Consider the following 45,160-nt stretch of genomic DNA (forward strand, 5'->3'; position numbering starts at 1 on the left):
GAGAACTCCTTTCTTATGGTTGGTTTAGACACCTTTACCATATCAGAATGGGGTTCTTTTTTCATCACTTAACAGGTGAAAATGAAAAAGTAAATTTAAGCTGCCGTTAGGCAGTTGGCACATGTTTTCAACGAAAAGTATGAATTGTTCAGGTTTAGTATTGTTAGATTATATTCATAAAAAATACACAAAACAAGTCAGTTATGACGGAGGATGTTATAAAATATAACGCGAAATAAGGCTGTTTTGATAATGTTAACCAAAATTAGGATAACATCGTTATATAATATAACAAAAAACAAAGGTGTATTTAATTGAGAAAATTAATTTATAAATCGCATAAAACTAATCATTAATTGCCTCAACTAATTACAAGTATAAGGATTGAAAATAATAAAATTAAGGAGAAAAAAAGTTTTTTTGTTAAAAAGATATAAAATTGTCAGAAGATGGGGGTAAGGTATGGATTAGCTTATGCAGACTAGATTGGTAAGTCGATATTTATAAGGTGGTTGAAGAAGATTTTGGGATATTGGATGATGCGCAATGAAGATATTTAGTTTTTTGTTAATATGTAATTAACGTGTACCTTGGTTATCAGATTAAAGGAGTGCTTATTATGAGTAGGAGTGCACGTAAATATCCTAGAAATAAATCCAATTGTAGAAAATGAAGACAGTTTTAAATCTTCGCTTACACCGGAGATTTACTGGAGTTGAATTTGGTGCACTCGTTTTATCTAAAGTTGAGTATAAGAGAGTGAATGCTTCTTATAAAATTAGTGATACTTCTCTAACTTTTTTCATTGGCGTATTGTATTCAACCAACTATTCTTGTAATAAAAGGTCTTGTCCACTTATACAATGGAGCTAGATGAAAAAGGTGAGGTCATCTTTCGAGAAGTAGGAACCTGTATTTTAAGGTACATCACAAGGTAAGTATTAAATGTTTTGATCGCCCGCCGTCGAAAACTTCGAAGATTCGATATTCTAAAGGAACACAAGAATATGAGCGGTCTATTGCTTGTCCTAAAGATTCTTTGTGGAATTAAGTCGAAGTGGGAAGAGAGCAGATTTATAGTGCCTAAAAGGTGATTAAATTATATGAAGAGTTTATGATATGCTCCCTCTAAAGTAGACACTTAAAAAAGTAAACTACTTTAGGGGGATTTTTTATGTACTCAAATATGAAGCATACAGTGGCTGAACTGGAATTTTATATTCTTCAATATTTAGAGGGTATGACTTTTCCTATGTTGAAGAATTTAGGACTACAGTATGAGAATACATACTTTTTATTTGAAGTGAGGCTCTATCAACAACATGGCATTGATAGCCTCCAACCACCGACTAAGCATCAACACTATTCATCGGAATTTAGAGAACAAGTGGCACAAGAACATCTGGTCGATAAGATATCCATCAATGAACTGGCAATTAAATATAATATTCCATCTGGGAAAACGATTCGTAGCTGGATTTTTAGGTATACTAATGGTGGGGAGTCTCAATCCTACAATTCAAAGCCAGAGGTGTATCTGATGAAAGAAAAAAACGACTTACGAAGAAAAAGCCTAAAAAGTAATCTGGCTGTGCCAAGCATTAAAAGTGAGCCAATCGAGCTATTATAAATAGTTAAAACGTCAACCATCACATATAGAATTGCGCTTAAAAAAATAATAGTATTCATTCAAGAAGCACATAAAACATGTAATGGAATTTATGGCTATCGTCGTAGGACTATTTATTTAAATCACTTCCAACAAGCCGCCGTTAATCATAAGTGTGTCTAGCACTTAATGAAATGGATGGGCATCCAAACCTATATAAAGAAAAGACGAATCTAAAGATTCGCCTTAACTATTTTTATTATTTACTTGTCTACTTGACAGGGGGCAGTTCATATTGAGTTTGGTTGGGGGCTTTGATAATCTAAGTTGCTGTCCAGGTCATTAGCCATTCTTTCTCGTGAGTTTCTTCATCTAAGCACTCCTCAATAAATTGAAAACCATGCCTTTTATAAAATTGTATCGCCTGCGAATTGCGTGAATAAACAGAAAGTGTCAAAGATTTGTGTTGGCTTTTTAAATAAGTCAACAACAGGCTTCCTATGCCTTTGTGGCGACTCTCCTTCTCAATAAAAATACCCGCAATATAGTCTCCCGTCATACCAATAAAGCCTAACAGTCGGTTGTCTTCTTGATAAAGCACCATATTCGCCTCATGAAAAGCTGAAAGCACATCATCATAATGACTGGTCCAATAGGCTGGGTCAACAAAATCATGCACTTCCAAATTCACAATTAACCACAAATCAGCGACAGCCTTTATTACATCAGGATCCTTGTCTACTAAATTTATAAGCATCGGGTGACCTCCTTTAAATGACTAATAAGAAAAAGTCTAACAGAATACGCAAAGAGTCGCAATTGATAATCAAAGAAGGATGAGAAACAGATAGAGCCTATGCTACAATAGCCATAAGTAAAAAGAAGGGTGCGAGATGATGCGAATTAAACGACCAGTAATACAAGCGGATTTAGAAGAAAAAGAGTTAAAAGACTTATACCAACCCCATGATTATATCTTAGAACTAGATGGCTATGATTTGAATGAACCTGACTTTACAACCGTTCAGGTGGAACAAGTGCGATTATATAATTGCGTCATTCGTGACGGTATATTCAACGATATGGATTTAAGTGATGCAGATCTGACTGATGTGCGCTTTATCGGCTGTGACTTCTCGAATGTAAATCTAAGCCAAGCATCCATTCACCGAGTAGAGTTTGAAAATTGTAAGTTACTCGGAACTCAGTTCTCTGAAACCATGTTAGGTGACACACTATTCCAAGAGGCAATCTTAAACTTATCTACATTCGCGGATTCAAAGTTAGTGCGAGTCTACTTTCAAGAGTCGTCACTTCAAGAAGCAGCCTTCTTTGAATGTAAACTAAAGCAAGTCAACTTTGAAGAGTGTGAACTCAATGACATTACCTTTGATCATACACCTTTAAAAGGCATCAACCTTAGCACATCAAACTTTGACTCAATCCGAGTCGCCATCGAAGACTTGAAAGGCTGCCAAGTGTCCAGAGAACAAGCCTTAGGCTTGGTTGGGTTGATGGGGGTAGAAGTGGTGTAGGGGAAATCATAGAAATATTTCAGCAATAAGAATAATCATATAGTAAAATGGTATAAAAATAGTTAAGGTTAAGGTGAAAAAATGAACAAAAATATTGATGTTGTGGGAGCTATTCTAATAAAAGAAGGAAAGATATTATGCGCTCAACGGGGAGGAGAGAAATCCTTACCTTATTTATGGGAGTTTCCTGGCGGAAAGATTGAGCAAGGTGAGACGCCTCAAGAAGCACTTCATAGAGAATTGATTGAAGAATTAAAAATTGAAGTAGTAGTGAGTAACGAGATCTTTGATGTAACAAGATATAACTATGATTTTGGGACTGTTAACTTAACAACATTTATCTGTCATTTGGAACTTGGTGAACCAGTATTGACTGAACATGTTGCTATTAAATGGCTCGCCCCTAACGAGATTAAAGCATTAGATTGGGCACCAGCAGATATACCAGCTGTTGAAAAACTAAGCCAACTTGATCTAAGTTGAGGTATTTAAGATGGACCTATTAGAACAATCACTTAGAAAAGCCTTTATCAATCGAAAAGAAATTGGCTCGCAATATGATCCAAAGTTAATTATTAATCAACCTGAGAAAAAAGAATTTTTGTTGAATAATTTACAAGATGAGACTGAGAAATGTGTATCATTCATTTTCTCAATTGCTTTTGTCACTCAAGATGGGCTGAACGCAATTAAGACTTATTTAAATGATTTAAACCAAAGAGGAGTAAAAGGGCGCCTAATCACGTCGACTTACTTACAATTTAATCATCCCGATGTCTTTGAATCATTAATGAAGATACCCAACTTGGAAGTAAGATTATCTGAAAAACGTGGTTTTCATGCGAAAGGTTATTTATTTGAGCATCAAGATTATCATTCTTTCATTATAGGTAGTTCAAACTTAACAATGAGCGCACTGAAGCTCAACTACGAATGGAATGTGAGATTAACTTCTTATAACCATGGAGAAATAATTCACCAGATGAAGATGCATTTGGAGGAGCAGTGGGAACAAGCGATACCTCTAACACAGGAATGGGTAACAGAGTATAGAGAGAATTATATAGTTGAAGAGATTACCGATTTGTCGGTAATCAACGATCCGCCACTGAAAGAAAACTATATTGTACCTAATCGAATGCAAGAAGCAGCACTGTCTAGTTTGAAGGCTTTGCGAGAGTCTGGAGAACAAAGAGGACTTGTCATTTCAGCAACAGGTACGGGTAAAACGTACTTAGCTGCCTTTGATGTATTGAATGCAAGACCAAACAAGATGTTATTCATTGTTCATCGGGAACAAATCTTAAAAGATGCGATGCGTTCTTTTCAAAGAGTAATCGGCGGAAGTAGCGGAGATTATGGAATACTATCCGGTAATCGAAAAGACATTAATGCAAAATACCTTTTTGCGACGATACAAACGATCTCAAAACTAGAGTACCACCAACTATTCGAACCGGATGAATTTGATTATATACTCATTGATGAAGTCCATAAGGCCGGGGCCAATTCTTACATTAAGACAATCAATTACTTTGAACCGCAATTTCTACTAGGTGTTACAGCGACCCCTGAGCGAACAGATAAAATCAATATTTATGAATTATTTGATTATAATATCGCGTATGAGATTCGTCTGCAAGAAGCATTAGAGGAGGACTTATTGAGTCCCTTTCATTATTTTGGGGTGACTGATTATGAAAAAGATGGCGAAGTCATTTCTGAAGTAACAGACTTGAAGCATCTTGTACTAGAAGATCGAGTGAAATTCCTCATTGAGAAGCTAGATTATTATGGAGTATCACATAATAAAGTGCGTGGTTTAGTATTTTGTAGTCGCAAGAATGAAGCAGAGTTATTGGCCGAGCAATTTAATCGTTTGGGTATTCCATCCTCTCACTTAACGGGCGACCATTCGATTGAGGATCGAGAATATGAGATACAACGTTTGGAAGCGGGAGAGATTGAGTATATCTTTACTGTCGACATATTCAACGAAGGGATTGATATTCCTATGGTGAATCAAGTTGTCATGTTACGTAATACCCAATCTAGTATTATCTTTATTCAACAAATGGGACGAGGCCTACGTAAACACAAGTCTAAGGAGTTTGTGACAATAGTTGATTTTATCGGCAATTATAAGAATAATTACATGATTCCAATGGCCTTGTCCGGGGATATCTCTGGGAATAAAGATAATTTACGCCGGGATACGTTTGAGACAAGTTATATTACTGGCCTTTCATCCATTAACTTTGAGCAAGTAGCTAAAGATCGGATATTTGCTTCAATTGATCTAGCAAAATTAGATACAATCGCTGAACTAAGAAAGGCCTATACGAAGTTAAAAGAACGTTTAAATCGTATGCCGAATTTGTCGGATTTCAAAGAATCAAATACATTAGATCCGTTAATTATTATGAATCGTTCGGATAATTACCATGACTTCTTAAAAAAAATGAAAGATAGTGATCAAGTTCTTTCTGTTATAGATAATAAGATGTTAAAGTTTTTATCGAAAGAAATTCTCCCTGGCAAGCGTCAACATGAAATTGTTTTAATGAAAGCCTTAATGGAAAGTAATTCATACATGATGACACGAGTAGAAATTGTTCAATTATTTAAACAATTTAACTTGGATTATTCACAAAGAACGGTAGATTCAGTAATCAAAACGTTGTCATTAGACTTTTATACCGGAACTTTGAAGATGGCGTATAAAGGGGCGGAACTCATTAAAATTGAGGGTGAAACGATTAAATTCACGCAAGCATTCATTGAAGCGTTGAAAGTTGATTACTTTGCTGATCATGCAAAAGACGTGTTAAAAACAGCTTGGCTATTAAGTAAGGAATTCGACCAGTCGTCACCGTTAACAAGGTATCAAAAATACTACCGCCGAGATACGATTAGACTGTTAGGTTGGAAAGAACAAATTGTAGACCAGAACATAGGTGGTTATGTTCGTGATGATGAAGGAAAAATATTCGTTATCTTTGTAACATTGGATAAAGGTGAGGATTTCCAAGGCGCGGAGATTGCTTATGAGGATGCCTTGTTGGATGAGTCAACTATGCATTGGGTTAGTAAAGCCGGCCGTAAGCTTAGTTCACCTGAGATTCAAATTATGCAAAATCCAAAAGATTGGGCAATTCATGTCTTCGTGAAGAAATCCGACGATGAAGGATTAGACTTCTACTACTTGGGTGAAGTTCAACCAAAAGTAAACACCATTCATCAACTTGAGAAACCTACTGGGGACGGCAAGAGTAAGAGCGTCGTTGAGATGGAGTTGAAGTTTAAAGAGCCGATTGAAAGTCGATTGTTTAAGTATTTGAGGTAAAGATAATCCTTCTAATTATTTAATATGACAATTGCTGCAACAACCTTAAGGTAGTGCTGCAAAGTATTTAACACCCTTCTAATTAGTTATATAGCCGCTTAAACTATGATTAGCTGTAGCATATGTATTTAATTGGAAAGGGTGTTTGTTGTGAAGAGGTATCGTGTGTGGGTTACGTCAGAGTATGAGTATGTGATTGAAGTTGATGATGATGCGAGTTGGGACGATGTTCAAGAAAAGGCATGGGAGGAAGATTGGACGCCGTTGATTCATAGGGCAGATATCGTTGAAATAGATGAGATTCAGGAGTAATTAAATAGAGTTAAATTATAACCAGCCCGGACAGTATAAAGGTTCGGGCTAATTATTTAAGTATTATTATTTATATTCATATGGTTAGGTGGGGTACCGCTAGTTTGTAGGGTAATTTCTTATCCCCACTTCCGTAACTTGTGTTACTTGTGAATTGAAAAGTTCATCTATTAAATTCAATACTATTGTTGGACCGTTCTTAAATTGACATAGTTTTTTAAAGTCACTCAGTAACGGATGTACTATGTTAGCAGTTGAATAAAGGCAATATTTTACTTCTAATCTCTTTTTAATATCTTCAAAACCTTTTTTGAGATTTTCAGAGGTTATAGCAATTGATTCAAAATCGGGTGGATAAAAGAGATATTTTTCTTTTTCACCTAGAAAATTATATATAATAACCGGATAAAAAGTGTACAAATTCAGCCTCCTAAGTTTAATTATGAATAAATATCACTATGGAGATATATTGACGAATCGATTAGAAGCAGATGCGCTCATATCAAAAGAAGAATTTCGACAAATTATCTCTGATAGAAAGTATAATGAATTTCAATTAGGTGATCTATTCGAATTTGATGTTACAGATTTTTCAAAAGTAGATTTTAATGAACTGTTTAATTATTTGGAAAAATTATGATTAATAAGCAACAAAGCTAGATAGCTCTTATCTTGCTTTGTTGCTTATTTTAATTTATTGATGGGTTCAGATTGGAAACGTTAAAACCATTTGTTGGATTCGTATTAATGATCTCTCCATTAAGAGATATGTGTTTTTTGAAAATGAACCAAATAGAGTTCAAATCAATAGCTGATTATATTTATAGAATCTCGAAATAGTTATGTAATAATCTAACTTTTTGGGTTTCGTTCTATACTCATTTTGATAATCACCCAAAACTCATGGTTAGCTTCACACCACTTCGCTCAGCTATGTGTTTAAGTATCTGAATTTTAAGAATAGCATTCCCTTTCTCAACCCTTGCAGTGGTTGAACTTATCAACTAAGTTCGCAAAGTCTAACTGAGCTAACCTTATTGAATGTTTTAATTGCTTTACAAAACTTTGCTAATCAAGGATACGACATGTTAATGCCTATGATGTTTATGGCTAACATGGCTATTACTGGAGCAACAGCTGCAGTTTATACTAAGGTAAGATCAAAAGAAGAGAAATCACTCGTATTATCTTCAGCAGTCTCAGGACTCTTAGGAATCACTGAACCAGCATTGTTCGGGATACTTTCAAAATACAAAAAAGCATTTATTGCAGCTACAATAGGTAGTTCTTTAGCATCTGCTTTTATTAGTTTTTTCGGTGTGAGAATTTATGGCTATATTCTATCAAGTATTTTTAGTTTACCTGCTTATATAGGTGAATACTTTATATTCGCAGTGTTAGGAATTCTTATCGCACTTATCTCATCATATGTAATTACGTATGTTTTAATCCCTAGTGTCGAAAGCAGTGATTCAGATACAAACACTGATAATGAAAACACAGTGAATAAAATTGAGTTATATTCTGTTTCAAATGGAGTATATATGCCATTAGAAGATGTTTCGGATGAAATATTTTCATCAAAAATGATGGGGGATGGGTTTGCTTTCCAATCATTGGAAGGTGAAGTATTCTCTCCAGTAGATGGTACAATTTCAACAATATTTCCAACAAAACATGCCATTGGAATCAAAACAGACACTGGCATAGAAGTTCTAGTTCATATGGGAATCAATACCGTAGACTTAAATGGACAAGGATTTAGTGTTTTTGTTGAAGAAGGGGATAAAGTTGGACCTGACACATTAATTGCAAAAATGGACTTAGATTATATTGAAGGACAAGGAAAAGAAACACCGATTATTGTTGTAGTTACAAATATGGATCGAGTTCAATCGGTTATCGGAGTAGATGAATTGGAAGGAAATCATCAGAAAGGCGAATTGATTAATACAGTAAATTTAAATAATTAAAGTAAAATTAACTCAAGTAGAATTCATCAATTAGTTTAGATTTTTTTACAAAAATAACTAATAATCAAAATAATTAAGTTCAGGCAGTTATAAAATACTGTCTGAACTTTTTTTATATGTTAATAGGAGATATTTAACCTAAAATATCCCTTATTAATAGCATTTATCAGTGGTTTTCTTTTTGTGTCATCACCTATTAATGCTACAATAACGATGAAAAACCTAGGGAGGTTACAGTCATGAAAGTGTATTTTGCAGCATCTATTCGTGGAGGTAGGGCGGATATTTCTATTTACAAGCAATTGATTGCTTATTTGTCTGATAACCACGAGGTGTTAACCGAACATATTGGTGACGATAGTATAATTGCCTCTGGGGAAGTTGAACGGACCAATAAAGCCATTCGTGACCGCGATATTCAGTGGATTGAAGAGTGGGATGTTATGGTGGCTGAGACGACTAACCCTAGTTTAGGAGTCGGATATGAGTTGGCTTACGCTGAACATATTGGCAAACCAGTTATAATTATACATCGAACAAATCAGAGTCAATTGTCTGCGATGATCGCTGGGACAGATTATTTTGATAGTATTTATTATTACGAAGAGATTGAAGATGCTATTGGAATTCTTGAAGCACAATTAGGGAAGGAAGAATAACAATGATAGACAAAATTGCACGTGACTTTTCATTAGGAGAATTTGAGTCAGCTTATCCCTATCTTTCTGAAGACATAAAGTGGCATGTCGTTGGAGAAAGTACAACGCAAGGTAGAGAGAGAAGCTATCATGGAACGTTGTCAACAGAGTCGGGATTTTTTCGATTCAATTAAGACGGATTTTACCGTGTTTAAGCTCATTGAGAGTGGGAATCAAGTGATTATAACAGGTTCAGTTATCTTTGATAATAATGGTGCTGTGTCGCGAATTGATGCATGTGATCTGTATACTTTTGATGAAGAGAATCAGTTGATTGAGATAGAATCATATTGTGTGTCGATTTAAGAATAGGGTTGATAACAAAGCTACATTGTTATCAATCCTTTTTTATTGGAATTTAAAAACAAACTACTAATAACACTCTAATTATATTCAGAATATCATATGTACTAAATTTGAATATATGATAAAATTAATTTATAAACATTCTTGTTTTATAATTTGAAAAGAGGTGCACGGATGAAAAAATTGTTTCTCGTCTTAAGTAGCATGTTGGTATTATCAAATGTTGTTGGTGTGTATGCACAAGAGGATATTGAAAGTGAAATTGCTCAGAAAGAAGCAGAATTAGAAGAATTACGTAATCAACTTGAAGAAACACAGAGTGATGGCGAAGGTGATCCGGTAGAAGGAACGAATGTAGCGCAATTGGCGAAAAGAGTTGCTGTAGGCAATTCAAATTCAGATGAGCAGATTAGTCAGCTATTAGCACTCTTTGGAATGGAGAGTAATGATCAATCTAACTTAATAAAAATTGATGGTGTTGCTTTAAATGAACTTATCAGTGACGGTTCAAATGAATCAACAGATGTTTACTCAAGTGTAATGGTCGATATGCCAGAAAGTGGTTCGGGAGTTAATGTTGAAATATTAACACCAGAGAACATTACCGTAGTATCTGAATCAGCTTATCAAAATGCAGCAATTACGGCAGGAGCAACGAATGCAGATATAAAAATTGCATCTGTTATCGCAGTAACAGGTGAAGGTGCTTTAGGTGGTGTATATGAAATATTTGATCAAGCTGGTTATAGTTTAGATGCAGAAGATATTCAAACCGCTGAGAACCTTATCCAAATAGAAGAAGTATTATTAAGTGAAACAAATATGTCGGAAAGAGAAGTGTCCCAGTTAGTTACTCGCTACAATTTGGCTATTGTTCATGCAGTAGAAGGTAAGGAAGCATTAACTTTACAAGAAGTTAATGAAATACTTAGCGAAATTCTAGCTGATTACAATTATCAATATAGCGAAAATGTACAATCTTTACTACTAGATCACGGTGTTGCTTTTTCTAAATCATCAGTATCTAAAAACCCTGACACAAGGGCAGCCCTAGAAGAAGCAATGAGACAATACGAATCAATTAACCAAGTTTATAACCATGGTGAAATTCAAGTCGAAATTACCGATATGTATTTAACGGACGAAAGAGTAGATTATGTCACTGAAAATTATGATAATGTATTTACAGTTCATTATTCAGTGACAAATACTGGAGAGACTGAAACTTCCGCGGGATATGATTTTGCGTTATATGTTAACGGTCAAAAAGCAGATGATTACTTTTTAAACGATGATTTTCAGACGATGGTTTCATCCAATCGCCAAGCAGATGTTAAACAGAGCTTTGGATTTAATGGCGCAGCAAATTTAGAGGACATGGAACTAGAACTAATGGATATGAGGGCCTATGGGAAACCGCCGGTTGTAATACCTTTAGATGGAAGCGAGCCATCAACCCCAGAAGATCAAGCAGCTGATGTAGAAAACGGTGTATCTAGTGAATTTGCAGAAAGCGTGGAGAATGAAGAACTTGTAGAAATTCTTCAAGCATTTTATGATTCGGGACTTAATGTTATGGAACCTAAAATTATGACGCGTAATGATTATGGAATTGCGCCATTACTAGCTGAAGAAGCTGTTAGTTTTGGAGCACAATTTGCTGAGTTTGTTTTTGAAAATGAAGATGGAAGTATTGACCAATTCAATTATGGAAGGTTATTTTTAGTGAGAGATGAGAATGATCTTCAAACAATGAAAGCTGTGTATGATGATTTAGGGAAGGAAGCAGCTATGCTATATTCTCATACTTATTCAAAAGGAGATATATTACTTCAAATGGGTGGCGATGTTTCAGATGAAGACTTCGCTTTATATACTGCAGTGATTGATGAGGTAGTGGAATAAAGCAATTAAAGCTTCTAACTTTAATTATGATATATAAAACTATCCCGCTAAATTCATGTTACGTGAATTTAGCGGGATGGTTTTAATTTTATATGTTATTAATCCTTCAAATCACTGATACACCCAATGATTAGGTTCTGTCTCAATTAATTGATTCTCAGGATTATAGAACGCTTCATCTGGTTTATAAATAATTCGTTGACGTTCTTTTTCATAATCTGGATCTGGTAATGGGATGGCTGATAGCAAACTTTGTGTATAAGGATGCTTCGGATGATCATACAAAGTATCAGCGTCCGCGACTTCAACAATTTTTCCTTGGTACATCATACCGATTCGGTCACTAAAGTACTTTACCATTGATAAATCATGGGCAATGAATAAGTAAGTTAAGTTATGTTTGACTTGTAACTCCTCTAGCAAGTTAATAATTTGTGCTTGGATTGAAACGTCTAAAGCAGAAATCGGTTCATCACAGACGATGAAGGTTGGTTCAACGGCTAAGGCCCGAGCAATACCAATTCTTTGACGCTGTCCGCCAGAGAACTCATAAGGATATCGCGTAGCATGGTCTTTGTTTAAACCTACGGCCTCAAGTAATTCATAGACACGTTCAGACCGTTCCTTCTTGTTTCCTACTAGATTGTGTACATCCAAGCCTTCCGCAATAATATCGTTAACCTTCATACGCGGGTTAAGTGATGCGTAGGGGTCTTGGAAGATCATCTGAACTTCTTTATTGAAGGCTAATTTACTTTGAGTGGTTTGTCTTTCGGTCCATGACTTACCATCAAAGATAATATCCCCATCAGTTGGTTGATAAAAATTAACAATGGCACGCCCAATTGTTGATTTACCACTGCCTGATTCACCAACTAAACCAAATGTTTCACCGCGGTAGATATCAAAGCTGACACCGTCGACCGCTTTGACTTCATTACGAGTACCTTCATTATAGTATTGTTTTAACTGTTTAATCTGAACAAGAGGTTGTTTCTTTATTGGCTTGTCTGTCATTGAATCTCCCCTCTCTTTAGTTTCAATTCAAAGTGTTCATGGCGTTTTTGAATGGGTTCCGGCACTGTAATTGCTGGCGCCTTTGGATGCAAGAGCCAAGTTGCAGCGTAATGTCCCTGTCTTACTTCGAATAAGGGTGGTTGTTTAACAAAATCAATGGCCAATGAGTATTCATTCCGAAAGGCAAAAGCATCTCCTTCAGGTGGATTTAATAAGTCCGGAGGTGTTCCAGGTATGGCATACAAGCTTCCTTTTGAATCTGGGGTTGGCATTGAGTTTAATAAGCCCCAAGTATAAGGGTGCTGCGGATGATAGTAAATATCATCGACCGATCCAATTTCAACAATCTTACCTGCATACATTACGGCAACTCGGTCAGCCACATTGGCGACGACACCTAAGTCATGTGTAATAAAGATAATAGTCATTTGTTTCTCTTTTTGAATTTTTTTAAGTAGTTCAATAATTTGAGCTTGAATGGTTACATCGAGTGCTGTGGTGGGTTCATCTGCGATTAATATCTCAGGGTCTCCCGCAAGGGCAATCGCAATAACGATTCTTTGTCTCTGTCCTCCAGAAAACTCATGTGGATATTGCTTCATTCGTTCTTTAGGATTGACTAAACCACATAAATCTAAGAGATTGATCGCTTCATCCACCGCATCTTTACGGCTCATCTTTCTTTTCTTCTCAAGCACTTCCGTAATTTGTCTTCCGATTGAAAGTGTTGGATTCAAAGCGGTCATAGGATCTTGGAAAATCATCGCAATTTGAGTCCCACGAATTGCTTCCATTTGCTTGTTTGTATACTTTAATAAGTCATTATTTTTGAAGATAACCTGGCCACTTTCAATCATCGAATTTTTGCTTAATAGTCCTATAATTGAGCGAGCCGTTACAGTCTTACCTGATCCCGATTCACCAACAATGGCTAAGGTTTCTCCTTGATAAAGATTAAAAGACAAGCCTCTGATTGCTTGTAATTTCCCAGAAAAAGTTTGGAAACTAATGGCTAAGTCTTTTACTGTTAATACTTCTTCTTTCAAAATATCACCTATTCTTTCATTTTCGGATCGAATGCATCTCTTAAACCATCAGCTAAAAGGTTAAATGAAAGCATAATAATCGAAATCACTGCTGCTGGATACCACATGAGATGAGGTAAGAATCGGAAAGTCTTGTAACCGTCATTAATAAGAGTTCCAAGGGATGCGTTAGGCGCTGGAATTCCGATACCAATGAAGCTTAAAAAGGCTTCAAAGAATATTGCTGACGGTAAGGCAAACATGACTTGTACGATAATCAAGCCCATCATATTTGGTAAGATATGTTTGAACATAATCTTAATAGTGGGTTGACCTAACACTTGTGCAGCTAAAACATATTCCTGTTGCTTGAGTCGAATTGTTTGAGCTCGCACAACCCGAGACATCGTAATCCAACTGGTTAAAGCAATGGTAATAATAATCGAAACCAAACCGGGATTCATAACTAAAAGCATGAGTACGACAATAACTAAGTTAGGAACACCTGATAGAATTTCAAGCACTCGTTGCATGAGGTTATCCACGCGTCCGCCCATCCATCCAGAAATCATACCGTATGCAATTCCGAATATTAAGTTTATTAGCGCTGCTGCGAAGGCAACGATTAAGGAAATCCGCGTCCCGAAGATGATGCGAGACAATAGGTCTCGACCTAAACTGTCAGTTCCAAGATAATAATAAACTCCTTCAGGTACACCAGATTGGTCATAACTATCAATTAATGCACCCCCACGGTTTACAGACGTTCCATTGAACCAACTAAACCCTTCTAAACCAGGAATTTTTGGTGGTAGATTTGACCATGCAGGGTTTTGCGCATTTGGATCATGTGGCGCAAAGAAGGGTGCAAACACAGCGATAATGATAATCAAAGAAATAACAAAGAATGATATCATCGCGCCTTTATTCTTTTTGAGACGACGCCAAGAATCTTGGAGGAAGTTTAGTGTAGGAGCGACAATTTCCTCATTTCGATCAGATTCTAATTGAACTTTTGTTGTAAATAGTGAGTCGTCTATATCTTTTGTGTGTTCTACAATTTTTTGATTATAGTTTGTATTAGGAATCTCTGTATGTGACATTTACTTACCTCCTTGTGTAACACGCATCTTAGGATCGATCAATCCGTAAAGAATATCTACAATGAGGATAATGACAACAAGAATAACTGAATACATGATTGTCACACCCATAATAGTTGGATAATCGTTCACTAGAATCGATTTTGTGAACTGTTCTCCAATTCCAGGAATGGAGAAGATGTTCTCAATAACGAGTGATCCAGTCATTAAACTAGCAGTTACCGGTCCTAAGATAGTTAATAAAGGAATAATTGCATTTCTTAACGCGTGTTTACTGATAATATATATTTTTGAAAAACCTTTGGCTTTGGCGAGTTCAATATAATCACTATTAAGCACTTCAATCATCTCCGTACGAATGAACCGGGCAGCTTCAGCCGTCGGTGAGATTGCTAAAGCAATCGTCGGCAGGATGCTCGATAAGAAGCCATCTCGCCAAAAAGCAATCGGTAGCCATTCTAAGACAACAGCAAAGATGAATTGAAGTAATACAGCAAAGACAAAGTTTGGTACAGATCGTCCACCAATAGCGACCGTTGAAGTTAATGTATCAATCCAAGTGTTTTGTTTAACTGCTGCGATAATACCCAGAATGGTTCCCACAGTTGTTCCAAGCACCATCGCTTGGAGTCCTAACTGAATCGAAGGTCCGGCTCTATCTGCAAGAATTTGTGTCACAGGGATATTATTGAACTGGAAGGAAACACCGAAGTCTCCTTTGAGTACATTCCTTATATAATTAAAGTATTGAATATGAATGGGTTCGTTTAATCCATACTTTTCATATAATAAGGCAAGTTGAGTCTCAGTTAATAATTCTTCGTTGGCAAAAGGTGACCCTGGTAAAAATTGCACCAATAAAAAAGTTACAGAAATAATAATAAATAATGTAACTGCCATTAATGCAACTCTTCGTAATATATAACGAAAATATCGTGTCATTCTAAACCTCTTTCTATTATATAACTGTGTCATGAATCGGTATACGATCATGATACAATTTGACAATTGACTACACTAGCAACATCTTAAGAACTAGCGACGTAAGTCCGTTGAACTACTGAGCAGAAATATATACTTGACGTAAATCATAACTTCGACCCAAAGGTAACACTCTCAAGCCTTTTACTTCTGGAGTAAGCCAGAAAGGATTGGCTCTTTGGTAAATCGGAGCTACAGCTGCTTCTTCTTTAATACTTAGTGTTTCAGCTTCAATTAAAGTTTCCCAACGGCCATCTAAGTTATTTACGATGTCATATTTAGCTGAACGAATAAGTTCTTCTCGACAGGTCATCATCAGAGACAAGTAGTTCTAAGTCTATTGTATCAAATTCTAGTTCTTCTTTGGCAGTATTCCAATCCGATTAATTATAAAGTTCTTTATCGAAGACTTGAGAAATCGCACGTCTTAAAGCAATGTTGCCCGTGTTTTCACGAGCTGTATTGAAACCTAAGTAACCAAACTTTGCTTTTGGAAGGGTATGAAGAATATCAATTCCTGTTCACTAGCTTCGAATCAATCAATCCCAGTTCCGATTTCTTTTATCACAGATATGTGAGCTACATCAAGGTATACATTTTCAGCGTCCCAATAATTATCATTTTTGACAAAAGCCCATTCCAAGTTTACACCGATCCAGCCTCTACACAGGCAAGAAGCGAGTCGCTAAAAGTAACTTTAAAAAGTAATCAGCCTGGTACTCAAGAATAATTTCAAGTGTCTTTTCATCCAAAGCCATCACCTCTTTCGATGAAAAAAGTCCCTTCTGTCAGAAATAATCTAACAGAAGGGACGAATTTATCGTGTTACCACCCAGGTTCCGAATTACTTTCACAAGTAATCGCTCAATAAGTATCAATGAATACTTTGCGCGTTATCGGGCGCACCCGTCGATTTAATTTGAATCATTCGAATGCTCCAAGTTCATCTTCATTCACTTTTAACTATCTGTTTTCACCAGCCAGACTCTCTAATAAAGTTAATTAAGTAAATTACTCTTCTCTTCGTCGCATTTCCTCATGGAATATTAATGATATAGTACTAATTATAAAAGCGTTAGTCAATAGTTCTGCTTTTGTTTTTAATTTTATTCAGTTATTTTTAATAAAAGTTGCAATATATATTTGTTCTTTTATAATACATCTTAATTATATTACGAAAAGAAAGAAGGACTATGATGTACTCAACAATACTTGAACGATTTATCCGATACGCTCGGTTTAATACACGAAGTAACCCAGCCAATAAACATATGATCCCTTCATCACCAGAACAAGTCGAATTTGCTTTGAAGCTTGAGAACGAATTGAATTTATTAGGGCTAGAGGAGGTATTCTATGATGAACGTGATGGTTTCGTCACAGCTAAAGTATCTAGCAACCAACCAGACAAAGATATTCCAGCAATTGGTTTTATGGCTCACATAGATACAGCTGACTTCCCATCTGAGAATGTAAACCCACAAGTTCATTACAATTATGATGGGAAAGATGTTGTCTTAAACAAAGAGTTAGATATTGTAATGACCGTCAAAGAATTTCCCAATTTAAAAGATTATGTTGGGGAAACATTAGTGACAACGGATGGAACAACTTTATTAGGAGCGGATTGTAAAGCAGGGATGGCATCAATTGTTGAGGTGATGAAACATCTTATCGAGAATCCTGAGATTCCTCATGGAGATATTTGGGTAGCATTTGGACCGGATGAGGAGATTGGGATTGGTGCAAGTCGCTTCATTGCAGAAAAATGGCCCGTTGAATTTGCTTATACCATTGATGGAGGACGAACTGGGCAACTCGATTATGAAACATTTAATGCGGCGCAAGCGGTTTTAACTTTTACTGGTACGAGTGTTCACCCAGGAGCAGCTAAAGATGTCATGGTAAATCCATTAGCGGAAGCAGCGAAGTTTTACCAAAAAATCCCAGCGAATGAAACTCCTGAAACTACTAGTGGTTATGAAGGATACTATATGTTAGGAGGTCAAACTGGGGACTTAAACTCAGTGACTGCGATTTATAATATTCGCGATCATGACTTTGATAAGTTCGAAGAGCGAAAAGCACAAATCAAGAAATGGGTCGATGAACAAAACGCTACTTATGCTTATCCAAGAATTTCATGTGTGATTACAAATCAATATGCAAATATGGGAAATATAATAAAAAATGATTCAAGATCATTTGATTTAGCGAAGCAAGCTTACGCAGCAATTGGTGTGACACCGAGAATTAACCCTATGCGTGGTGGAACAGACGGGAGTCATCTCGCTTTTAAAGGCATTGCGACACCTAATTTATTTAAAGGGTCTGAGAATTCTCATGGGCAATACGAATTTGTTACCGTGGAAAGAATGAAATTAGCGAGTGATGTCATACTATCTATAATTGAACTCGTCCAAGATCAACCAGTGGTTTATCACATCTAAACAAGAAAAAAGGTCGAACAAAGAGCGCTAAGCTCCTTGTTCGACCTTTTATTGTGGCATGTTATTCAGTGACATAAGTTGTACGTAAGTTAATTGTACGACCAAATGGATAGACTTCAAAGTTTTGAACACGTGGATCTAGTAAGTAAGACGATGAAGCTTGGTAAATTGGTGCAGTAACTGCATCTTCTGCAACACCGATGCGTTCAGCTTCTAGCAATGCTTCACGACGTTGTTGAGGATCAGTTGCGTATTCAACCTGTGCTGCTTCTACGAGAGCATCGTACTCTTCATTTGAATATTCAGCAAAGTTGATTCCGCCATCCGTGCGATATTGTTCAATAAAGTTAATTGCATCTTGGTAATCAGGTGCCCACGTTCCATAGAAGATATCAAATTCTAGATTTCTTTGGAATTCAATACGGTTTTGTAATGGGACACTACGAATTGTTAATGTTAAACCAGGTAAGTTTTCTTGTAATTGAGCTTGTAAATATTCAGCCGTACGACCTGATAGGTCAACATCTGATGTTAATAATTCAAGTTCTAATGAATCCACACCTAACTCATCAAGTCCCGCTTGCCAATCTGCTTGAGCTTGTTCGACATCATAAACTAAGATATCTCCTTGCTCATCACGGAAATCAACCCCGTCTTCACTCACATCAAATCCGACAGGTACTAAACCATTTAATGGTGTTGAACCATCTTGAATAACCGATTCTGCATATAATTCTTTATCGAATGCTTGTGACAAAGCACGACGGATATTCGCGTTACCAGTAGCTTCTCTAGTTGTATTATAACTTAGATATCCAACAGTAGATTTAGGTACGGAGTAGAAAAAGTCACTTCCAGCATATTGTTGTACAAAGTCATCTGTTAAGACAGCATAGTCGAGTTGTTGCGCATCAAATAAATCAGCTCCCGTACCTGTTTCTTTCACTACTTGAACAAGGACATCTTCTAAGTAAACATTATCAGCATCCCAGTAGTTAGGATTTTTCACTAGATTCCATTCGAGGTTTGAACCGTTCCAGTTTTCTAATGTGAAGGGTCCATTACTTACAAGGTTTTCTGACGAAGTAGCATAGCTACTACCCACTTCTTCTACGAAAGCTTTGCTAACTGGTAAGAATCGACTTCCTGTTAGCAGCTTTGGTAAGTAAGGCGCTGGATATTCAAGTGTAATTTCTAGTGTTAAATCATCTAAGGCTACGACGCCCAATTCATCCAGTTCCATGTCACCGTTTCGGATACTTGCAGCATTTTTAAAGATTTCAACCGTCGTTGAAGCAACTGAACCTGAATTAGGATCAACCAAACGTTGGTAACTATACACAAAGTCATGCGCCGTGAGAGGATCTCCATTACTCCAAGTTAATCCATCTCTTAGTGTGAATGTATAAACGAGACCATCATCACTAACATTAACATCCTCAGCTTGACCTAATTCAACTTCACTCCCCGTTGTTACGCGGTACAGCCCTTCATTGATTTGACCGATCATATCTGATGTAGGGACATCATTGTATAATGCACTATCTAAAGTCGATAATTCTCCATTAGTTGCGATACTTAATGTTTGTTCAACAGAAGGATCCACCTCTGGTGCATCTTGAGCAGAAACAGGAACACTAGAAAACACGCTACCTAAGGCCAAAGCACTAACAAAAAGAGATACAACTTTCCTTTTTAATTTCATTCTCAACACTCATCCTTTTCTAAATAATATTTCTTTCAATTTAGCACTTTCTAATAATATGTCAATGATAAAGATTACAATTAATAAATAATTAGAAGAATGATAAAAAAATAAGTTTGAGGAATTTTTAACATTTTCCCAAAATAGGGGTGACACTTTTTCTAAAAAATGCGTTTATAGGGGTGTAAGTAGTTTTACTTACAAACAAAAACGAGGAGGGGTACGATGAACAAAGAATTCCTATCAGCAAGCTTAAAGCTTACTGCGATTAATCCGGTGACGGAGAAGAAGACAACGGTGACGTTGAATGATTTAACTCAGGATGCGCCAGTAGAGGATGTTGAGGCTGTTCGCAATGCACTGCAAAGTGTGATTGAGGAGCCAATCTCAACGGTAGAAGCGGTTCACACATTCGCGTTTGCGTAAATAGTGTCAGATAAAGATGCTTAAGTGAAAAGAAGGGTGGTATACACAATGGAAGAAACAAATAATTTAGAATTGTTATTCAAAGACGAAGCAGGATCAAACAAAAAGGTCACACTTCGTAACCCTAAGTTGGGCCTAACAGCACAAGAGGCTCAAGCAGCATTGGACGCAATTGCTGGCGCTGAAATCTTTGTTAATGAGAATGGTGATGCTTACGCGCAAGCAGTAGGAGCTCGCTACGTTCGTCGTACGGTTGAAGACATTTACGCTGCTTAATCGCAGCGCACCCCCAACGCCTCGCTATAGTTATTAGCGGGGCTTATTTTTTTGCGAAAAAGGAGGAAAAGGCATGTCTGTGATTGAATTAGGTAGTTTGGCTGGGGCAATGATTACGGTAATAACGCTCATCTCCAAGATGATTCGTTTAATTACTTCGATTCAAAATCTAATTAACCGCCTAGATACGATGCAAACAGAGCTGGAAGCGAATAAACATGGTTTAAGTGATTTAACCCAACGGGTCAATAACCATGATATGAAGCTTCATACCTTAGAGATGGAACAGATATCGTTGTCGAATCAAGTAAAGGAGCTGACCTCTTATGCGTTTAACTAATCGAACGTATGATTTACTGAAGTGGTTTGTCTTAGTGGTTTTACCAGCTGTGGCGGTACTTTTCCAAGGTTTGGGAGAGTTGTATAGCTATGCGGATGTGGAAATACTCGTTTCGACCATTAACTTATTCGCCGTTTTTCTCGGGACGATCTTACAAATTTCAAGTAAATATTACAATGGAGGTGACGGGAATGGCCACAGTGCAGTCGTTGCTTAAAGTCGCACAAAGTTATATTGGTGTGAGTGAGGGGACGAACACCTTCAATAATTTAATTGCAGCCTATAATTCAATACGCCCCATCCCGATGGGGTATCAGGTCAAGTTGACTGATGATTGGTGTGACGTGTTTGTAACGGTTGTTTCCGATCAGGCTGGGATGAGTGATTTGATTGGGCGAGAGTGTGGTGTCCAACGTCATATCAACATCTTCAAAGCGAAAGGGATTTGGTTAGGAAGACAGTTTCCTAAAGCGGGTGACATTATTACTTTTGATTGGGATGGGAATGGTTGGGCTGATCACATTGGGTTTGTGGAGTCGGTTGAGCATAACCAAGTGAAGACCATTGAAGGCAATAGCCAAGCCAAAGTGAAGCGGAATACTTTTCAATGGAATGATAAGCGCATTATGGGCTACGCTAGACCGAAGTATCAAGTGGTCGGTGAAGTGAAGAAGACCATTGATGAGTTGGTTCAAGAAGTTATCGCAGGAAAATGGGGTGTCGGCCAAGCAAGAATGGCTCAACTCGCTGCTGCGGGTTATGACTTTAACCATGTGCAGAGTAAGGTCAATCAAATCTTTGTAGATAAAATTCAGACGCCGACTGTAGTTGTGTCAGAAGCTGCTCTAATATATCAAGATGCTCAGTTATCGAAGGCACATCTAGATAAGTTACTCGCCTTATCAAAGCAGTATCAAATTTTACCCAGTCTACTTATTGTTATGTTGCATTTTGAAGGGGTTTGGGGTCAGTCCAATGTCGCAAAATTAGATCAAAATTGGGGCGGGATGACCTGGTCAGTCAACTATATTGGCAATCCTGATATTAAGAAAACGAAGGGCAGTCCACGTCCTAAGAGCGAAGGTGGTTACTATCTTCGCTATGCATCGGAGGAGGATTTCTTTGAAGACTGGATATATTTACTGCGACCCGGTGGGATATATAAAGTGAGTGGCCAGAGGAATTTCAAGGATGCAGTCAAAGGCTTATTTCAGGTTGGTGGATCTAAGTACGACTATGCTGCTTTAGGATACACGAAGTACTTAGAACGCATGGAAGCAAGAAGAGTTGGGATAGATAAAGCCAATCCGGGCGTCTTGAAGAAGCTAGATGCAGACTGGTTTGCTGGAAGTGAAGGAAATGAGAAAGTGATTGTATCGACCGATGCGACCACTTGGCAGACCGGTGAGCGGATAGCGACTTGGGTCAAAGGCAAGGCTTTTGATGTATTAGAAACGAAAGAAGTAATGCAAAAAGCTTTTCTATTAGCGGATAATGGGACCGTGTTAGGTTGGCTATTAGAGTCAGATGTGTTGAGTGCTTAATTGAAATAGGAAGAACTTCTCGCGATTGCGGGAAGTTTTTTTATTTAAGATAATTTCGCATTTAAATGAAATTTAATTGATGGGACAAGGATCGTTTTTTGCTTGTGAGTGTCTTATTTCTATGAATCATGAGAATGTTGGGACAATAAAATTGTAAGCGGTTTGATAAAGCATATAATGAGTTTAGAGAATCATTTCAATGATTTCAAGAAGTCACAAGTTTTAAGGAATTTGACGACTAAAGAGGGGGCGGAGTAGATGGGTATATCACATAAGCTACTAAGAAAAGCATTGATGCCGATGGATTTAGTAATGATGGATCATCGGAGGAAACAGCCGGTCAAAAGTTCTAGTAGATTAAGCTCGTTATTGAAAGGTTTCATAAGAACACGGTAAGCTAAGTTAAATTAGTTTCTGTGTTCTTTTTGCATTTAATTTATTAAAGCGCTTCCTAACATGCTATAATAAAACTATATAATATATTTATACTAAAACACATAATAGACAGTAGCAATGATTAAGAGATTGATGAAATTGATATTGGCATTTATTTTTTAATTTTTGCGGGAGAAGTTGGGCATACTCAGTCACTTGAAGAGCAGCGAGAAGAAGCAATTCGACTTTATAAGGAAGGTACATAGAATTATACATTTGAGTAAGTTGAGGCATATGTGAGTAAACAAGAAGCAGAGGCCCTAGCAACAATAACAGTGAAATCTTATAAGAGTTATGATTACGGAATAGCTGGAGATCAATCTCACCGACAATTAGAGACTTAAATGAGAATGGTCTGAATATGTATGGGATGGAATTAGGTATTTACCAGTATCGTCCAATAGCACCGAACATGTGTCAGGCTACTTAACGCTTGAAAGATATTTTGTGGATCAAGGATATGTCGAAGGTTATACTTACCCGAATGCTGAAGTGAAAGTAACACATGTAAATGGTTATGCTACAACTATGGAAAATGCCGTAGCTGATAGTAATGGGTATTTTCATGTGGAGGGTTTTAGGCATCAAAATAATTTAACAACAACTGTGATAACAGTCACACATCCTGAAACAGGCGAGGAGATTTTAGTAGCACCATATCCTTGGACAGAGTGGGAACTTGAGAATGCAGAGTGGTAATGAGTAGAGTTCAATTATAGAAAGGAAGCAATATAACATGGACGTAAGGAAAGAAGCACTTAGATTAAGCGAGGAACTAGGCGGGAAGATTGAGGTTAATCCTAAAGTATCCATTACAAATATGGAAGAATTATCCGTAGCATATACACCAGGTGTGGCTGCGGTTAGTTCGGCGATTGCGGAGAATAAAGAAGATGTCTATAAATATACAACGAAACGTAATTTAGTCGCGGTTGTCACTGATGGATCAGCTGTATTAGGACTAGGAAATATCGGACCTGAAGCTGCGATTCCAGTGATGGAAGGGAAAGCTGCTTTATTCAAAGCTTTTGCCGATGTGGATGCTGTGCCTATTTCATTAGATACGCAAGATGTTGAAGAAATTATCTCGCATGTTAAAGCAATTGCCCCTTCATTTGGTGGAATTAACTTAGAAGATATTTCTGCACCGCGTTGTTTTGAAATTGAAAGACGCTTGAAAGAAGAACTAGATATTCCAGTTTTCCACGACGACCAACATGGGACAGCGATTGTCGTATTAGGTGCTTTATATAATGCATTAAAAGTTGCTGATAAGAAAATCGAATCAGCAAAAATCATTATCAATGGTGGTGGATCTGCCGGAACGGCAATTGCTAAGAAAATGTTAGCCGCAGGTGCTAAAAATGTTATCGTCTGTGATATCGATGGTATGATTGCTGAAGATGATCCTGCTTTAGATGAGCGGCACAAGGACTTAGCTAGTTTAACAAATCCTGATAACTTGAAAGGGGATTTACAAGAAGCTGTGAAAGATGCGGATGTTTTCATTGGTGTGTCAGCGCCAGGTGTATTGAAGAAAGAATGGATTGCAACAATGAGTGAAAAGCCAATTATCTTCGCGATGGCGAACCCAACACCAGAAATTATGCCGGATGAAGCGAAGGAAGGTGGCGCATTTATCGTCGCAACGGGGCGTAGCGATTTCCCTAACCAAATTAATAACGTTCTAGCTTTCCCTGGTATTTTCCGTGGAGCTTTAGATGCACGCGCAAGTGACATTACAGATGAAATGCAAATCGCGTCAGCTCAAGGAATTGCGAGTGTGATTCCAGAATCAGAGTTAAGTATGGATAATATTATTCCAGATGCCTTTAACCCTAAAGTAGCAGAAGTCGTTGCGGACAGTGTTCGTAATGCTACAAAATAATATTTAATATTAAAACTAATAGATCTCGTGAAGGTTCATTGGTTTTTTTAGCCTTTTGCTTCTGTATAAGCTATTATCAAATGTAGAGATAATTACATCAAGTAAGGGAGGGTGGAAGATGAAGCGAGTGACGATAGATAATGTATCCATTGGTCAAGGGAGACCTAAAATAATTGTACCGATTATTGGTAAAACTCGTGCGGAGATTATTAAAGCTGCAAAAGAGGCAGGTGAGTCATCAGGTGATTTAGTGGAATGGCGCATTGATTTTTATGAAGATGTGGAAAAATCGGGCGCAGTGAGCGAACTTTCTAAAGTTGTCAAACAACTGGTGAATAAGTCGTTGTTAATTACCTTCCGTACTTTTGAAGAAGGTGGGGAACGCGAGCTATCCTATGAGCAATATGTTGCCCTTTATCAAGAAATTATTAATGAAGGACACGTTGATTTATTAGATATTGAGTTATTTATCCCAGAAGAAAAGTTAGACGGTCTTATTCAAGAGTGTCGCAGTCAAGGGATTTATGTGGTGCTATGTAATCATGACTTTGAACGAACACCTCCAGAGGAAGAGATTATTCGTCGTCTTGAGTTGATGGAGAGTAAAGGGGCAGATATTTGCAAGATAGCTGTTATGCCACAAACGCCAGAAGATGTATTAACACTTTTGAAAGCAACGCATCGACGTCAACAATTTTCCAAAGTACCTTTAATAACAATGTCTATGGGTAATTTAGGAATGGTTAGTCGCCTTGCTGGCGAAGCATTTGGCTCTGCAGCAACTTTCGGTTCTTTAGGAAAAGCATCTGCTCCCGGTCAAATGGCTGTTGAAGATTTAGCAGTCGCTTTAAAGAATTTGAGTTTATAAAAAGAAGGGAGCATAGATTGCTCCCCTTCTTTAATGCTTATTCAAATGGTAGTTTGTAATCTGTCCAGCCTAATTCATCACGAATAGTAATCATTTCTTGTTGCACCCCTTCATTTAGAGGGAGACCGGTATCTTTGCGTTCTAACCACACGAGGTGTTCTTTTTCACCGGCAGTATAAATGCGTTCTTCGCCTGGCGCCACTTCTGAATTTCTTAAAGCTCTTAAGATATCTCCGGCTGTCTTCTTGAAGCTGTCTAAACCAACGAAAGCTTCGGTATCAATAGCAATAAAGAAATGTCCTAGATGGAACTTCTGTTTCTCGCCATTTTCCCCAATACCTGATAACATATGCAAGAAGTTTCCTTGTTGTAGGGCAGCTGATAGTACTTCTACAAAAGTTGCATAACCATAACCTTTATATCCAGCGAGTTCTTCACCGATACCCCCAAGTGGTGCTAGCGCTGCTTGACCATTAACTAACGCTTCTAGAATTTCAGGCGAGTCAGTCATTGCTTTTCCGTCACGACCAATCACCATTCCTGCAGGTGTATCTTGACCAATACGTGCGTAATATTCAATCTTTCCGCGTTGACTAATTGAAGTCGCACAGTCTAATGAAAATGGAAAATCCTCATCGGTTGGGAAACCGAGTGTGAGTGGGTTTGTACCTAACATATTCTCAACTCCAAAAGTAGGCGCAATCGAAGGGCGCGCATTCGTCCCGGTCATGCCGATGCAACCTGCTTTTGCAGCCATATCTGTGTAATAACCCGCAATTCCGTAGTGAGTTGAGTTTCGAACCGCAACCATACCCATTCCGAACTCTTTCGCTTTATCGATCGCCATCTGCATGGCTTTATATCCAATGACTTGTCCCATCCCATCATGTCCGTCCACAACTGCTGTTGTCGGTGTTTCACGAACAACTTCAAAATTCGTCTCCGGATGTTGAATACCTGCCTTAATTCGATCAAGATAAATTGGTTTAAAGCGGTTTACCCCATGTGATTCAATCCCTTTGCGGTCAGACGCAAGTAGCACATCTGTACAAATATCCGCATCTTCTTCTGGAATCCCATAAGCCATAAAGACATCTTTGACAAACTTTGTTACCCAATCCCATTCAACAGTAAAAGTTTGACCCATTTTCTATTCCTCCTAGTAATTTTAACTGGCTTTGTAAGCGTTTCCTGGCACTTTAAAATTAGCATATTCAGGTTTAAATAACAAGGAATTTATAAAAAGTATTTATAAAAGGTGCAAAAAAATTATAAATGTAGAAACAGAGGATACGCCAGCTCCCTCACCTGAGCTAGCGAATGCAAGAGAACTTCGCCAGCTCGCCCACCTGAGCTAGCGAATCCAAGACAACTTCGCCAGTTCGCGCATCTGAGCTAGCGAATCCAGGCCAACTCCACCAGCTCGTCCACCCGAGCTGGTGAATCACCGCAGCTTCCCGACCCAACCCCCGAAAAGCACAACAAAAGCGACAAAGTATCAAGATAATAAGATACTTTGTCGCTTATATTTTTTATGAGAAGATGAGCTACATTAAAGTGACATTTAAAAGGATGAGGTGTGTCGAATATATTCATAAATGCGGACTTGCGAATTGCTTTCTTGCATTTTCACTCTGAAGATAAAGTAATGATTTTTATTATCTTTTGCTTTCATTGCGGGGAGCTTAAAGTAATTGGTTTGTGACTCATTCATAGTAAAAAGAATGTCATCGACCATAAATGTTAAAGGGACGACCAAATTTGAATAAGCATTAAAATCTTGTTCAAATCGCATAAAATTCTCACTAAAATAATCGAATTGAACACTACTATTCTGTATGTTTCTAGAATCCATCGTCCAATTCCTCCTCTAATTTGATTGATATGATGTGTTTAATAGATATAAAGTAGTGGGCATTCTCACTTTGTATACCAACTTGATCTGCTTGTACGGAATCGATTTTCCCGCGTATTTCTTTAGACTTTTCGTCCTGTATGATTTGAAAAATACCAGATAGCTTTTGCAAGTATAATTGGTTGAGTAAGAGAAGTTTCTCTCCTAAAGGGAGCGATTGGCTAAAATCAATCGTCTCGGCTTCAGTTGTGAGCGCGGTGGTGTGTTCTGATAGGAAAAAGCCCATCCATTTAGCCATCTTCCGGTCTTGGTAATTCCGAGCAGAACGGTAAGGAAGATAGCTTCGATCAACTGTCATGCTAACCCATCCAAGCCACCAGCGCCACCTGCCGCATGGCCACCGATAAGTTGACTACGCGCTTTACTTCTGGAGTTTTCTTTAAGTACAGTTGCACGTTGCACGGACAAGAAGCCAAATCGTTCACGAACATCATCAATTGTTTTTTCAAGGGTTTCTTCTTTCTCAACTTGTTCAAAATTATCAAATAAAGATATAAAAGCATATTTCTCATCAACAAAATTATTATAGCGAACAGCGATATTTCGAACGGCACCGCCATTATATTTTGAACGAAAAAGACTGATGACATGACCGATGAGCACTTTTGTATTTTGAGTGGGGTCGACTTTTCTTTGAACATGAATGGATGATCGTTCAGCAGTGTGAGAGAAGCCAATAGATATTGCCACACTGGTTGTCTTTTTATGAGCTTTACGCAAACGGATAGCTACTTGCTCAGCCATTTCGCTTAAGACGAGTTCGATGTCGGATTGCTTATAGTAATCCTTGTGCAGAACTTGCGAGTTACCTAAACCTGTGGATTTGGCTTTATAAGGGTAACGCACATCACTTTCATCCACTCCATTAGCATGAAACCAGAGTTGCAGACCAATAACGCCAAACTCTTGTTTGAGTAGTTCAGGGTTACTGTTAGCTAAATCTCTAATAGAGTAAATTTTCATTCGTTCAAGACGAATGGCTGTTCGCCGTCCGATTCCCCAAAAGTCAGTGAGTTTTTTAATGTTCCAGACTTTCGTTTCAACATCTTCATAAGACCAATTAGCACGCATGTTTGGTGTATATTTTGCTTCATTATCTAGTGCTAATTTAGCAAGAAGTGGGTTCGCATTACTCATACCGACTGTTGAAAAAACACCGGTTGCTTTCCAGATTTCTCGTTGAATCTGTTCAGAAATCCCATCGAGTTTAGCACGGCGAGAGATATTTTTTTGCTTAGTAAAATAATCTAGCGAACGTGTTAGATCAATGAAACTTTCATCAATAGAGTAGGGCAGAATTTCCTCCTTAGGGGCATAATTTTGAAGAATGTCATGAATAATCATATTTTTCTCAATATATAAGCTCATTCTTGGAGGAACGATGAGTGTTTTTCGTGCCCAACTCTCAATAAAGCGAACATATTCTCGATTTGTGGGTAAATTTTGACGTTTGGCAACATAGTAATTGAATCGCCGAGTCTGAATATTAAAGGGTAAATCATAGCTTCTCCCCACATTCTCCTTACCGAAAACTTTCTTAAACGTTGGTGAAGAGGCGAGAATCAAACCGTTTGCATTATCGGCTCGACTCATCACACATAAAGAAGTATAGAGGGGGTGGAGGCCACGTTCCACGCACTCAACGCTGGCATAAAAGGATTTCATATCAATGAAAGCTATGTCAGATTTAGGCTCTTTATCATACTGAATGTTTCCCATTATAATCCTCCTTTTGATAAAACCTTGAGTCCATTATACGAACAAACGTTCGTATAAGCAAGTGGAATATTTTAAAAACTGTGACTTGACGAGAGGTAAGAAGTGTATATACTGATATGGAGATTAAGATTATAAGGAAGGGGTTATTCAATGGAATATGTTGCATTTGACTTTGAAACAGCCAACGGTCAGCGCTGGTCAGCTTGTTCACTTGGGGCAGTAAAAGTTGTCGACGGAATTATGGTTAAGCATTTTTACGAATTAATTGATCCACTGACTTCTTTTGCACCGAACAATATTCGTATTCACGGAATAACACCCGAACAAGTTCAAGGAAAACCAGCATATGATGAAGTGATTGGGCGATTTCAAGAATTTGTAGGAGAAGCACCAGTTGTGAGTCATACTCAATTTGACCGAGGTGTGATTCGATCAGCCAATGAAAAATTCAGTCTCCCAGAGTTAGGTATGAATTATTTTGACTCTTGTCAGCTGGCCCGTAATTTATGGCGCGGAAAGCTCTCAAGTTTTAGTTTGAAATCATTATGCCAGCAAATAAAATTTGAATTTAATCATCATAATGCTCTAGAAGATGCGCGAGCCGCTGCTTATGTCATCCACGCTTTAACGATGTACTCGAAGACGCAGACTGTTGAGGATTTGTTGAAAGTAGGAAATGTGAAGCAGTTTTATAGATTGTAGAAACGAAAACCCAACCTCCCGCCATCCATACCCGGCTGGCCATTTTTTTCCGAATTCACCCTAAAAATATCTGATGATTTATGATATGTTTATTATAGCGAAAAGAGAGCGTGACTCTCTTTTTTTATTGGGCGGATGATAAAATTTGGTCCTTTAGCCCTATGAAGTTTAGCTATAAATATAATACTGTAAAGTTAATAAAAGACGATTTGTTTCAATCAGAGAGGGTAGGTTTTATGGATATGGCACCACTGTCAAAAGATATTATGTTTTTCAAAAGAAATAAGCAAGTGTTAAAGTGGGGAGCCATTGTCGGAGCGGTGATTACGTTCATCATATTTGCCTATTTTTTCAAAATTGATTTATTTAATCATCCAGAAATTCTTCAAGAAAGACTCGAGAGAACTGGGGCATTCGCACCAATTGTCTTTTTCCTTCTATCTATCATCAATACCGTGTATCCAATCGTTCCCGGCGGGCTCGGGAGTGTGATTGCTTATGCCGCATTTGGGCCACTACTGGGCTTTATTTTGGCGTTTTCAGCGAATTTTCTCGGGTCATTGATATTATTTTGGTTGGCGAAACGCTTCGGGCAGCCAATTTTATATGCTTTTTTAGATGAAAAATTAGTTGAAAAAGGTTTGAGTTATTTAGATAGAGGTTATTACATTGAGTGGATACTTGCGGTGGTGCTTGTAGTACCAGGATTGCCGGATGAGTTATTCATCATGATCAGTGGCTTAAGTGATTTGACTTACAAGCGAATGGTCATCATCCAATTGATATTTAAACCGGTCACGATGTTTTTATTTATGGCCGGGGTGCACAATTTCTTAGGTTTACTCTCAAATTTATTCTCATAAAAGAAGCCAGGCGAGTGCCTGGCTTTTTATGTACGTGAAATTATTTGATGTACAGCGTCAAATTGTTCAATTGAAAAACGTAAACTGATAATCTCCTTTTCAAAAGACAAATCAACAGTAAAATAATCATCCTCTTTTTCAATCTGACTCCCGATAACGTCGGTTAAAGCTTTACTTTTAGGAATCAAACCGGCGATGCCTCTTTTATTAGACTTATAATAGATAAAATCTTTTGAAAGGCCTGACGTAAAAGGAATCGCAACAAAATTAATAGCGATTAAAATAAGTAAGCCGTATTGAATAAAAGTCTCACCAAATTCGAATCCAACCTCTAGAAATACAATCGCAATAATCACAGGCGTTGCATAAAATAATCGCTGATGATTCTCGCGAATTTGTATCTGGCGAAAAGCATTGAATTGATGAAAAAGGGTGTAGCCCAAGAGGGCGATTAAAATTAAAATAATGATCGTTAACATGGAAAAGCAAACAACTCCTTTGTTTAGATATTATAACAGAAAATATATAGAAGCTGAGCAAGGTTAAGAAAAATGATCAGGCAAACTAATTTCAATCCCAAGAACACCATAGTGCGCTTGTTGCTCTAATGAATAATGAGCTTCCATATCTTCTGGAGAAGCAGCCTCCACATTATTAGAAGTATAGCCACATTTTAGTAAAGGAAGAGCCTGATATAGTTCCACGAAAGAAGGGAACGGATGTAAAGCAATTACATCCTCCTGAATTGTTTGTGTTAAATCATTTAAGTGCTCAAATACAACTTGAGCACCAACTTGAACTTAGCGACGCTTTTCATCATTTAGACGGAGTTCAATCGTTTTTTGTCCCTGTTTAATCATATCAAAAGGTTCTGAGTTTAATTTCATCTTATATATGGTCATGATTATTCATCTCACTGTATTTAGAATGGATATCAAAGCCGTGGTCTAAAGGCCCAGACCCTTTACCTAAATCAAGTCCTGCTCTTAATGCATCCGTTAAATAGGCTTTTGAGCGTTCAATAGAAGTAATTAAATCAAAATCTTTCGCTAAGTTAGAGGCGATAGCACTTGCTAGAGTACAACCTGTTCCATGGGCATTTGGATTATCCACGCGTTCGCTCTCGAACCAATGAACCTTTCCTTCATGATATAGAACATCATTGGCATCCGTTTGACGGTGTCCACCTTTACAAAGGACAGCACAATGATAAGTATCGCCAATATGTTTTGCAGCTGCGACCATGTCGTCATGGGTTTTAATTTTAAGGCCAGATAATGCTTCAGCTTCCGCGATATTTGGTGTGAGAACAGTCGCGATAGGGAGTAATTCTTGTTTCAACGTCTCGGTAGCGTCGGATTCCATCAAAGTAGAACCACTGGTTGCCACCATGACAGGATCTACTACGACTAAAGGCACGTCGTACTCATTTAATTTATCCGCAATGACTTTAATTAACGGCGCACTTGAGACCATTCCAATTTTAACCGCATCGGGGTAAATATCTGTGAACACAGCATCAAGCTGGGCAGCTAAAAATTCGGGCGTTGATTCTAAGACATCAGTGACACCTAAAGTATTTTGAGCAGTTAAAGCAGTAATCGCACTCATGCCATAAACCCCATGACTAATCATCGTCTTTAAGTCTGCTTGAATGCCAGCGCCTCCACTCGAATCGCTTCCGGCAATGGTTAATACAGTTTTCATACATGTTACCTCCTTAAAGTAAGTTTGAAACTGCTTCTTTTAAATTGTGTGCCGCTTCTTGAATATCATCTTGAGCAAAAATCGCACTGATGGCGACAATACCTGCAATATCAGTATCTTGTAACTGAGAAACATTCGATAATGTAACGCCACCAATAGCAACAACGGGAATGTTTACTGATTGACAAATGGCTTTAAGTGTTTCAATTGAAACGGGCTCAGTATCAGTCTTTGTTTGAGTGGGAAACATAGCTCCAACGCCGATGTAATCAGCACCATGCTCTTGAGCGGCTAAAGCATGTTCAACCGTTCGGCAAGATACACCGAGTAACTTATTTGGGCCTAATTTTTCGCGGACTTGACTGGCTTGCATATCGTTTTGACCTACGTGAACGCCATCAGCATCAGCTTCAAGGGCAATATCCACGCGATCATTGATAATTAATGGGACATTGTAAGACTGACATAAAGGTTTTAATCGTTTAGCTTGTTCAAGAAACTCTGCTTCAGAAAGAGTCTTTTCTCGAAGCTGTAAAATCGTTGCGCCCCCCTCGAGAGCTTCTTTGACATGGTCTTCTAAGGTAGCACCATTTAACCAAGTTCGGTCTGTAATGGCATATAAGGTGAGTTGTTCAGGTTTAATTGACATGTTTACGGCCTCCTGATTCGTGAATCGTCACGGTATGTTGAATTTTGGTAATTTGTTCAATTTGACTAGCATAATCGAAGAGTTGTCTGTGTGCTTGACCCAAACCTGCGGAACTTTCTTTAACCAGTTTACCTATGACTTTCCAACTATAGGAAGCGCTAAGCGCAGCTGTTAGCGGGTCAGTCACATCGGATAGAGCGCCACATAGGACAGAAAGCATATCACCTGTTCCGGTAACTTTGGTGAGAATTGAGCTACCTCCTTCGATTAAGTAAGAGTGAGTACCGTTGGTAACAAAGTCATCTTTTCCAGTCATCAAGACAACACAATCCAACTGTTGGGCTAAGACGACGGCATCTGATTGTCCATCATCAGAATGGGATTGAGCGAAACTATCAACGCCTCGTGCTTGGCTTTTAGACCCTAACAAACTTTGGACTTCTCCAACATTGGCTCTAATAATGGTTGGTTGAACTTCTTTTAAAAGTTGTGTGACTTTTTCTTTTCGATAAAGGCTCGCCCCAATGCCGACGGGATCGACAATCACAGGATGGGCATATTTATTTGCATATACGCCGGCTTTGGTACAAGTAGCGTATTTTGAATCATTGGGTGTGCCTAAGTTTAAAACTGTTGCTTGACTAATTCGGGTAATATCTTCCATCTCTTGGATGGCGCTCGCCATGATTGGGCTTGCCCCCACAGCAAGGAGTAAGTTAGCACAGTCATTGGCACTAACTAGATTACTAATCGTATGCACAAGTGGATGGGCTTCTCGAACTTTTCCCCATAAATGATTAATCTCTATCATTTGATCGGTCACTTCTTTCTAGCCAGGTGAGGCGATTATTTCGTTTAAGTATGTTAATAATTCCAACGGCAATGATTGTTCCAGTAATCGTGGAAATAAGAAAAGGAATTACGTAAGCGTAAAAGGCTAGCGTTCCAACACTTTCTCCTAAAAATAAAATAGCGAGTGGCCATGCGACAAGTCCACCTAGAATTCCGGTTCCAATTATTTCACCTAGGCTAGTGAGGAAAAGACTTTTTGTTTTAGCAAAGATTAGGCCACATAAAAAGGCACCAATCATACTTCCAGGAAAGGCCATAATAGTACCTAGACCGAATAAATTCCGTAATAGACTGGCGATAAAAGCGACAGCAACGCCATAACTAGGACCTAAAAGCACAGCGCAGATGATGTTAATAATATGTTGAACGGGTGCCGCTCGCGAGCCTAGAATTGGGAAAGAAAGCAAACTTCCAACTACGGCTAATCCAGAAAGAATACCAGCTAAGACAAGTTTTTGGGTTCTCGATGATTTCATGTTCTCACTCCTCTAATTTCATTTTAAATAGACAAAAAGGCAGAGATATCCAGTATAGGTCATCTCCGCCAGTAGCTTTTAAGGCAAATTATGATCCCTACACTGCAAGCAGCCAGGTTCAGCGGGTCGAATGTCACATTCCTCTCAGCTCTACTTTCAAAAGCTCCCCGTATTTTTAATGATGTAATCTATGAAATATTGTACAACAGTGTTAGGTAGGTTGCAAACGTATGCAATCGGAAAGCCTATTAGAATAAGGTCAATTATTACAATCAAATGTACATGCAAGTGTTATGTTACAGACAAAATACAGTTCATTTAAAAGGAAGAAATGTCATTGGCTTCCAGATTTTACTATGCTAAAGTAGTTCATGTCAGAAAAATAAATTAAAAAAAGGTGAACTTATATATGAACTTTAAAAAGAAATTATGGCTTGGATCATCAATCTTAGCATTGATGTCACATGGCCCAATCGCAATGGCGATTGATTCAGATACTACATGGCAAGCTCGCCAATTAGAAGATGTGCTTGAAGAAATCGTTGTGACTGAAGAGAATGAATTATCTTATACAGTAAAATACGGAGATACTTTAAGTGTCATCTCTGAAGCGATGAATATTGAATTACGTTATTTAGCGGAAATTAATAACATTGAAAATGTTGACTTAATCTTTCCTGAGACAGTTTTAACTGCTCAATATGATGCGAATGACCGCGCAAGCAACTTAACAGTTGATGCACCAAATGGAGATACTTTAGAAGTAAGTATTCCAGTCAACTTATCAGATATTCCAGAAGTAGAAGAAGTTGCTCCAGAAGCAATGCCTGAACCTGAAACAGAAACGGAAGTTGTTGAAGAAGCACCTGTTGAAGAAGTAGTTGTTCCTGAAGAGACAGTTACAGAAACAGAAACGGAATCATCAGCAGGTGGTGCTGCACCATCAAATACAATTATTGAAGAAGTTCCAGCATGGGTAGAAGAAGAGCCAGCGGTAGAAGCGCTGGTTGAAGAAGCACCTGTTGAAACAGAAGTTGTTGAAGAAGCTCCAGTTGTCGAAGCAGCCGCTTATACAGAAGCACCAGCGACAGAAGTTCCAGCTGAAACGGCACCTGTTTACGAAGAACCTGTTTACGGAGAAGTACCAGTAGAAGAAGCTCCAATTGAGGAAGCGCCTATCGAAGCGGCTCCTGTAGAGGAAGTCCCAGTTGAGGCACCGGTTTATGAAGAGCCAACTTACGAAACTGATTTAACTGTTGACGAAAACAGTCAAGCTTGGGAACCAGTTGAAGAAGAAACACCAGTAGTTGACGAACCAGTATACGAAGAACCTGAAGAACCAGTCTATGAAGAGCCTGTTTACGAGGAACCAGTATACGAAGAACCAGTATACGAAGAACCTGTTTATGAAGAACCAGCAACAGACCCAGCAGCTAACCCTGAAAACGCTGGCTTACAACCACATGCAGCAGCTTATAAAGAAGAAGTTGCAGCAATCTATGGTATCGACTCATTCAGCCTTTACCGTCCAGGTGACGCACAAGATCACGGTGCAGGATTAGCCGTTGACTTTATGGTACCTGTTGGATCTCAAGTGGGAGATGACATTGCTAATTACTCAATCAATAGTATGGCAGAAAATGATATCTCATACGTTATTTGGGAACAACAAATTTATGGAGATTGGAACCAACAATGGACAGCGATGGAAGACCGTGGAAGTATCACTGCCAACCATTATGACCATGTTCACGTTTCATTCAACCCAGCATACTAAGAATAAACTAAAGCTAGAGTGATATATTCACTTTAGCTTTTTTGTTGTCTAAAATCATTTAATTCACATTTTATTCTATTTAAGCTAATATGATAACTACAAAGATGATTGAAGGAGAATTATATGAAGATAAATGAAAATCAATCAAAAGGGCAAATATTAAAGCAATTATTCTTATCAACCTTAATGTTAAGTGGCTTTACCTTTGGGGGTGGCTATGTCATTATCACTCTAATGAAAAAAACGTTTGTAGATGATTATGGCTGGATCGATGAAGATGAGATGTTAGATTTAGTCGCGATTGCACAATCAGCTCCAGGTGCGATTGCCGTGAATGGAGCCATCGTTGTTGGTTATAAATTAGCTGGGATGCTTGGAGTATTAACCGCTGTAATCGCAACGATCATTCCTCCATTCGCGATTATATCTCTCATTGCATTATTTTATGATGCTTTCCGGGAAAATACTTTCATCGCCTTAATGCTTGAAGGGATGCAAGCGGGTGTTGGTGCCGTAATCACAGCTGTGGTGATTGGAATGGGGCAACAAGTGACCAACACAAAAAGTCCACTCTTTATTGCAACGATGTTTATCGCCTTTATTGCTAATTATATTTTCAATGTCAATGTGATGTTAATTATTCTAGTGGCAGCTAGTATTGGATTGATTCAATTTTTCTTTAACCGCAATAAAGGAGGTATGACTCAATGATTTATTGGCAATTATTTGTCAGCTTTTTAAAAGTGGGTGCTTTCAGTTTTGGAGGAGGATACGCGGCTTTACCTTTAATTCAAGCAGAAATTGTTGATTCACATCAATGGCTGACTTTACAAGAATTCACAGATTTAATTACCATTTCTCAGATGACGCCGGGACCGATTGCGATTAACTCAGCTACCTTTGTGGGAACTCAAATTGCGGGTGTCTTTGGGGCAGTTGCTGCGACACTTGGTTCAGTTTTTCCCTCAGTTATATTGGTGACAATTTTGGCTTTTCTATATATGAAATACCGTCAGATGGATGTTTTACAATATGTGCTTAGAGCACTTCGTCCCGCAGTCGTCGCTATGATTGCAACGGCAGGTGTTTCAATTTTAGTGACATCTTTTTGGGGAACTGAAGTGATAGGGATTGAGACGATTAAGATCACAGCGGTTATCATCTTCGGAATCTGTCTTTTCTTACTTATGAAATGGAAAGTAGATCCAGTGAAAGTCATGTTACTTGCAGGTGTATTAAATGTGATTGCGTCAGTTATCATTGGAGCATTTTAGGTGGCAAAGCCTAATTTTGCAAAAAAAAGTAATTATTCTTTTCTATAGAGTGGTTATTCAAGGAAATTTTGATACAATAATAAAGTAAGCATTATCATTCTAGAGAATTATTTAGTGGGTGAAATATATCAGTTAAAGATGGAGGAGTAATGATGACAACGAAAGATAAAATTATCGCAATTGACTTAGGGGGTACATCAGCAAAATTAGCTATTGTATCGACAAATGGAGAAATACTCCAAAAATGGTCGGTAAATACAGTAGTTTTAAATGGTGGGAAGGCAATTGTTCCGAATCTGATTGAATCAATACAAGAAAGAATGGATTTATATCAATTAACAACAGAAGACTTTTTAGGTATTGGTATGGGAAGTCCTGGAACGGTTAATCATATCGATTTAACAGTAACAGGCGCGTATAATTTAAACTGGGTGGAGACTCAAAATGTCGGAGAACAATTTATCGAAGCCTTTAAATTACCATTCTACTTGGATAATGATGCTAATATTGCTGCTTTAGGTGAACAACGTCATGGATCAGGAGATAATGCTTCCGATGTTGTGATGGTGACTTTAGGAACCGGTGTCGGTGGCGGAATTATTGTTGATAGTAAAATCGTCCATGGAAGTTCAGGCGCAGCAGGTGAAATCGGCCACATGACGATTGATAAAGATAGTGGTATTGCGTGTACTTGTGGAAAAATCGGGTGTTTAGAAGCTTTAGCTTCAGCGACAGGATTGATGAATCTAACACGTGAGTACTCTGAAGAATATAGTGGAGACTCTGAGATTAAAAAACGTATCGATAATGGTGAAGAACTGAGTGCGAAAGATATCTTTGAAGCATCAGAACAACATGATGTATTTGCTAAACACGTGGTTGAACAGTTTGGTGAGTACCTCGGCTTAGGTTGTTCACATATCGTGAACATGTTAAACCCATCTAAAATCATTCTAGGTGGGGGCGTAGCACAAGCGGGAGAGTATCTACGTGAAATAGTTGCAAGACATTGCGATAATTATATCTTCCCAGCACTTAAAGGAAAGACTGAAATAGTTATTGCATCATTAGGTAATGATGCAGCAGTTTTAGGAGCAGCTGAGTTAGTGAATGATGGTAAATTAGTCGGATAAAATTGCATAACAAAAAATAAGCCCTGATTTCCTTGGAAGTCAGGGCTTGTTTTACAGAATAATGAATATAAGTGCATTTAGATAGTGTTTAAACACTTTATACAGTGGTTATTTCTTACCAAAAAGTTTTTGCCACCAAGTCAAGCTCTTTTCAAACTCAATGTCTTCAACAAGTTTTAATTGCTGCTGTTGCTGTTGTAACTGTAACTGTTGAGATTGATTTAATAATTGCGTTAATTTATCAATTTGCTCATCTTTAGCTCTTAATTGATCATGATACACTTCTAATTGCTCTTGGTTTACTTCAATTTGATCGTCTAGATTATCAATCCACTCATATAGTAAATCCAACATTTCTTGACTCGTTTCTTTAGATAAAGAGTCTTGGTCTTCGTCTTCATCATCATCTTTTTCTGAGTCAGTTTCATTAGTTTCATCAGTTTGTTCGGTTTGTTCAGATGACTTAGTTTGAGCTGGCTGCTCAGACTGTTCAGATTCAACCGATTCAACAGTTTCTGTATCAGTTTCCACTTCTTCAGCAGCTTTTTCTGCGACATCTTCAGCCGTAGGCGGATTCATCAAGTCGTGTATAGCTTGAGTAATTAATAACTGTGCACGTTCAGTTAAGTAATTAGTGCCATTTTGTTGAAGAATGAGACTATCATCTAGTTTCCGACTTTGGTAGGATACTTTACTTTTAGGAACACCCAACTTATCTGCTAATTGTTTGACAGTGATTAATTCACTCATGATTTTCTCTCCTTAGTGATATTCTTATATACTTAAGATTAAGCCATAAATCGTTTAAAGGCAATGGTAAAAAGTAAATTATTTGGTTAAAATATTGAATTATTTAAGAATAAAGGTGTTTAAAGTGGTAAAACAGGATGTTTAATCATTATTCACTGTCACCACAGGAACTTTTCGGTCATTTTGATTAGAGTCTGCTATGATATGGATAATAATGATTTTGAAAGGTGGATAAACATGAGAATTTCAAAAGACAATGTTATTTATAGTATGGATAAAGAAAACCAAGCCGTTGGGACCGTTAAAAGCGGAGCTCAAGTGATATTTGAAACGAAAGATTGCTTTTCAGATACCATTAAAACAGAATCAGATGTTATTAGTGAAATTGACTTTAATAAAGTAAACCCTGCTACGGGACCTTTATACATTGAAGGAGCACAGCCAGGGGATGTGCTAAAAGTAACAATTAATACGATTAGATTGAATGATTACGGTGTCGTTGTTTCAGCACCTGGTTTAAATAAACTGTTCACCAAAGGAATTGAGGAAGAACAAACAGTCATTTGTCCTATTCACGAAGATAAAGGTACTTTTGAATTCCAAGGTGTTGAATTTCCGCTGAATAAAATGATTGGCGTCATTGGAACAGCAAATGCTGATGAAGGAATCACAACAGGTACACCAGGACCTCATGGTGGGAATATGGATAATACGATGATTTCAGAAGGGTCAGTCGTGTATTTACCAGTTCATACCGAAGGAGCCTTACTTGCGATTGGTGATATGCATGCCTCAATGGGTGACGGTGAAGTTTGGGGTTGTGGTGTTGAAGCGGGAGGCGAAGCTCATGTCACTGTAGAAGTAATGAAGGATTACCCACATTCAGGTCCATTAGTTGAAACTGCTGAAGCCTATTATTCATATGGCTATGGGGAAACTACTAATGAAGCCATTGTGATGGCAAATGACCATATGGTAGAATTCTTAATGAAAGAAGCGGGACTCACTTTTAACCAAGCCGGGATGTTAATGACAATTAAAGCAGACTTAGCTGCCTGTCAAACAGTTAATCCGGACGCTTCTATGCGAGTAGGAATACAGAAAGAATTCGTAGAATTAGCTAAAAATTTTAAATAAAAGCAAACAAAAACGGTCTCCCATTTGAAAAGGAGACCGTTTATTTTATTGAAACCAGAAGTCAGTAAAGTTGTCTTTAAATGCTCTATACGCAAAGTTTCCGCTCACATAATGATATGAACGAATTAAGTTGCCTTTTGAATCGTACTCGCTAAACACGTTAGCTTTACCACTGTTAATAGCATAGTTCCCATTTGGTAAGGGATCAACGTTACTTACAATTGACGAATAAGGAACAGGGAATGATTGAATAAGTTCAAAGGTTCCTTCACTTTCATCGATTAAATATTTATACATATAAGAAAGATCATCAGGGTTAGGCTCGAAGTTGCGACTATTGTGCTCTTCAATGTGACCCATATAATCAGGACGTGTTAAATAACGCCAATAATTATTATTAAAGAATGTAACATAATATTCGCCATCACTTTGAATTGACGTTCTAGAAAGATTCAATGAATGCTGGCCACCGTGAAGCGGGAATGTTCCTTTTTGTGTTAATAGTAAGTTGCTGTAGTCCGTTCCCATCCAAACAGGTTCTGGCCCAATTAAGTAATCAACTTTTGGTTCATCATAAAGATTGCTAACTTTAATGATTGTTGAAGTCTCACGAGAACTTAACAGAACAGCGTCTTCGTCGACTTTTTCTATCGAATTAATGTGGATCCAATCTAAATCTGTGGCATCACCATCTTGATTATATGAAGGGGTCGTCACTTGCATATAGTCACCAAACACATCTTTTAAATCTAGTAACTCTTTGATCTGACCTGAATTCAAATCAAGCGATAAGATAATATCTTCTCGACGAATCGACTTTCTATCGTTTAAAGAGGCAAGTATCAACACTTCATCCTCTTGTCCTATAATGAAATCATGATGCATGTTATAGCCAGGCATATCATAGTACTGTGTAATTTGACCCAAAGAATTCATGACAATAAGTTGTGTACTCGTATTTGCCATAATAATATAATCCTCGTGGAATAATAAATTATCAAAGCGGTATGAATTTGTGTCAATTTCAGCTCTAAGAACGCCTTCATTATCAAAGAAATACGTAAAGCCATTAAATTGTGAAGTGCCTACTAAATAGAATAGTCCATCAGATAATTGTCTTGTGCTGTCCCCATCTTGAGTTGATAAGTAACTTGGATAGAAAGAAGATGTTTTAGGCATCTGAATGTTAAAAGATAATGTATCAATCACCTCGTTCGAATTATCCACCAATTCTAATTCGATATGATTATCAACACCGGGTACGAGGCCAATAATTTGCGATTCAAACAAGTCAGAATCCTCACTCGCATTTTTTAAAGATCTTTGGAAGATGTGGTCATTCTTATGACCTTCAGTTGTAATTGTATAATTAACTGTAGCGTCGTCATTATGATGATTAAAATTAATATATAGACCATTTGTGACTGTACCGTAAGGGTTTAAGATAAAAAGAGGATCCTCAAAAGAGAAATTATGCATCGATTTTAACTTTTGAACAGCAGCATCATACTGAGTTTGTATTTCTGGATCTGTATGATTAAAATTGCGTGCGATAAATTCTGAATCAGGTAAGACAAAATCATAAACTGTAGTCGTACTATCCTGATAAAGTCGAATGTCAATATTTTCGGTGTCATCATTGTTTTCAGCGAAAATAGTCGCAGGCGTCATGACAAAAATAAAAAATGTAAAAAGTATCAGCATCCGTGGAAGAGAGTCATTATAAAGAGTTTTAAGTCGCATAGAAACCTCCTATTTATTATAAATGGCAACAAACTTACTAGTTAACTCTATGTTACCATGTGAGAAAAAATATTGAAAATACAAAATATAATTTTTCGTTAAGTACAAAAAATATATCGTACAATTATTGGTATGAAAGGATATATACTTTTAAATTTGACCTGGAGTATGGGATAATAAAGAAAAAGCAAAGGAGCCGTATAATATGACTAAAGAGGCCTTAATAATTGTAGATATGAGTTATGATTTTGTTGCTGATGACGGAGGATTGACTGTAGGGAAGCCAGGTCAAGAAATTGTACCTTATATCAGAAACTTAGCGGATGATTTTTTAAGCGCTAACAAACAAGTTGTAGTTGCGATGGATGCTCACGAACCAAATGATCCTCACTTTGACCTGTGGCCAGTGCATAATGTGGTAAATACATCGGGACAGGAATTGTATGGAGAGTTAAAAGATTGGTTCCAGGCGAATCAAGAACATAAGAATGTTCATTACTTTCCTAAACAAAATTATAATTCATTTTTTGAAACGGAATTAGCAGAAACATTGCGTAATTTAGATGTTGATACGGTACATGTAGTCGGAGTTACGACTGATATTTGTGTATTCCAAACAATTGGAGGAGCAGATGCTGAAGGCTTTAAAACACTGACACATCGCCGCGGTGTAGCAACATTCACTGATTTAGGCGAAGTGATGCTAGAGCATATGACACGTTGCTTTCATACAGAAGTTATTGACTAAGGTAAGGAAGGGAGACATATACAATGCTTGAACGAGAAAGAATGGGAAATTTTTTACTGGAATTACGTCGGGACAAAGGATTGTCGACCACTGAAGTGGCAGAAGCAATTAATGTGAGTGAAGAAGATTTAGTCAAATGGGAAGATGGTAGTAAATTACCAGAGATGGACCAAGTTCAGCCAGTAGCAGATTTCTATGGCGTCACAGTCAATGAATTATTACGTGGCGAACGTTATTCACTCGATGAATCAGCACCTTCAGAACATGATGTCACTCAAAACGTCTTAGAGTATGCGAATAATAATATGAGTGAACAGTTTAAACACACTCGAAGGGAGTGGTTAATCGCGATTACCGGAGTCTTAGCATTTGTTATCGTGGCATGTTTAATCATTGATTTTCTTAGTGTTAACACGATTACTTGGTCAGGTATTGCATCGGTTTCAATAGTTTTTGCTTGGGGAATTATACTTCCTTTATTCTTCCGTTTAACCACCCCAATCATGTCTAGTTTAATCGCTTTTAGTGTGTTGATTATTCCATATTTATTCTTATTAAACTTAGTGATCAGTGCGAATAATATACTGGTGAATGTAGCTATTCCAATTACTCTCGTCTCTCTAATCTATCTTTGGGCGTTATACTTTATTTATAAAAGAATGCATCTATCTTCATGGCGTTTCTTAGCAGTTGCAGCCTTTGGTTTAGTACCGGTTGTGATTATAATTAATTTAGTCATCAGTATGCAGTTTAATATCCCATTATTTACCGTTTGGAATGTCTTAGGCGTGTTAATATTAATCGGTATAGGTGTTGGTTTAGTCTATTTTGAAAGAGAAAAATTAAAAAAAGAGTCCGGTGAATCAATCGAAGACTCCACATCTGAAAGCAAATAATTTAGATCTAAAAAAGGGTTGATGACAAATAATGAAATCGTCATCAACCCTATATTTGAGTCTACAAAAAGACTAAGATATTCATTATATTAAAAGTACCACCCAATAACATAAGGAGAATATCTACGCATGAATCCTATTACACGAAAACTTTTTAATTTAAAGCCTCAACTATACAAAGGTTACAGGGGACAAAGAAGAGCCTGCAAACATGATGTTCGCAGGCTCTTTTTCTATTGGTTATTTAAATATAAGATTAACTACGTTTTCTACGGTAAAGTAGAAGTCCACCAACGGCTAGTAAACCGATAGCAACAACAGTAATAATCATCGTATTACTTTCACCAGTTGTCGGTAAGATGTCGTCATCTTGGTCTACAATGACGTTTCCATCGTCATCCGATTCGTCTTCTGACCCATTTGATTCATCGTCAGATCCATCATCGCTAGATTCGTCAGAACTTTCTGATCCGTCGGACTCGTCGCTAGATTCGTCACTTGACTCATCAGAACTCTCAGAACTCTCAGAACCGCCACCACCATTTTCATCCGATTCGATTAATCTAAATGCACCATATATTGCAGAACTACTACCTAGATTATCTTCGTTCAATTCAATTGTATAAACGTCATCTTCATCAGTAGCGACTGCATATTGATCTGTCGTATCATTGATTTCAGAGACTGTACCTGCTGGTGTGTCTAAAGTGATTATATAAGTACCTTCAGGCAACTCTTCGTCTGTTAACCATTGTAAGTATTCATTATATGAACCAGTAAACTCGTCACCATCATTATTTGTTACAGTCACTCCCACTTCATCAGTACGACGATCGTCTAATCCACGCACTTCCACACCTAAAGTAAATGTATCAGGGTTTGGAACTGGTGCTTCGACAAGTCTAAATGCACCGTATATTGCAGAACTACTACCTAGATTTTCGTCGTTTAATTCAATTGTATAAACGTCATCTTCATCAGTAGCGACTGCATATTGATCTGTCGTATCATTGATTTCAGAGACTGTACCTGCTGGTGTGTCTAAAGTGATTATATAAGTACCTTCAGGCAACTCTT

46 protein-coding genes, 3 pseudogenes, 1 riboswitch and 1 other annotated feature are annotated in these 45,160 nt (G+C 37.7%); of the genes and pseudogenes, 28 read left to right on the forward strand and 21 right to left on the reverse strand.

Annotation, left to right across the window (positions count from 1 at the left end; all coding sequences use genetic code 11):
- The first annotated feature begins 1,174 nt into the window (after positions 1 to 1,174).
- Positions 1,175 to 1,630, forward strand: a complete 456-nt coding sequence (locus tag ACEN31_RS02925) for a transposase (protein ID WP_407108594.1) — start codon at positions 1,175 to 1,177, stop codon at positions 1,628 to 1,630.
- Between the two features lie 301 nt (positions 1,631 to 1,931).
- On the opposite strand, the gene ACEN31_RS02930 is transcribed toward ACEN31_RS02925, so the two are convergent.
- The gene (locus ACEN31_RS02930) at positions 1,932 to 2,366 is read right to left on the reverse strand and encodes a GNAT family N-acetyltransferase (protein WP_407108595.1); all 435 of its coding nucleotides are present in this window, start codon (positions 2,364 to 2,366) and stop codon (positions 1,932 to 1,934) included.
- 136 nt (positions 2,367 to 2,502) lie between these two features.
- Between ACEN31_RS02930 and ACEN31_RS02935 the strand changes: the two genes are divergently transcribed.
- The 4 genes from ACEN31_RS02935 (at position 2,503) to ACEN31_RS02950 (ending at position 6,802) form a co-directional block, all read left to right on the forward strand.
- Positions 2,503 to 3,144: a pentapeptide repeat-containing protein gene (locus tag ACEN31_RS02935; protein WP_407089663.1), complete on the forward strand. Its 642-nt coding sequence runs from the start codon at positions 2,503 to 2,505 to the stop codon at positions 3,142 to 3,144.
- 81 nt (positions 3,145 to 3,225) lie between these two features.
- The gene (locus tag ACEN31_RS02940) at positions 3,226 to 3,627 is read left to right on the forward strand and encodes a (deoxy)nucleoside triphosphate pyrophosphohydrolase (protein WP_407093517.1); all 402 of its coding nucleotides are present in this window, start codon (positions 3,226 to 3,228) and stop codon (positions 3,625 to 3,627) included.
- Between the two features lie 10 nt (positions 3,628 to 3,637).
- Positions 3,638 to 6,490 (forward strand): DUF3427 domain-containing protein, encoded by a 2,853-nt coding sequence (locus tag ACEN31_RS02945; RefSeq protein WP_407093516.1) that lies wholly within the window; start codon positions 3,638 to 3,640, stop codon positions 6,488 to 6,490.
- A gap of 165 nt (positions 6,491 to 6,655) precedes the next feature.
- Entirely contained in the window at positions 6,656 to 6,802 is a 147-nt protein-coding gene (locus ACEN31_RS02950) for a hypothetical protein (RefSeq protein ID WP_407093515.1), read from the forward strand.
- 99 nt (positions 6,803 to 6,901) lie between these two features.
- Here the strand turns inward: ACEN31_RS02950 and ACEN31_RS02955 are convergent, their stop codons facing one another.
- A complete protein-coding gene (locus ACEN31_RS02955; protein WP_407093514.1) occupies positions 6,902 to 7,222 on the reverse strand; it encodes a hypothetical protein in 321 nt (106 codons plus the stop codon).
- Positions 7,223 to 7,232: 10 nt separating this feature from the next.
- Between ACEN31_RS02955 and ACEN31_RS02960 the strand changes: the two are divergent.
- The 5 genes and pseudogenes from ACEN31_RS02960 to ACEN31_RS02980 all read left to right on the forward strand — a co-directional run.
- Positions 7,233 to 7,442 (forward strand): annotated as a pseudogene (locus ACEN31_RS02960) (kinase); the annotation flags it as partial.
- Positions 7,443 to 7,851: 409 nt separating this feature from the next.
- A pseudogene (locus tag ACEN31_RS02965) lies at positions 7,852 to 8,775 on the forward strand (glucose PTS transporter subunit IIA); the annotation flags it as partial.
- 239 nt (positions 8,776 to 9,014) lie between these two features.
- Positions 9,015 to 9,434, forward strand: a complete 420-nt coding sequence (locus ACEN31_RS02970) for a nucleoside 2-deoxyribosyltransferase (protein WP_407093513.1) — start codon at positions 9,015 to 9,017, stop codon at positions 9,432 to 9,434.
- A gap of 90 nt (positions 9,435 to 9,524) precedes the next feature.
- The gene (locus ACEN31_RS02975) at positions 9,525 to 9,779 is read left to right on the forward strand and encodes a hypothetical protein (protein WP_407108596.1); all 255 of its coding nucleotides are present in this window, start codon (positions 9,525 to 9,527) and stop codon (positions 9,777 to 9,779) included.
- A 174-nt stretch (positions 9,780 to 9,953) separates the two neighbouring features.
- Positions 9,954 to 11,684: a DUF1002 domain-containing protein gene (locus ACEN31_RS02980; protein ID WP_407108597.1), complete on the forward strand. Its 1,731-nt coding sequence runs from the start codon at positions 9,954 to 9,956 to the stop codon at positions 11,682 to 11,684.
- 111 nt (positions 11,685 to 11,795) lie between these two features.
- Here ACEN31_RS02980 and ACEN31_RS02985 read toward each other — a convergent pair whose 3' ends face one another.
- The 5 genes from ACEN31_RS02985 to ACEN31_RS03005 all read right to left on the reverse strand — a co-directional run bounded on the left by ACEN31_RS02985 (position 11,796) and on the right by ACEN31_RS03005 (position 16,126).
- Positions 11,796 to 12,701, reverse strand: a complete 906-nt coding sequence (locus tag ACEN31_RS02985) for an ABC transporter ATP-binding protein (protein WP_407108598.1) — start codon at positions 12,699 to 12,701, stop codon at positions 11,796 to 11,798.
- Positions 12,698 to 13,747, reverse strand: a complete 1,050-nt coding sequence (locus ACEN31_RS02990) for an ABC transporter ATP-binding protein (protein ID WP_407108599.1) — start codon at positions 13,745 to 13,747, stop codon at positions 12,698 to 12,700. Before ACEN31_RS02990 ends, ACEN31_RS02985 begins: the two co-directional genes overlap by 4 nt.
- Before the next feature lie 8 nt (positions 13,748 to 13,755).
- The gene (opp3C, locus tag ACEN31_RS02995; RefSeq protein ID WP_338490374.1) at positions 13,756 to 14,829 is read right to left on the reverse strand and encodes an oligopeptide ABC transporter permease; all 1,074 of its coding nucleotides are present in this window, start codon (positions 14,827 to 14,829) and stop codon (positions 13,756 to 13,758) included.
- Positions 14,830 to 15,771 carry an ABC transporter permease gene (locus tag ACEN31_RS03000; RefSeq protein WP_407108600.1) on the reverse strand — a complete coding sequence of 314 codons (942 nt, stop codon included), beginning with the start codon at positions 15,769 to 15,771 and terminating at the stop codon, positions 14,830 to 14,832. It abuts the gene before it with no gap.
- A 115-nt stretch (positions 15,772 to 15,886) separates the two neighbouring features.
- Entirely contained in the window at positions 15,887 to 16,126 is a 240-nt protein-coding gene (locus ACEN31_RS03005; protein ID WP_407089654.1) for a hypothetical protein, read from the reverse strand.
- Between the two features lie 488 nt (positions 16,127 to 16,614).
- Positions 16,615 to 16,846 (reverse strand) — a binding site (T-box leader).
- A 160-nt stretch (positions 16,847 to 17,006) separates the two neighbouring features.
- Between ACEN31_RS03005 and pepT the strand changes: the two genes are divergently transcribed.
- Positions 17,007 to 18,260 (forward strand): peptidase T, encoded by a 1,254-nt coding sequence (pepT, locus tag ACEN31_RS03010; protein WP_407108601.1) that lies wholly within the window; start codon positions 17,007 to 17,009, stop codon positions 18,258 to 18,260.
- Between the two features lie 61 nt (positions 18,261 to 18,321).
- Here pepT and ACEN31_RS03015 read toward each other — a convergent pair whose 3' ends face one another.
- Entirely contained in the window at positions 18,322 to 19,965 is a 1,644-nt protein-coding gene (locus ACEN31_RS03015) for a peptide ABC transporter substrate-binding protein (RefSeq protein ID WP_407108602.1), read from the reverse strand.
- 225 nt (positions 19,966 to 20,190) lie between these two features.
- Between ACEN31_RS03015 and ACEN31_RS03020 the strand changes: the two genes are divergently transcribed.
- From ACEN31_RS03020 to aroD, 8 genes are all read left to right on the forward strand, one after another.
- Entirely contained in the window at positions 20,191 to 20,391 is a 201-nt protein-coding gene (locus tag ACEN31_RS03020) for a hypothetical protein (RefSeq protein WP_407108603.1), read from the forward strand.
- Positions 20,392 to 20,439: 48 nt separating this feature from the next.
- Positions 20,440 to 20,667 carry a DUF2922 domain-containing protein gene (locus ACEN31_RS03025; RefSeq protein WP_138405218.1) on the forward strand — a complete coding sequence of 76 codons (228 nt, stop codon included), beginning with the start codon at positions 20,440 to 20,442 and terminating at the stop codon, positions 20,665 to 20,667.
- Positions 20,668 to 20,740: 73 nt separating this feature from the next.
- Positions 20,741 to 21,007: a hypothetical protein gene (locus ACEN31_RS03030; protein WP_138405217.1), complete on the forward strand. Its 267-nt coding sequence runs from the start codon at positions 20,741 to 20,743 to the stop codon at positions 21,005 to 21,007.
- Positions 20,994 to 21,224 (forward strand): phage holin, encoded by a 231-nt coding sequence (locus ACEN31_RS03035; protein WP_138405216.1) that lies wholly within the window; start codon positions 20,994 to 20,996, stop codon positions 21,222 to 21,224. The genes ACEN31_RS03030 and ACEN31_RS03035 overlap by 14 nt, the downstream gene beginning before the upstream one ends.
- Complete coding sequence (locus ACEN31_RS03040; protein WP_407089652.1) at positions 21,199 to 22,551, forward strand: CHAP domain-containing protein; 1,353 nt, start codon at positions 21,199 to 21,201, stop codon at positions 22,549 to 22,551. Before ACEN31_RS03035 ends, ACEN31_RS03040 begins: the two co-directional genes overlap by 26 nt.
- A gap of 849 nt (positions 22,552 to 23,400) precedes the next feature.
- Entirely contained in the window at positions 23,401 to 23,685 is a 285-nt protein-coding gene (locus tag ACEN31_RS03045; protein ID WP_407108604.1) for a hypothetical protein, read from the forward strand.
- A 37-nt stretch (positions 23,686 to 23,722) separates the two neighbouring features.
- Positions 23,723 to 24,874 carry an NADP-dependent malic enzyme gene (locus ACEN31_RS03050; RefSeq protein WP_407108605.1) on the forward strand — a complete coding sequence of 384 codons (1,152 nt, stop codon included), beginning with the start codon at positions 23,723 to 23,725 and terminating at the stop codon, positions 24,872 to 24,874.
- A 118-nt stretch (positions 24,875 to 24,992) separates the two neighbouring features.
- A complete protein-coding gene (gene aroD / locus ACEN31_RS03055) occupies positions 24,993 to 25,742 on the forward strand; it encodes a type I 3-dehydroquinate dehydratase (protein ID WP_407108606.1) in 750 nt (249 codons plus the stop codon).
- A 37-nt stretch (positions 25,743 to 25,779) separates the two neighbouring features.
- On the opposite strand, the gene ACEN31_RS03060 is transcribed toward aroD, so the two are convergent.
- The 4 genes from ACEN31_RS03060 to ACEN31_RS03075 form a co-directional block, all read right to left on the reverse strand.
- Positions 25,780 to 26,889 (reverse strand): Ldh family oxidoreductase, encoded by a 1,110-nt coding sequence (locus ACEN31_RS03060; protein ID WP_407108607.1) that lies wholly within the window; start codon positions 26,887 to 26,889, stop codon positions 25,780 to 25,782.
- Positions 26,890 to 27,306: 417 nt separating this feature from the next.
- Positions 27,307 to 27,597: a DUF5960 family protein gene (locus ACEN31_RS03065; RefSeq protein WP_138404755.1), complete on the reverse strand. Its 291-nt coding sequence runs from the start codon at positions 27,595 to 27,597 to the stop codon at positions 27,307 to 27,309.
- The gene (locus tag ACEN31_RS03070; protein WP_407089648.1) at positions 27,587 to 27,955 is read right to left on the reverse strand and encodes a DUF2642 domain-containing protein; all 369 of its coding nucleotides are present in this window, start codon (positions 27,953 to 27,955) and stop codon (positions 27,587 to 27,589) included. The genes ACEN31_RS03065 and ACEN31_RS03070 overlap by 11 nt, the downstream gene beginning before the upstream one ends.
- A complete protein-coding gene (locus ACEN31_RS03075; protein ID WP_407089647.1) occupies positions 27,952 to 29,376 on the reverse strand; it encodes a Y-family DNA polymerase in 1,425 nt (474 codons plus the stop codon). Before ACEN31_RS03075 ends, ACEN31_RS03070 begins: the two co-directional genes overlap by 4 nt.
- A gap of 150 nt (positions 29,377 to 29,526) precedes the next feature.
- Here ACEN31_RS03075 and ACEN31_RS03080 point away from each other — a divergent pair, with 150 nt between their 5' ends.
- Together ACEN31_RS03080 and ACEN31_RS03085 are read left to right on the forward strand one after the other, a co-directional pair.
- Positions 29,527 to 30,078, forward strand: coding sequence for a 3'-5' exonuclease (locus ACEN31_RS03080; RefSeq protein ID WP_407089646.1), 552 nt, complete (start codon positions 29,527 to 29,529; stop codon positions 30,076 to 30,078).
- Positions 30,079 to 30,314: 236 nt separating this feature from the next.
- Positions 30,315 to 30,941 carry a TVP38/TMEM64 family protein gene (locus tag ACEN31_RS03085; RefSeq protein ID WP_407089645.1) on the forward strand — a complete coding sequence of 209 codons (627 nt, stop codon included), beginning with the start codon at positions 30,315 to 30,317 and terminating at the stop codon, positions 30,939 to 30,941.
- A gap of 26 nt (positions 30,942 to 30,967) precedes the next feature.
- Here the strand turns inward: ACEN31_RS03085 and ACEN31_RS03090 are convergent, their stop codons facing one another.
- The 6 genes and pseudogenes from ACEN31_RS03090 to thiW form a co-directional block, all read right to left on the reverse strand.
- A complete protein-coding gene (locus tag ACEN31_RS03090) occupies positions 30,968 to 31,420 on the reverse strand; it encodes a hypothetical protein (RefSeq protein ID WP_407093503.1) in 453 nt (150 codons plus the stop codon).
- 63 nt (positions 31,421 to 31,483) lie between these two features.
- Positions 31,484 to 31,798, reverse strand: a pseudogene (locus ACEN31_RS03095) (RNA-binding protein).
- Positions 31,799 to 31,829: 31 nt separating this feature from the next.
- A complete protein-coding gene (gene thiD / locus ACEN31_RS03100) occupies positions 31,830 to 32,648 on the reverse strand; it encodes a bifunctional hydroxymethylpyrimidine kinase/phosphomethylpyrimidine kinase (RefSeq protein ID WP_407089642.1) in 819 nt (272 codons plus the stop codon).
- A 13-nt stretch (positions 32,649 to 32,661) separates the two neighbouring features.
- Positions 32,662 to 33,297: a thiamine phosphate synthase gene (gene thiE, locus ACEN31_RS03105; protein ID WP_407089641.1), complete on the reverse strand. Its 636-nt coding sequence runs from the start codon at positions 33,295 to 33,297 to the stop codon at positions 32,662 to 32,664.
- A complete protein-coding gene (gene thiM / locus ACEN31_RS03110; RefSeq protein ID WP_407089640.1) occupies positions 33,287 to 34,108 on the reverse strand; it encodes a hydroxyethylthiazole kinase in 822 nt (273 codons plus the stop codon). Before thiM ends, thiE begins: the two co-directional genes overlap by 11 nt.
- Positions 34,095 to 34,625 (reverse strand): energy coupling factor transporter S component ThiW, encoded by a 531-nt coding sequence (gene thiW, locus ACEN31_RS03115; protein WP_407108608.1) that lies wholly within the window; start codon positions 34,623 to 34,625, stop codon positions 34,095 to 34,097. Before thiW ends, thiM begins: the two co-directional genes overlap by 14 nt.
- A gap of 77 nt (positions 34,626 to 34,702) precedes the next feature.
- Positions 34,703 to 34,805: riboswitch (TPP riboswitch) on the reverse strand.
- Between the two features lie 229 nt (positions 34,806 to 35,034).
- On the opposite strand from thiW, the gene ACEN31_RS03120 reads away from it, so the two are divergent.
- From ACEN31_RS03120 to ACEN31_RS03135, 4 genes are all read left to right on the forward strand, one after another.
- Positions 35,035 to 36,402, forward strand: a complete 1,368-nt coding sequence (locus ACEN31_RS03120; RefSeq protein ID WP_407108609.1) for a LysM peptidoglycan-binding domain-containing protein — start codon at positions 35,035 to 35,037, stop codon at positions 36,400 to 36,402.
- 123 nt (positions 36,403 to 36,525) lie between these two features.
- Positions 36,526 to 37,113, forward strand: coding sequence for a chromate transporter (locus ACEN31_RS03125; protein ID WP_407108610.1), 588 nt, complete (start codon positions 36,526 to 36,528; stop codon positions 37,111 to 37,113).
- Entirely contained in the window at positions 37,110 to 37,676 is a 567-nt protein-coding gene (locus ACEN31_RS03130) for a chromate transporter (protein WP_407101629.1), read from the forward strand. Before ACEN31_RS03125 ends, ACEN31_RS03130 begins: the two co-directional genes overlap by 4 nt.
- Positions 37,677 to 37,828: 152 nt before the next feature.
- Positions 37,829 to 38,809 carry an ROK family glucokinase gene (locus ACEN31_RS03135; RefSeq protein ID WP_407101630.1) on the forward strand — a complete coding sequence of 327 codons (981 nt, stop codon included), beginning with the start codon at positions 37,829 to 37,831 and terminating at the stop codon, positions 38,807 to 38,809.
- Positions 38,810 to 38,917: 108 nt separating this feature from the next.
- On the opposite strand, the gene ACEN31_RS03140 is transcribed toward ACEN31_RS03135, so the two are convergent.
- Entirely contained in the window at positions 38,918 to 39,559 is a 642-nt protein-coding gene (locus ACEN31_RS03140) for a hypothetical protein (RefSeq protein WP_407101631.1), read from the reverse strand.
- Between the two features lie 237 nt (positions 39,560 to 39,796).
- On the opposite strand from ACEN31_RS03140, the gene ACEN31_RS03145 reads away from it, so the two are divergent.
- Positions 39,797 to 40,696 carry an acetamidase/formamidase family protein gene (locus tag ACEN31_RS03145; RefSeq protein WP_407101632.1) on the forward strand — a complete coding sequence of 300 codons (900 nt, stop codon included), beginning with the start codon at positions 39,797 to 39,799 and terminating at the stop codon, positions 40,694 to 40,696.
- A gap of 45 nt (positions 40,697 to 40,741) precedes the next feature.
- On the opposite strand, the gene ACEN31_RS03150 is transcribed toward ACEN31_RS03145, so the two are convergent.
- Positions 40,742 to 42,439 (reverse strand): aryl-sulfate sulfotransferase, encoded by a 1,698-nt coding sequence (locus ACEN31_RS03150; protein ID WP_407101633.1) that lies wholly within the window; start codon positions 42,437 to 42,439, stop codon positions 40,742 to 40,744.
- A 205-nt stretch (positions 42,440 to 42,644) separates the two neighbouring features.
- Between ACEN31_RS03150 and ACEN31_RS03155 the strand changes: the two genes are divergently transcribed.
- Together ACEN31_RS03155 and ACEN31_RS03160 are read left to right on the forward strand one after the other, a co-directional pair.
- Positions 42,645 to 43,187 (forward strand): cysteine hydrolase family protein, encoded by a 543-nt coding sequence (locus ACEN31_RS03155; protein WP_138404748.1) that lies wholly within the window; start codon positions 42,645 to 42,647, stop codon positions 43,185 to 43,187.
- 23 nt (positions 43,188 to 43,210) lie between these two features.
- Complete coding sequence (locus tag ACEN31_RS03160) at positions 43,211 to 44,083, forward strand: helix-turn-helix domain-containing protein (RefSeq protein WP_407101634.1); 873 nt, start codon at positions 43,211 to 43,213, stop codon at positions 44,081 to 44,083.
- 256 nt (positions 44,084 to 44,339) lie between these two features.
- Here the strand turns inward: ACEN31_RS03160 and ACEN31_RS03165 are convergent.
- A partial coding sequence (locus ACEN31_RS03165) for an LPXTG cell wall anchor domain-containing protein (protein WP_407101635.1) occupies positions 44,340 to 45,160 on the reverse strand: 821 nt, incomplete at its 5' end.

The organism is Ruoffia sp. FAM 26255, assembly GCF_045528525.1.
GTDB classification, from domain to species: Bacteria; Bacillota; Bacilli; order Lactobacillales; family Aerococcaceae; genus Ruoffia; species Ruoffia tabacinasalis.

Coding starts and splice junctions, on each gene's coding strand:
- ACEN31_RS03125 (WP_407108610.1), top strand. CDS start 36,526: ATGAAGATAAATGAAAATCAATCAAAAGGGCAAATATTAAAGCAATTA.
- ACEN31_RS02940 (WP_407093517.1), top strand. CDS start 3,226: ATGAACAAAAATATTGATGTTGTGGGAGCTATTCTAATAAAAGAAGGA.
- thiE (WP_407089641.1), bottom strand. CDS start 33,297: ATGTCAATTAAACCTGAACAACTCACCTTATATGCCATTACAGACCGA.
- ACEN31_RS03080 (WP_407089646.1), top strand. CDS start 29,527: ATGGAATATGTTGCATTTGACTTTGAAACAGCCAACGGTCAGCGCTGG.
- ACEN31_RS03140 (WP_407101631.1), bottom strand. CDS start 39,559: ATGAGTGAATTAATCACTGTCAAACAATTAGCAGATAAGTTGGGTGTT.
- opp3C (WP_338490374.1), bottom strand. CDS start 14,829: ATGTCACATACAGAGATTCCTAATACAAACTATAATCAAAAAATTGTA.
- aroD (WP_407108606.1), top strand. CDS start 24,993: ATGAAGCGAGTGACGATAGATAATGTATCCATTGGTCAAGGGAGACCT.
- ACEN31_RS03155 (WP_138404748.1), top strand. CDS start 42,645: ATGACTAAAGAGGCCTTAATAATTGTAGATATGAGTTATGATTTTGTT.
- ACEN31_RS03150 (WP_407101633.1), bottom strand. CDS start 42,439: ATGCGACTTAAAACTCTTTATAATGACTCTCTTCCACGGATGCTGATA.
- ACEN31_RS02935 (WP_407089663.1), top strand. CDS start 2,503: ATGATGCGAATTAAACGACCAGTAATACAAGCGGATTTAGAAGAAAAA.
- ACEN31_RS03120 (WP_407108609.1), top strand. CDS start 35,035: ATGAACTTTAAAAAGAAATTATGGCTTGGATCATCAATCTTAGCATTG.
- ACEN31_RS03145 (WP_407101632.1), top strand. CDS start 39,797: ATGAGAATTTCAAAAGACAATGTTATTTATAGTATGGATAAAGAAAAC.
- thiD (WP_407089642.1), bottom strand. CDS start 32,648: ATGAAAACTGTATTAACCATTGCCGGAAGCGATTCGAGTGGAGGCGCT.
- ACEN31_RS03090 (WP_407093503.1), bottom strand. CDS start 31,420: ATGTTAACGATCATTATTTTAATTTTAATCGCCCTCTTGGGCTACACC.
- ACEN31_RS02970 (WP_407093513.1), top strand. CDS start 9,015: ATGAAAGTGTATTTTGCAGCATCTATTCGTGGAGGTAGGGCGGATATT.
- ACEN31_RS03065 (WP_138404755.1), bottom strand. CDS start 27,597: ATGGATTCTAGAAACATACAGAATAGTAGTGTTCAATTCGATTATTTT.
- thiM (WP_407089640.1), bottom strand. CDS start 34,108: ATGATAGAGATTAATCATTTATGGGGAAAAGTTCGAGAAGCCCATCCA.
- ACEN31_RS03070 (WP_407089648.1), bottom strand. CDS start 27,955: ATGACAGTTGATCGAAGCTATCTTCCTTACCGTTCTGCTCGGAATTAC.
- ACEN31_RS03040 (WP_407089652.1), top strand. CDS start 21,199: ATGGCCACAGTGCAGTCGTTGCTTAAAGTCGCACAAAGTTATATTGGT.
- ACEN31_RS03020 (WP_407108603.1), top strand. CDS start 20,191: ATGAACAAAGAATTCCTATCAGCAAGCTTAAAGCTTACTGCGATTAAT.
- ACEN31_RS02945 (WP_407093516.1), top strand. CDS start 3,638: ATGGACCTATTAGAACAATCACTTAGAAAAGCCTTTATCAATCGAAAA.
- ACEN31_RS03000 (WP_407108600.1), bottom strand. CDS start 15,771: ATGACACGATATTTTCGTTATATATTACGAAGAGTTGCATTAATGGCA.
- ACEN31_RS03085 (WP_407089645.1), top strand. CDS start 30,315: ATGGATATGGCACCACTGTCAAAAGATATTATGTTTTTCAAAAGAAAT.
- ACEN31_RS02925 (WP_407108594.1), top strand. CDS start 1,175: ATGTACTCAAATATGAAGCATACAGTGGCTGAACTGGAATTTTATATT.
- ACEN31_RS03035 (WP_138405216.1), top strand. CDS start 20,994: ATGCGTTTAACTAATCGAACGTATGATTTACTGAAGTGGTTTGTCTTA.
- ACEN31_RS03030 (WP_138405217.1), top strand. CDS start 20,741: ATGTCTGTGATTGAATTAGGTAGTTTGGCTGGGGCAATGATTACGGTA.
- ACEN31_RS02985 (WP_407108598.1), bottom strand. CDS start 12,701: ATGACAGACAAGCCAATAAAGAAACAACCTCTTGTTCAGATTAAACAG.
- ACEN31_RS02930 (WP_407108595.1), bottom strand. CDS start 2,366: ATGCTTATAAATTTAGTAGACAAGGATCCTGATGTAATAAAGGCTGTC.
- ACEN31_RS03135 (WP_407101630.1), top strand. CDS start 37,829: ATGACAACGAAAGATAAAATTATCGCAATTGACTTAGGGGGTACATCA.
- ACEN31_RS03005 (WP_407089654.1), bottom strand. CDS start 16,126: ATGATGACCTGTCGAGAAGAACTTATTCGTTCAGCTAAATATGACATC.
- ACEN31_RS03130 (WP_407101629.1), top strand. CDS start 37,110: ATGATTTATTGGCAATTATTTGTCAGCTTTTTAAAAGTGGGTGCTTTC.
- pepT (WP_407108601.1), top strand. CDS start 17,007: ATGTACTCAACAATACTTGAACGATTTATCCGATACGCTCGGTTTAAT.
- ACEN31_RS03025 (WP_138405218.1), top strand. CDS start 20,440: ATGGAAGAAACAAATAATTTAGAATTGTTATTCAAAGACGAAGCAGGA.
- ACEN31_RS03075 (WP_407089647.1), bottom strand. CDS start 29,376: ATGGGAAACATTCAGTATGATAAAGAGCCTAAATCTGACATAGCTTTC.
- ACEN31_RS03015 (WP_407108602.1), bottom strand. CDS start 19,965: ATGAAATTAAAAAGGAAAGTTGTATCTCTTTTTGTTAGTGCTTTGGCC.
- ACEN31_RS03060 (WP_407108607.1), bottom strand. CDS start 26,889: ATGGGTCAAACTTTTACTGTTGAATGGGATTGGGTAACAAAGTTTGTC.
- ACEN31_RS03160 (WP_407101634.1), top strand. CDS start 43,211: ATGCTTGAACGAGAAAGAATGGGAAATTTTTTACTGGAATTACGTCGG.
- thiW (WP_407108608.1), bottom strand. CDS start 34,625: ATGAAATCATCGAGAACCCAAAAACTTGTCTTAGCTGGTATTCTTTCT.
- ACEN31_RS02980 (WP_407108597.1), top strand. CDS start 9,954: ATGAAAAAATTGTTTCTCGTCTTAAGTAGCATGTTGGTATTATCAAAT.
- ACEN31_RS03050 (WP_407108605.1), top strand. CDS start 23,723: ATGGACGTAAGGAAAGAAGCACTTAGATTAAGCGAGGAACTAGGCGGG.